The organism is Pseudomonas sp. B34(2017) (assembly GCF_002112915.1).
Classification (GTDB): Bacteria; Pseudomonadota; Gammaproteobacteria; order Pseudomonadales; family Pseudomonadaceae; genus Aquipseudomonas; species Aquipseudomonas pharyngis.
Genome location: NZ_NEJA01000010.1, coordinates 1 through 57,311, shown reverse-complemented (window position 1 = coordinate 57,311; position 57,311 = coordinate 1). Strand labels below are relative to the sequence as shown.

Annotated in this window: 53 protein-coding genes and 1 tRNA gene (1 of these 54 running past the window's edge); 35 read left to right on the top strand and 19 right to left on the bottom strand. The window is 60.3% G+C overall.

Annotation, left to right across the window (positions count from 1 at the left end):
- A protein-coding gene (locus CAF80_RS27090; RefSeq protein ID WP_085668161.1) for an aspartate aminotransferase family protein crosses the window boundary here: on the top strand, positions 1-626 show its 3' portion. It extends 547 nt beyond the left edge of the window; only the last 626 of its 1,173 coding nucleotides appear in the window; its start codon lies off the left edge, out of view; its stop codon occupies positions 624-626.
- 8 nt (positions 627-634) lie between these two features.
- Here CAF80_RS27090 and CAF80_RS27085 read toward each other — a convergent pair whose 3' ends face one another.
- The 7 genes from CAF80_RS27085 to CAF80_RS27055 form a co-directional block, all read right to left on the bottom strand.
- The gene (locus CAF80_RS27085) at positions 635-889 is read right to left on the bottom strand and encodes a Txe/YoeB family addiction module toxin (protein WP_011335833.1); all 255 of its coding nucleotides are present in this window, start codon (positions 887-889) and stop codon (positions 635-637) included.
- A complete protein-coding gene (locus tag CAF80_RS27080) occupies positions 886-1,140 on the bottom strand; it encodes a type II toxin-antitoxin system Phd/YefM family antitoxin (protein WP_039765667.1) in 255 nt (84 codons plus the stop codon). Before CAF80_RS27080 ends, CAF80_RS27085 begins: the two co-directional genes overlap by 4 nt.
- Positions 1,141-1,339: 199 nt before the next feature.
- The gene (locus CAF80_RS27075; protein WP_085668160.1) at positions 1,340-3,259 is read right to left on the bottom strand and encodes an alkaline phosphatase D family protein; all 1,920 of its coding nucleotides are present in this window, start codon (positions 3,257-3,259) and stop codon (positions 1,340-1,342) included.
- 71 nt (positions 3,260-3,330) lie between these two features.
- Positions 3,331-4,077 (bottom strand): hypothetical protein, encoded by a 747-nt coding sequence (locus CAF80_RS27070; RefSeq protein WP_074691021.1) that lies wholly within the window; start codon positions 4,075-4,077, stop codon positions 3,331-3,333.
- 119 nt (positions 4,078-4,196) lie between these two features.
- On the bottom strand, positions 4,197-4,568 hold the full coding sequence (locus tag CAF80_RS27065; protein ID WP_074691022.1) for a hypothetical protein: 372 nt from the start codon (positions 4,566-4,568) through the stop codon (positions 4,197-4,199).
- A gap of 155 nt (positions 4,569-4,723) precedes the next feature.
- Positions 4,724-5,053, bottom strand: coding sequence for a hypothetical protein (locus CAF80_RS27060; RefSeq protein ID WP_074691023.1), 330 nt, complete (start codon positions 5,051-5,053; stop codon positions 4,724-4,726).
- 93 nt (positions 5,054-5,146) lie between these two features.
- A tRNA-Leu gene (locus CAF80_RS27055) sits at positions 5,147-5,231 on the bottom strand.
- Positions 5,232-5,339: 108 nt separating this feature from the next.
- Between CAF80_RS27055 and queA the strand changes: the two genes are divergently transcribed.
- The 6 genes from queA (at position 5,340) to CAF80_RS27025 (ending at position 11,424) form a co-directional block, all read left to right on the top strand.
- Positions 5,340-6,389: a tRNA preQ1(34) S-adenosylmethionine ribosyltransferase-isomerase QueA gene (gene queA, locus CAF80_RS27050; protein WP_074691024.1), complete on the top strand. Its 1,050-nt coding sequence runs from the start codon at positions 5,340-5,342 to the stop codon at positions 6,387-6,389.
- 14 nt (positions 6,390-6,403) lie between these two features.
- Positions 6,404-7,519 (top strand): tRNA guanosine(34) transglycosylase Tgt, encoded by a 1,116-nt coding sequence (gene tgt, locus CAF80_RS27045; RefSeq protein WP_161794909.1) that lies wholly within the window; start codon positions 6,404-6,406, stop codon positions 7,517-7,519.
- 43 nt (positions 7,520-7,562) lie between these two features.
- Positions 7,563-7,898, top strand: coding sequence for a preprotein translocase subunit YajC (gene yajC, locus CAF80_RS27040; protein WP_007956696.1), 336 nt, complete (start codon positions 7,563-7,565; stop codon positions 7,896-7,898).
- A 64-nt stretch (positions 7,899-7,962) separates the two neighbouring features.
- Positions 7,963-9,831: a protein translocase subunit SecD gene (gene secD, locus CAF80_RS27035; protein WP_039765691.1), complete on the top strand. Its 1,869-nt coding sequence runs from the start codon at positions 7,963-7,965 to the stop codon at positions 9,829-9,831.
- A 9-nt stretch (positions 9,832-9,840) separates the two neighbouring features.
- Positions 9,841-10,755 carry a protein translocase subunit SecF gene (gene secF / locus CAF80_RS27030; RefSeq protein ID WP_039765696.1) on the top strand — a complete coding sequence of 305 codons (915 nt, stop codon included), beginning with the start codon at positions 9,841-9,843 and terminating at the stop codon, positions 10,753-10,755.
- 120 nt (positions 10,756-10,875) lie between these two features.
- On the top strand, positions 10,876-11,424 hold the full coding sequence (locus CAF80_RS27025; protein WP_007956693.1) for a glycine zipper 2TM domain-containing protein: 549 nt from the start codon (positions 10,876-10,878) through the stop codon (positions 11,422-11,424).
- A gap of 100 nt (positions 11,425-11,524) precedes the next feature.
- Here the strand turns inward: CAF80_RS27025 and suhB are convergent, their stop codons facing one another.
- A complete protein-coding gene (suhB, locus tag CAF80_RS27020) occupies positions 11,525-12,343 on the bottom strand; it encodes an inositol-phosphate phosphatase (protein ID WP_007941397.1) in 819 nt (272 codons plus the stop codon).
- Positions 12,344-12,488: 145 nt separating this feature from the next.
- Here suhB and trmJ point away from each other — a divergent pair, with 145 nt between their 5' ends.
- The 21 genes from trmJ to CAF80_RS26915 all read left to right on the top strand — a co-directional run bounded on the left by trmJ (position 12,489) and on the right by CAF80_RS26915 (position 31,277).
- Complete coding sequence (gene trmJ, locus CAF80_RS27015) at positions 12,489-13,259, top strand: tRNA (cytosine(32)/uridine(32)-2'-O)-methyltransferase TrmJ (protein ID WP_007956692.1); 771 nt, start codon at positions 12,489-12,491, stop codon at positions 13,257-13,259.
- Between the two features lie 2 nt (positions 13,260-13,261).
- A complete protein-coding gene (gene cysE, locus CAF80_RS27010; RefSeq protein WP_007956691.1) occupies positions 13,262-14,038 on the top strand; it encodes a serine O-acetyltransferase in 777 nt (258 codons plus the stop codon).
- Between the two features lie 168 nt (positions 14,039-14,206).
- The gene (gene iscR / locus CAF80_RS27005) at positions 14,207-14,698 is read left to right on the top strand and encodes a Fe-S cluster assembly transcriptional regulator IscR (protein ID WP_007956690.1); all 492 of its coding nucleotides are present in this window, start codon (positions 14,207-14,209) and stop codon (positions 14,696-14,698) included.
- 50 nt (positions 14,699-14,748) lie between these two features.
- Positions 14,749-15,963: an IscS subfamily cysteine desulfurase gene (locus tag CAF80_RS27000; protein WP_007956689.1), complete on the top strand. Its 1,215-nt coding sequence runs from the start codon at positions 14,749-14,751 to the stop codon at positions 15,961-15,963.
- A 101-nt stretch (positions 15,964-16,064) separates the two neighbouring features.
- A complete protein-coding gene (gene iscU, locus CAF80_RS26995) occupies positions 16,065-16,451 on the top strand; it encodes a Fe-S cluster assembly scaffold IscU (protein WP_003227907.1) in 387 nt (128 codons plus the stop codon).
- A gap of 34 nt (positions 16,452-16,485) precedes the next feature.
- Positions 16,486-16,809: an iron-sulfur cluster assembly protein IscA gene (gene iscA, locus CAF80_RS26990; protein ID WP_003227904.1), complete on the top strand. Its 324-nt coding sequence runs from the start codon at positions 16,486-16,488 to the stop codon at positions 16,807-16,809.
- A gap of 8 nt (positions 16,810-16,817) precedes the next feature.
- On the top strand, positions 16,818-17,339 hold the full coding sequence (gene hscB / locus CAF80_RS26985) for a co-chaperone HscB (protein WP_039765708.1): 522 nt from the start codon (positions 16,818-16,820) through the stop codon (positions 17,337-17,339).
- 51 nt (positions 17,340-17,390) lie between these two features.
- Positions 17,391-19,256: a Fe-S protein assembly chaperone HscA gene (gene hscA / locus CAF80_RS26980; RefSeq protein ID WP_074691025.1), complete on the top strand. Its 1,866-nt coding sequence runs from the start codon at positions 17,391-17,393 to the stop codon at positions 19,254-19,256.
- The gene (fdx, locus tag CAF80_RS26975) at positions 19,256-19,597 is read left to right on the top strand and encodes an ISC system 2Fe-2S type ferredoxin (RefSeq protein WP_007956685.1); all 342 of its coding nucleotides are present in this window, start codon (positions 19,256-19,258) and stop codon (positions 19,595-19,597) included. Before hscA ends, fdx begins: the two co-directional genes overlap by 1 nt.
- A 14-nt stretch (positions 19,598-19,611) precedes the next feature.
- Positions 19,612-19,812, top strand: coding sequence for a Fe-S cluster assembly protein IscX (gene iscX / locus CAF80_RS26970; RefSeq protein ID WP_027619659.1), 201 nt, complete (start codon positions 19,612-19,614; stop codon positions 19,810-19,812).
- A gap of 88 nt (positions 19,813-19,900) precedes the next feature.
- Complete coding sequence (ndk, locus tag CAF80_RS26965; protein WP_039765715.1) at positions 19,901-20,326, top strand: nucleoside-diphosphate kinase; 426 nt, start codon at positions 19,901-19,903, stop codon at positions 20,324-20,326.
- Positions 20,327-20,354: 28 nt separating this feature from the next.
- Complete coding sequence (rlmN, locus tag CAF80_RS26960; protein ID WP_007964428.1) at positions 20,355-21,503, top strand: 23S rRNA (adenine(2503)-C(2))-methyltransferase RlmN; 1,149 nt, start codon at positions 20,355-20,357, stop codon at positions 21,501-21,503.
- A gap of 12 nt (positions 21,504-21,515) precedes the next feature.
- Complete coding sequence (gene pilW, locus CAF80_RS26955) at positions 21,516-22,274, top strand: type IV pilus biogenesis/stability protein PilW (protein WP_007956682.1); 759 nt, start codon at positions 21,516-21,518, stop codon at positions 22,272-22,274.
- On the top strand, positions 22,274-23,332 hold the full coding sequence (locus CAF80_RS26950) for a RodZ domain-containing protein (protein WP_074691026.1): 1,059 nt from the start codon (positions 22,274-22,276) through the stop codon (positions 23,330-23,332). The genes pilW and CAF80_RS26950 overlap by 1 nt, the downstream gene beginning before the upstream one ends.
- Before the next feature lie 3 nt (positions 23,333-23,335).
- Complete coding sequence (gene ispG, locus CAF80_RS26945; RefSeq protein ID WP_007956680.1) at positions 23,336-24,445, top strand: flavodoxin-dependent (E)-4-hydroxy-3-methylbut-2-enyl-diphosphate synthase; 1,110 nt, start codon at positions 23,336-23,338, stop codon at positions 24,443-24,445.
- Positions 24,446-24,467: 22 nt separating this feature from the next.
- The gene (hisS, locus tag CAF80_RS26940) at positions 24,468-25,757 is read left to right on the top strand and encodes a histidine--tRNA ligase (protein WP_039765722.1); all 1,290 of its coding nucleotides are present in this window, start codon (positions 24,468-24,470) and stop codon (positions 25,755-25,757) included.
- A gap of 41 nt (positions 25,758-25,798) precedes the next feature.
- Positions 25,799-26,440 (top strand): tetratricopeptide repeat protein, encoded by a 642-nt coding sequence (locus CAF80_RS26935; protein ID WP_011335807.1) that lies wholly within the window; start codon positions 25,799-25,801, stop codon positions 26,438-26,440.
- On the top strand, positions 26,433-27,584 hold the full coding sequence (gene bamB, locus CAF80_RS26930; RefSeq protein WP_074691027.1) for an outer membrane protein assembly factor BamB: 1,152 nt from the start codon (positions 26,433-26,435) through the stop codon (positions 27,582-27,584). Before CAF80_RS26935 ends, bamB begins: the two co-directional genes overlap by 8 nt.
- Before the next feature lie 136 nt (positions 27,585-27,720).
- Positions 27,721-29,193 (top strand): ribosome biogenesis GTPase Der, encoded by a 1,473-nt coding sequence (gene der / locus CAF80_RS26925; RefSeq protein ID WP_007956675.1) that lies wholly within the window; start codon positions 27,721-27,723, stop codon positions 29,191-29,193.
- 156 nt (positions 29,194-29,349) lie between these two features.
- Positions 29,350-30,498: a pyridoxal phosphate-dependent aminotransferase gene (locus tag CAF80_RS26920; RefSeq protein ID WP_085668159.1), complete on the top strand. Its 1,149-nt coding sequence runs from the start codon at positions 29,350-29,352 to the stop codon at positions 30,496-30,498.
- Entirely contained in the window at positions 30,486-31,277 is a 792-nt protein-coding gene (locus tag CAF80_RS26915; protein ID WP_085668158.1) for an amidohydrolase, read from the top strand. Before CAF80_RS26920 ends, CAF80_RS26915 begins: the two co-directional genes overlap by 13 nt.
- A gap of 196 nt (positions 31,278-31,473) precedes the next feature.
- Here the strand turns inward: CAF80_RS26915 and leuA are convergent, their stop codons facing one another.
- The 4 genes from leuA to CAF80_RS26890 all read right to left on the bottom strand — a co-directional run bounded on the left by leuA (position 31,474) and on the right by CAF80_RS26890 (position 36,623).
- Positions 31,474-33,153 (bottom strand): 2-isopropylmalate synthase, encoded by a 1,680-nt coding sequence (leuA, locus tag CAF80_RS26910; protein WP_007956672.1) that lies wholly within the window; start codon positions 33,151-33,153, stop codon positions 31,474-31,476.
- Positions 33,154-33,520: 367 nt separating this feature from the next.
- The gene (locus CAF80_RS26900) at positions 33,521-34,342 is read right to left on the bottom strand and encodes a peptidoglycan DD-metalloendopeptidase family protein (RefSeq protein ID WP_039765736.1); all 822 of its coding nucleotides are present in this window, start codon (positions 34,340-34,342) and stop codon (positions 33,521-33,523) included.
- 3 nt (positions 34,343-34,345) lie between these two features.
- Positions 34,346-35,725 (bottom strand): exodeoxyribonuclease VII large subunit, encoded by a 1,380-nt coding sequence (gene xseA / locus CAF80_RS26895; RefSeq protein ID WP_074691029.1) that lies wholly within the window; start codon positions 35,723-35,725, stop codon positions 34,346-34,348.
- A gap of 10 nt (positions 35,726-35,735) precedes the next feature.
- Positions 35,736-36,623 carry a LysR family transcriptional regulator gene (locus CAF80_RS26890; protein ID WP_074691030.1) on the bottom strand — a complete coding sequence of 296 codons (888 nt, stop codon included), beginning with the start codon at positions 36,621-36,623 and terminating at the stop codon, positions 35,736-35,738.
- A gap of 100 nt (positions 36,624-36,723) precedes the next feature.
- Here CAF80_RS26890 and CAF80_RS26885 point away from each other — a divergent pair, with 100 nt between their 5' ends.
- From CAF80_RS26885 to guaA, 4 genes are all read left to right on the top strand, one after another.
- Complete coding sequence (locus tag CAF80_RS26885) at positions 36,724-37,491, top strand: sulfite exporter TauE/SafE family protein (protein ID WP_074691031.1); 768 nt, start codon at positions 36,724-36,726, stop codon at positions 37,489-37,491.
- 163 nt (positions 37,492-37,654) lie between these two features.
- Positions 37,655-38,203 carry a hypothetical protein gene (locus CAF80_RS26880; RefSeq protein ID WP_011335799.1) on the top strand — a complete coding sequence of 183 codons (549 nt, stop codon included), beginning with the start codon at positions 37,655-37,657 and terminating at the stop codon, positions 38,201-38,203.
- Positions 38,204-38,318: 115 nt separating this feature from the next.
- Positions 38,319-39,788, top strand: coding sequence for an IMP dehydrogenase (guaB, locus tag CAF80_RS26875; RefSeq protein ID WP_011335798.1), 1,470 nt, complete (start codon positions 38,319-38,321; stop codon positions 39,786-39,788).
- 99 nt (positions 39,789-39,887) lie between these two features.
- Complete coding sequence (guaA, locus tag CAF80_RS26870; protein ID WP_064599229.1) at positions 39,888-41,465, top strand: glutamine-hydrolyzing GMP synthase; 1,578 nt, start codon at positions 39,888-39,890, stop codon at positions 41,463-41,465.
- Between the two features lie 83 nt (positions 41,466-41,548).
- Here the strand turns inward: guaA and CAF80_RS26865 are convergent, their stop codons facing one another.
- Both CAF80_RS26865 and CAF80_RS26860 read right to left on the bottom strand, forming a co-directional pair.
- Positions 41,549-45,916 carry a membrane-targeted effector domain-containing toxin gene (locus CAF80_RS26865; RefSeq protein WP_085668157.1) on the bottom strand — a complete coding sequence of 1,456 codons (4,368 nt, stop codon included), beginning with the start codon at positions 45,914-45,916 and terminating at the stop codon, positions 41,549-41,551.
- Between the two features lie 203 nt (positions 45,917-46,119).
- Positions 46,120-49,245 (bottom strand): membrane-targeted effector domain-containing toxin, encoded by a 3,126-nt coding sequence (locus tag CAF80_RS26860; protein ID WP_074691033.1) that lies wholly within the window; start codon positions 49,243-49,245, stop codon positions 46,120-46,122.
- A 31-nt stretch (positions 49,246-49,276) separates the two neighbouring features.
- On the opposite strand from CAF80_RS26860, the gene CAF80_RS28940 reads away from it, so the two are divergent.
- From CAF80_RS28940 to tadA, 3 genes are read left to right on the top strand one after another with little or no spacing between them, the layout of a single operon-like run.
- Positions 49,277-49,429, top strand: a complete 153-nt coding sequence (locus CAF80_RS28940; protein WP_158248865.1) for a hypothetical protein — start codon at positions 49,277-49,279, stop codon at positions 49,427-49,429.
- 13 nt (positions 49,430-49,442) lie between these two features.
- Entirely contained in the window at positions 49,443-50,819 is a 1,377-nt protein-coding gene (locus tag CAF80_RS26855; RefSeq protein ID WP_074691034.1) for a multicopper oxidase family protein, read from the top strand.
- Complete coding sequence (gene tadA / locus CAF80_RS26850) at positions 50,819-51,316, top strand: tRNA adenosine(34) deaminase TadA (protein ID WP_039765748.1); 498 nt, start codon at positions 50,819-50,821, stop codon at positions 51,314-51,316. The genes CAF80_RS26855 and tadA overlap by 1 nt, the downstream gene beginning before the upstream one ends.
- Before the next feature lie 134 nt (positions 51,317-51,450).
- Here the strand turns inward: tadA and cmoB are convergent, their stop codons facing one another.
- The 5 genes from cmoB to lon all read right to left on the bottom strand — a co-directional run bounded on the left by cmoB (position 51,451) and on the right by lon (position 57,002).
- On the bottom strand, positions 51,451-52,407 hold the full coding sequence (gene cmoB / locus CAF80_RS26845) for a tRNA 5-methoxyuridine(34)/uridine 5-oxyacetic acid(34) synthase CmoB (protein WP_085668156.1): 957 nt from the start codon (positions 52,405-52,407) through the stop codon (positions 51,451-51,453).
- Positions 52,404-53,111 (bottom strand): carboxy-S-adenosyl-L-methionine synthase CmoA, encoded by a 708-nt coding sequence (gene cmoA / locus CAF80_RS26840; protein ID WP_219736936.1) that lies wholly within the window; start codon positions 53,109-53,111, stop codon positions 52,404-52,406. Before cmoA ends, cmoB begins: the two co-directional genes overlap by 4 nt.
- Before the next feature lie 215 nt (positions 53,112-53,326).
- Entirely contained in the window at positions 53,327-53,971 is a 645-nt protein-coding gene (locus CAF80_RS26835) for a lysoplasmalogenase (RefSeq protein WP_170928300.1), read from the bottom strand.
- 2 nt (positions 53,972-53,973) lie between these two features.
- On the bottom strand, positions 53,974-54,366 hold the full coding sequence (locus CAF80_RS26830) for a protease inhibitor I42 family protein (protein ID WP_039765755.1): 393 nt from the start codon (positions 54,364-54,366) through the stop codon (positions 53,974-53,976).
- A 212-nt stretch (positions 54,367-54,578) separates the two neighbouring features.
- Entirely contained in the window at positions 54,579-57,002 is a 2,424-nt protein-coding gene (gene lon / locus CAF80_RS26825; protein ID WP_085668154.1) for an endopeptidase La, read from the bottom strand.
- Positions 57,003-57,311: the final 309 nt, after the last annotated feature.

Genomic DNA, 57,311 nt, shown 5'->3' with positions numbered 1-57,311 from the left:
AGCCGATCCAGGGCGAAAGCGGCGTGCAACTGGCGCCGCCCGGCTACCTCAAGACCCTGCGCGAGTTGTGCAACCGCCACGCCTGGCTGCTGATGCTCGACGAAATCCAGACCGGTATCGGCCGCACCGGCCGCTGGTTCGCGTTTCAGCACGAAGGCATCGTTCCCGACGTCATGACCCTCGCCAAGGGCCTGGGCAACGGCGTGCCGATCGGCGCTTGCCTGGCACGGGGCCGGGCGGCGGATCTGTTCACCCCCGGCAGCCATGGCAGCACCTTCGGCGGCAATCCATTGGCGTGCCGGGTGGGTTGCACCGTGCTCGAGATTATCGAGGAACAAGGCCTGCTGGAAAATGCCAGGGTCCAGGGCGAGCGCCTGCTGACCCGCTTGCGCGCAGAGCTGGCGGACAATCCGAATGTGCTGGCGATTCGTGGGCAAGGGCTGATGATCGGCATCGAACTGAAACAGCCGGTCCGCGACCTGACATTGATTGCTGCACGGGATCATGGACTGCTGATCAACGTCACTCGGGGCAAGACGATCCGGCTACTGCCGCCGCTGACGATTGATGAGCGGGAGGTGGGGATGATTGTCAGAGGGGTTGGCCGTTCCCTGAGCCATGTCTGATCCCTCGGTCAGTAGTGAAATCTGCAAGTTATGACGCAGATTTCGCCGTCTACGATCGCGTAGACCAAGCGATGCTCGGCAGTTATCCGCCGTGACCAGAAGCCGCTCATGTTGTGCTTGAGCGGCTCCGGTTTGCCCAAGCCTTCAAAGGGTTGGCGCTGGATCGCTTTGATCAAAAGATTGATTCGTTTGAGACCGGCCTTATCGTTTTGTTGAAACCATAAGTAGTCTTCCCAGCCCGTTGGCGTGAACTGGATTTTCATTCTTCAATCAGTTGCCTGACTTTGGCTTTTCCAGCGCGCATTTCGCCAATTGATTTGATCAAGCGCTCGGCATTGGCCGGAGAACGCAGCAGATAAGCCGTTTCTTCCAGCGCGTTGTATTCGGCCAGAGACATCATCACTACAGGCTCGCCTTTTTGGCGGGTTACCAGAAGTGGGGCGCAATCTTCATTCACGCGATCCATGGTTTCAGCCAAGTGCGCACGAGCTGTGGTGTAGTTGATAGTGTCCATGTTGTAGTCCTCGCTTGATGCAAAGAACGTACAGAAATGAGTACAGGATGACAAGGCGATACCTATCAGTGGTTGTGCCACAGACGGGCTGCCTGCGGTGTGCTGAGTATCACCGAAGTCTCGTCGAGACGTTTCTGGGTCTTCTGTAAGCTGATTCCGACGAGCCTGCGATCCCTCTCACGGTCTACGTGAGATTTTTCTAATCAGGGTAGTCCGACAAATCCGGCGCCAGCATCCGGGTCTTCGGTGCGCCATTCGAGTTGTGCTGGATGATGTCTTTCGGCTGCCCCTGTTGATTGAAAAACACCTGACCAATCCCCGCCGAGTTCCACAACCGTTCACCCGCTTCGGCGTGTTCCGGCACGTACGGGACGATGCGCATGCTGCGGCGTTTGGTCAGCCAGTTGAGTGGCGAGCGCGGTGAATAGAGCCAGCGGTTGAGACGGTCGAACCATTCCAGCAGGGTAGGCGGGAATTCGTTCTTGATGCCGCTGCTGGTTATCTGCCAGATGCGCGGGCCGGCCTTGCGGTGTCGGATCAGGACTTCGTAGACGAAGGAATAATGCACGTCGCCTGACAGCACCACGTAACTGCCCGGTGTACGCGAGTGTCGGAAAATGTTCAGGATCACCTGGGCCGCGCCGCGATGGGCCATCCAGTTTTCCGCGTCCACCAGCAGCGGATAACCGCACCAGCTGAATACTCGCTGCACGGTTTCGATCAGCTTCACGCCGAAGATCGGTGCCGGCGAAACGATGATCGCTGAAGGATGGTCGAGCAGTTCCTGCTGCAGTTCGCTCAAGGCTTCCCAGTCCAGCAGGCCCGACGGCTGCTTGAGCGCCATTTCGCTGCGCCAGCGTCGGGTTCGGGTGTCGAGCACCACCAGCGCCGGGCTGGTCGGCAAGACGAAATGCCATTGTTGAAAGCGCAGCAGTTCCTCAATCAATTCGTCCTGCACGGGAGCGTCGAGATAGCGGTCATCACCGCTGGCGCTCAGGCCTCGGGTTTTCTCCAGTACAGCGCTGAATGCATCCGGATTGTTGCCCCAGCCCTGACACAGCATGTAGGCGATCAGCGCGTTGCCGATGATGCGTTTGGAGAATGGGTGGCCGTAGGCCGTTTCCTCCCATTGCGCGGACAGATTCCAGTCATCGGTGATGTCGTGGTCATCGAAAATCATCAGGCTCGGCAAGTGCGCCAAGGCCCGGGCCACCTGGCCGAGGCCGGCCTTGAAACCGTCGATGCGGGTCTGTTCGAGGGCGTAGCGCTTGAGGCGTTCCGGCGTCAGCGCTGGCGGCTGCGGATTGACCAGTGCCCAGGGCGTTGGCGACCACACCAGCAAATACATGGCCATGACTTCGGCGAACGTCACAAGGTGATTGTCGGCGCTGCTGCTGGTGAAAATCGGTTTGCGCGCACCGCCGAAGAAACGCTCGCGCAATGTCTCGTTGCTTTCCAGTGCCGGCAGCAAATCCGCGCGGTGGTAGTAGCTGGCCGGGTGTTCGTAAAGTTTCGCGCTGTCGCTGACGACCGCACCTTCGAGGTGTTCACCGAACAGACCGAGGCGCTCGATCAAGGCATGAATCGCCCGCAACATCGGACCGGCAACGTCGTCGGCGTAAACCTGATCACCGCTCATCATCAACAGGGCGGGACGTTGCTGCGGATCGGTTTCGGCGGCCAGCAACCGGTCAACACAGAGCAGGCCGTCGGCGGCCGGGTGATGGGGTTTGCGGCAGGAACCGTGGAGCAACTGGTCGATGCGCGAACGCAGGACGAAGTTCGGGCAGGTGGCGTCGTCGTAGAGCAGGTGTGGCGCCCATTCGGCGATGGGCTGCAAGCCATCGATCAACAGGTCGTAGTCGATGCGGGTGTCGCAGGGCAGGGCGGTTTCCAGCGGAACGTCGATCAGGTGAACAAACGCCCGGGTGCCTACCGGAATGACCGTGCATTTCCCGGCATCCAGTGGAATGTCTCCTACGCCTTGCAGACGCAAGGTCAACGACAGCTCGCGGCTGCCCACCAGCCAAAGCACTAAGCGCGTTGGTTCCAGCCGGCGCAGCAGTGGCCCGGCCAGAACAGCGGGCAACGGGCTCAGGTCATCAGGTGTCGGAGGCATCGGGGGAAAAGCTCAAGGCGCACAGGCCGGCGATGATAGCGCAGCCGGCGCCTCGAACCCTTAAATCAGGCTTAAGAGCCTGTTTTTTCCAGCTTCAGCGCCAACAGGCGCCATTCGGCAGGTGTCGCGTCGACGCTTGGCTGTTCCTGTACGGAACAGTCGAAGCGGTACGTCACATCGTCGCCATTCATGTTCCGCGCGGTGACGGTGTTGCTGAAGGAGTAAACCTGATCCTTGAAGCGCTGCGGCGTGAGGCTTTTGCTGTCAGCAAACCGGGCAGAGGCGGGGAAGCGCAAGGTGCTGGTCACGAACGGGCTGCACATGACATACGCGAGCATCGACTTGTCGCCCTGGGCGTCGGCGCGCAGTTTTTTGCTCAGCGCCGTCAGGGCCTTGCGCCCCTCATCATCACTCTGGTCGATCACGGATTGCACCGACATCGACTTCGGCGCGCGACTGGCATAGTTCGGCAACAACGCGGAATCCGCTGGAGAGGGCTTGTTGTCCGGCTCGATAGCGGCAAACACCGGCGCATCTTTCTGCGCAGCAGGGCTTGCAACCGCCTCGGCCTCCGGCAGCAACGAGGTCGGCTCGGCTTCCTGCTGTGCCACGACGTTTTCAGTCTGCGCGGCGTCGTAGCGATGCGCCGACGGGAACAGTGAAAAAGTGATCGCCAGCACCACCATCGAAACAATGAAACCGCCCGCGACACCGACCAGGTTGGCGTAAAACAGATTCCAGCTGCCGCGGTTTTTCACCACCCAGCGCCACATGAAACCCCAGGCCGCGACAAATGCCAGAAAACGCAGAAACTCCATTCGATCCTTTCCTTTTAACCTTTCGCAAAACCCGGAACACGACGGGGGCGTCAAGATACCAAACCTGGTGCATCGCGCCATCAACGCGTCGATCGTTACTCCATGGCATGGATATTCAGTCAAGCGCCTGGATAGATAAGTCGGGTGGTCAGTAGCAGGGCAATAGCTCCCGCCGCGGTCCCATAGACAGCCCCGATCAGATGACGGAGCAGACTGGACTCAGGTCGCTTGAGCTGTGCGGCCCACATCCACATGCCGACCAGTGCTCCCGCGCCGCTCATCACAATCAGCAGGCTGCGCGCCGGAATCGGTGGCATCGCCATATTCGCGCCAGCGAAGATCCACTGGTACAGGATCACAAACACCCAGCCTACGATCCAGCCGCTGATGAAGCCGGCGCAGTTCGCTACCAGCAAATTCCAGCGGCCCCTTTCGCCCACGACCCAGATCCAGGTCACAACGTGGACAAACATGAAAAGCCAAGCGTCCATTGCGATCTTTTTCCTGAAAGACATTTCACTTGAGAGGACGTCAGTGCCTCTATTTTCAATAAGGTCGCAAGATAGCAAAATAGTATCATGGCGCCACTATCTTCATCCTCCCCAACTGAAGTGCCAGATGCCACTGCCGGCATTTCTGTAAGGCCTTACAGTACGTCTTTCAAATAGCCCTTGAGTGCAAGGAGCGGTGCGTCCAACTGCTCCATCGAACGTGCCTGGTTGAAATCGGCGGACAGTTTGTGCAACTCCCGCCCCAACGGCTTTTCCAAACCGCCCAGGGCATCCATCGCCAGCGCCAGGCACTCATTCATCTTGAACTGGATCGTCTCGACATCACCCCGGCGCACCAGCAGTTCGAACACGTCTTTCTGATAGTCGCCCATGACCATGTCATCGCGCAGAATCGGGCTCAGGTCTTCTTCCTCATACGCGAGTTTGAGGGAGAACAGGGCGACGGTTTCCAGTGACGTTTCCATGGGGTGAACCTGTGTGAGATCTCGCCGGAGGGCCAGCGGCACTTTCCGACAGACGAAAAAAAAGGCCTTGCTAAGCAAGACCTTTTCTAATTTTGGTGCCCCGAGGGAGACTCGAACTCCCACTCCTTTCGAAAACGGATTTTGAATCCGCCGCGTCTACCAATTCCGCCATCAGGGCTCAATGGCGGCGAAGTATAGAGAGGTGCCTACCGTTGGTCAATCACGTTTCATGGTCAATTTTCGATATTTCCGCTAGACTTTCCGGCCCTGCTAGACGAACCCCATCATGCGCGTTGCTGACTTTACCTTCGAGCTTCCTGATTCGCTGATTGCCCGCCATCCTTTGGCCGAGCGTCGCGGTAGTCGCCTGTTGACCCTGGATGGGGTCAGCGGCGCCCTGGCACACCGTCAATTCACTGATCTGCTGGAGCATTTGCGCCCCGGCGATCTGATGGTGTTCAACAATACCCGGGTGATTCCGGCGCGCCTGTTCGGGCAGAAGGCCTCCGGCGGCAAGCTGGAAATCCTCATCGAACGCGTGCTCGATTCCCACCGCGTGCTGGCCCATGTGCGTTCCAGCAAGTCGCCGAAGCCGGGTTCGAAGATCCTGATCGACGGCGGTGGTGAAGCCGAGATGCTGGCGCGTCACGATGCGCTGTTCGAGCTGGGGTTTGCCGAAGAAGTGCTGCCGCTGCTTGATCGCGTCGGGCACATGCCGTTGCCTCCTTATATAGACCGCCCGGATGAAGGTTCGGATCGCGAGCGCTATCAGACCGTGTATGCCGAGAAGCTCGGCGCGGTGGCGGCGCCGACTGCCGGGCTGCATTTCGATCAGACGCTGATGGAGGCGATCGCCGCCAAGGGCGTCGAGACTGCGTTCGTCACGCTGCACGTTGGCGCCGGCACCTTCCAGCCGGTGCGTGTCGAGAAGATCGAAGATCACCACATGCACACCGAGTGGCTGGAAGTCGGTCAGGACGTGGTCGATGCAGTCGCCGCTTGCCGTGAGCGCGGCGGTCGAGTCATCGCTGTCGGCACCACCAGCGTGCGTTCGCTGGAAAGCGCCGCCCGCGATGGCGTACTTAAACCGTTCAGCGGCGACACCGACATCTTTATCTTCCCGGGCCGGCCGTTCCATGTGGTCGATGCGCTGGTCACCAATTTCCATTTGCCTGAATCCACGCTGTTGATGCTGGTTTCGGCCTTCGCCGGTTATCCGGAAACCATGGCTGCCTACAAAGCCGCGGTCGATAACGGATACCGCTTTTTCAGCTACGGTGATGCGATGTTCATCACCCGTAATCCCGCGCCGCGCGGCCCAGAGGAAACAGTATGAGTCGCACCTGTCGTATGTCTTTCGAGTTGCTTGCCACCGATGGCAAGGCTCGTCGTGGTCGTCTGACCTTCCCTCGTGGCACCGTCGAGACCCCGGCCTTCATGCCGGTGGGCACTTACGGCACGGTCAAGGGCATGTTGCCGCGTGACATCGTCGCCACCGGCGCGGAGATCATTCTGGGCAACACCTTCCACCTGTGGCTGCGCCCGGGTACCGAAGTGATCAAGGAACACGGCGACCTGCACGATTTCATGCAGTGGAAAGGCCCGATCCTGACCGACTCCGGCGGTTTCCAGGTGTTCAGCCTCGGCGCCATGCGCAAGATCAAGGAGGAGGGCGTGACCTTCGCCTCCCCGGTCGACGGCTCGAAAGTGTTCATGGGCCCGGAAGAGTCGATGCAGGTCCAGCGCGACCTGGGCTCGGACATCGTGATGATCTTCGACGAATGCACCCCGTACCCGGCTGACGAAGACGTGGCCCGTGTGTCCATGGAGCTGTCGCTGCGCTGGGCTCAGCGTTCGAAGAATGCCCATGGCGACAACACGGCGGCGCTGTTCGGCATCGTCCAGGGCGGCATGCACCAGGACCTTCGCATGCGCTCGCTGGAAGGCCTGGACAAGATTGGCTTCGATGGCCTGGCCATCGGCGGTCTGTCGGTGGGCGAACCCAAGCATGAAATGATCAAGGTGCTGGACTACCTGCCGGGCATGATGCCGGCTGACAAACCTCGTTACCTTATGGGCGTTGGCAAACCGGAAGATCTGGTTGAGGGTGTGCGCCGCGGTGTGGACATGTTCGATTGCGTGATGCCAACCCGTAATGCCCGCAATGGGCATCTGTTCATTGATACAGGCGTGCTGAAGATCCGTAACGCGTTCCATCGCCATGATGATTCGCCGCTGGATCCGACCTGCGATTGCTATACCTGCCAGAACTTCTCCCGCGCTTATCTGCATCATCTGGACAAGTGCGGCGAAATGCTCGGCAGTATGCTCAATACCATCCACAATTTGCGCCATTATCAGGTGCTGATGGCTGGTTTGCGCGAGGCTATTCAACAGGGTACATTGGCCGCCTTTGTCGATGCCTTCTACGCCAAACGCGGGCTTCCCGTTCCGCCTTTGGACTGAGTTTTCTGACCCCAAGATTCAACATTTGCAACTGGAGTGCTAAATGAGCTTTTTTATCTCTAATGCCATGGCTGACGCGGCTGCACCGGCTGCAGCGCCTATGGGCGGCGGCTTCGAGTGGATTTTCCTGGTGGGCTTTCTGGTCATCTTCTACCTGATGATCTGGCGTCCACAGGCCAAGCGCGCCAAAGAGCAGAAGAACCTGCTGAGCAGCCTGCAGAAGGGCGACGAAGTGGTCACCACCGGCGGCATCGCCGGCAAGATCACCAAAGTGGCCGATGACTTCGTGGTTCTGGAAGTTTCCGACACCGTGGAAATGAAGTTCCAGAAGGGCGCCATCGCCGCCACGCTGCCAAAAGGCACGCTGAAAGCGATCTAAGGTTCCAACTTCTACTCAATCGACGGGGCGCGCAAGGCGCCCCGCGTTCATAACGGGCGGCGTGATGCTGAACAAATATCCTCTGTGGAAATACATTCTGATCCTGGCGGTGCTGGCGATCGGTCTGATTTATTCCGCTCCGAATCTATACCCCGATGACCCGGCCATTCAGATCAGCGGCGCCAGCACGGCCCTGCAGGTCAACCAGGCCGATCTGGATCGCGTAAGCACCGCGCTCAAGGAATCCGGGATCAACGTCAAGGCTTCGAGCCTGGCTGCGAACGGCAAGGGCGGTCTGATCCGTCTGACCAAGGCTGAAGACCAACTGCCGGCCAAAGACGTTGTCCGCAAGGCATTGGGTGATGACTACGTCGTCGCGCTGAACCTGGCACAAACCACCCCGCAATGGCTGCGCAGCGTGGCCGCGCACCCGATGAAACTGGGTCTGGACTTGTCCGGTGGTGTGCACTTCCTGCTGGAAGTGGACATGGACAAAGCGCTCGACGCCCGCCTGAAAGTCTACGAAGGCGACGTCAAGAGCCTGTTGCGCAAAGAGAAACTGCGTTATCGCAGCCTGCCGCAACTCAATGGCGCCATTCAGCTGGGCTTCAGCGATGCTGACTCCCGCGAACAGGCCCGTGCGCTGATCCGCAAGAATTTCAACGATTTCGACATTGTTCCGGCCGACCTCAACGGTCAACCGGTGCTGCGTCTGGCGATGACCCCGGCCAAGCTGGCGGAAATCCGTGAATACTCCATCAAGCAGAACTTGACCACGGTACGTAACCGCGTCAATGAGCTGGGTGTTGCCGAGCCAATCGTCCAGCGTCAGGGTGCCAACCGTATCGTGGTTGAGCTGCCGGGCGTGCAGGACACTGCCGAAGCCAAGCGTATCCTCGGCAAGACGGCCAACCTCGAGTTCCGTCTGGCAGCAGAGCCGGGCGCTTCGAAAGCCACTTCCGAGACCTTTGAGTTCCGTGAGGGCAACCGTCCTCCGGCGCAGATCGAGCGTGGTCTGATCATCACCGGTGACCAGGTGACTGACGCCAAGGCCGGTTTCGGCGAGCACGGCACCCCTGAAGTGAACATCCGTCTGGATGGTCACGGTGGCGAGCTGATGAGCCGCGCGACCCGCAGCAACGTCGGTCGCAGCATGGCGGTGATCTTCATCGAGCAGCGTCCGGTCACCACTTACACCAAACAAGTGGTCGACGGCGTCGAGAAAGACGTCGCGGTGCAGACCTTCAAGGAAGAGAAGAAGATCATCAGCCTGGCGACCATTCAGTCGCCGCTGGGTGCGCAGTTCCGTATCACCGGCCTGAACGGCCAGGGCGAGTCGTCCGAGCTGGCGCTGCTGCTGCGTGCCGGTGGTCTGGCTGCTCCGATGTACTTCGCTGAAGAGCGCACCATCGGCCCGAGCCTCGGTGCGGACAACATCACCAAGGGTATCGATGCATCGCTGTGGGGCATGCTGTTCGTCTCGCTGTTCATCATCGCCATCTACCGTTTCTTCGGCCTGATCGCCACCGTCGCACTGGCGGTGAACATGGTGCTGCTGCTGGCGCTGATGTCGCTGCTGGGCGCCACGCTGACCCTGCCGGGTATCGCCGGTATCGTGTTGACCATGGGTATGGCGGTCGACGCCAACGTACTGATCTTCTCGCGGATTCGTGAAGAGATCGCCGCCGGCATGACCGTGCAGCGTGCAATCAACGAAGGCTTCGGTCGGGCATTCACTGCGATTCTCGACGCCAACCTGACCACCTTGCTGGTCGGCGGTATTCTCTTCGCCATGGGCACCGGCCCGGTGAAGGGCTTCGCAGTCACCATGTCCCTCGGGGTTCTGACTTCGATGTTCACGGCCATCATGGTCACCCGCGCGATGGTCAATCTGATCTTCGGCGGTCGTGACTTCAAGAAGTTGTGGATTTAAGGGGCTGCCATGTTACGTACAATCAACTTCATGGGCGTCCGCAACTTTGCGTTCGGCGTCACCGTATTCCTGACCTTGCTGGCAATCTTCAGTGTGTTCCACAAGGGCATGAACTGGGGTCTGGACTTCACCGGCGGTACGCTCATCGAGCTGACCTACGAGCGTCCGGCCGATGTCACCAAGGTGCGCGAGCAACTGGTTTCTTCCGGTTATCACGAAGCCGTGGTGCAGAACTTCGGCGCGACCACCGATCTGCTGGTGCGCATGCCGGGTGAAGACCCGCAGCTGGGCCATCAGGTGGCGGATGCGCTGCAGAAAGTCGGTGGCGACAACCCGGCGACCGTCAAGCGCGTCGAGTTCGTCGGCCCGCAGGTCGGTGAAGAGTTGCGCGACCAGGGTGGCCTCGGCATGCTGCTGGCGCTCGGTGGCATCCTGATCTACCTGGCTTTCCGCTTTCAGTGGAAGTTTGCGGTCGGCGCCATCGTGTCGCTGATCCACGACGTGATCGTGACCGTGGGTATCCTGTCGTTCTTCCAGATCACCTTCGACCTGACGGTGCTGGCGGCGGTACTGGCGATCATCGGTTACTCGCTCAACGACACCATCGTCGTGTTCGACCGGGTGCGTGAGAACTTCCGCGTACTGCGCAAGGCTACGTTGATCGAGAACATCAACATCTCGACCACCCAGACCCTGCTGCGGACCATCGCGACCTCGGTTTCGACCTTGCTGGCGATCGCGGCACTGCTGTTCTTCGGCGGTGACAATCTGTACGGCTTCTCCCTGGCGCTGCTGGTGGGTGTTCTGGCGGGTACTTACTCGTCGATCTACATCGCCAACGTGGTGCTGATCTGGCTGAACCTGTCGACCGAGGACTTGATTCCGCCGGTCAATACCGAGAAGGAAGTCGACGACCGTCCATAACTGCCATCGTTTTCCCGGCGGTCAGTCAAAAAAGACGCGAGTTGAACTCGCGTCTTTTTTTTTGCTCCAAGGCTGGGAGAAGCGCGGGCGCGTCCCGCATGTGATGGTCAGGAGGTTCATGTGAACAAGTCGTTGCTGGTTGGTGCGGTATTGGGTGCTGTCGGTGTGACTGCCGGGGGCGCTGTTGCCACCTACAGCCTGGTTAAAAGCGGCCCTGAGTATGCGCAAGTGCTGGCCGTAGAACCGGTCAAAACACAGATCAAGACTCCACGTGAAGTGTGCAAGGATGTGACAGTGACCCGGCAGGCGCCGGTGAAAGATCAACACCAGATTGCCGGCACCGTGGTCGGTGCGCTGGCAGGTGGTCTGCTGGGTAATCAGATCGGCGGCGGCACGGGCAAGAAGATTGCCACGGTGGCCGGTGCGGTCGGTGGTGGTTACGCCGGCAACAAGGTTCAGGAGGGTATGCAGGAGCGTGATACCTACACCACGACTCAGACTCGCTGTAACACGGTGAATGACATCAGCGACAAGGTTGTGGGCTACGACGTCCGGTATTCGCTGGATGGGAAGGAAGGCAAGGTGCGGATGGATCGTGATCCGGGCAACCAGATCCCGGTCGACAAGGAAGGCAAGCTGATCCTGTCGCAGAACGAGCCAGGCCAGTGATTGGTTGACGGCTTATAAGAAAAGCACCCTTCGGGGTGCTTTTTCATGCCCATAAAAAAAACACCCCGAAGGGTGTTTTTTTTTTGGTTTCGCGAAACGCTTAGCGCTTCAGCGAGGCCGGCAGGTGCGGCTGGATCGCCGTCAGAACTGCCTTGAAGCATTTGGTGTTGCCGGCAACGACGTGGCCTTTTTCAAGGAAGTCGTGACCGCCGGTGAAGTCGCTCACCAGGCCGCCTGCTTCCTGAATCAGCAGGGCGCCAGCGGCCATGTCCCACTCGGACAGACCCGACTCCCAGAACGCGTCGAAACGGCCGGCGGCTACGTAAGCCAGGTCCAGGCTTGCCGAACCGGCGCGGCGGATGCCGGCAGTCTGGCCAACCAGGGCGCGGAACATGCCCAGGTAGTTGTCGAGGTTGTCCATCTGGTCGTCACGGAACGGGAAACCGGTGCCGAGCAGGGCGCCGTCCAGGCTGGTGCGACCGCTGACACGCAGGCGACGACCGTTCAGTTGAGCGCCGCGACCACGGCTGGCGGTGAATTCTTCCTGGCGAACCGGATCCAGAACGACGGCGTGTTCTAGGCGACCACGGTATTTGCAGGCAATGCTGACAGCGAAGTGAGGAATGCCGCGCAGGAAGTTGGTGGTGCCGTCCAGCGGATCGATGATCCACAGGTATTCTTCGCCTTCGATGCCGGTGCCGGCGTGCAGGCCGGTCTCTTCACCCATGATCGAGTGATTCGGGTAAGCCTTGCGCAGGGCGTCGATGATTTTCTGTTCGGCGGCGCGATCGACCTCGGATACGTAATCCTTGGCGTCTTTTTCGTCGACCTTGATGGTATCCAGGCGCTCGATGGAGCGGAAGATCAGTTCACTGGCGCTGCGGGCGGCGCGCAGCGCGATATTCAGCATGGGCTGCATGGATGTGTCACCTAAGGTTGTTAAAGAAAGCCGCGCATTCTATCAGAACTTTTCTTCAGGTGAAGGTCGCTGTTCGCTTTCATAGCTTAACGGTAGGCTGTTCTGTAAGATTTGCACCCCTTTGCCGAGTCCGAGAGCGCCCGCCGTGCTGCAAAATATTCGTGTCGTCCTGGTCAACACCAGCCATCCGGGAAACATCGGCGGGACCGCGCGCGCCATGAAAAACATGGGCCTGTCGCGTCTGGTGCTGGTTGATCCGCGCGTCTTTCCGCATCACGAAGCCGATGCCCGTGCTTCCGGTGCCGGTGACATCCTTGAAAACGCGCAAGTCGTCGCCACCTTGGAAGACGCCCTGGTCGGTTGCAACCTGGTGCTCGGCACCAGCGCCCGTGACCGGCGCATTCCCTGGCCATTGCTGGATCCGCGCGAGTGCGGGACCAAAGTGGTCGAGGAGGCCGGGCAGGGCGCGGAAATCGCGCTGGTGTTCGGTCGTGAAGATTCCGGCCTGACCAATGACGAGCTACAGCGATGTCACTATCACGTGCACATTCCCTCCGATCCTGAGTTCAGCTCGCTGAACCTTGGGGCGGCGGTGCAGGTGTTGAGTTATGAGGTGCGCATGGCGTGGTTGGCCGCGCAAGGTCAGCCGACCAAGATCGAGAAGGAAGAAGTGGCCTCCGTGAAAAGCGCAGAGCTTGCGACCATGGATGAGCTGGAGCGGTTCTATGAACACCTGGAGCAGACTCTGGTGGCCATCGAATTCCTCGATCCGGAAAAACCACGGCACTTGATGGCGCGCCTGCGCCGGTTGTATGGACGCAGCTCGGTCAGCCGGGCGGAAATGAATATTTTGCGTGGCATCCTCACGGAAACCCAGAAAGCGGCCCGTGGCGAGCTCCTTAAGCGGAAGGATTAATGATGTTCGAGCGTTTGCGTGAAGATATCCAGAGCGTATTCCACCGAGACCCGGCGGCGCGTAACGCTTTTGAAGTCCTGACCTGCTACCCCGGCATGCATGCGATCTGGATTCATCGACTGGCCGGCATGCTCTGGCGCAACGATCTGAAATGGCTGGCGCGACTGGTGTCGAACTTCGGTCGCTGGCTTACGGGGATCGAGATCCATCCGGGTGCCAAGGTCGGTCGACGCTTCTTCATCGACCACGGCATGGGCATCGTGATCGGAGAAACCGCTGAAATCGGCGATGACGTGACGATCTATCAGGGCGTGACTCTGGGTGGCACCAGCTGGAATAAGGGCAAGCGCCACCCGACCCTCGGCGATGGCGTGGTGGTGGGGGCGGGCGCGAAGGTGCTCGGTCCGTTCACTGTGGGCGCCGGCGCCAAGGTCGGTTCCAATGCCGTGGTCACCAAGGAAGTGCCTCCGGGCGCCACCGTGGTGGGGATTCCGGGGCGTATCATCGTCAAGTCCGATGATGAGGCCGACGCCAAGCGCAAGGCGATGGCCGAGAAGATCGGCTTCGATGCCTATGGCGTCAGCGAAGACATGCCCGACCCGGTGGCGCGCGCCATCGGCCAGTTGCTCGATCACCTGCAAGCGGTGGACGGACGTCTGGAGGGAATGTGCGGCGCGCTGAAGGATCTGGGCAGCAATTACTGTGCGAAAGATCTGCCCGAGCTGCGTGAGGAAGACTTCGCCTGCGTCAAGGGCAAGGACGAATCCAAGCTCCACTGACGCACTTGCAGGGCTGCTGCCGACCGGTGTGCCATTAGGCCGCAGACCCTGCTATCATTCGCGCGCTCTTTTGCGGGTAAACCCGACTAAAGCACTAGGTCTTATAGTTGACTTAAATGCTCGGGAATTGCATACTCCCGCCCATTCCGAACTCCGTGGTAATTGTCCATGCGACTGACTACAAAAGGCCGATACGCCGTGACCGCCATGCTTGACCTGGCGTTGCACGCGCAACACGGGCCGGTGTCCCTGGCCGATATCTCCGAGCGCCAAGGCATCTCCCTGTCCTATCTCGAACAGCTTTTCGCCAAGCTGCGCCGCAGTAACCTGGTTTCCAGCGTTCGCGGTCCGGGCGGTGGCTACCAGTTGTCCCGCGACATGCAGGGCATCCAGGTGGCTCAGGTGATCGATGCGGTGAACGAATCGGTCGATGCAACAAAATGCCAGGGCCAGGGCGACTGCCACTCCGGTGACACCTGCCTGACCCATCACCTGTGGTGCGACCTGAGCCTGCAGATTCACGAATTTCTCAGCGGTATCAGCTTGGCCGACCTCGTAACTCGCCGTGAGGTGCAGGAAGTGGCCCAGCGTCAGGATCAGCGTCGTTGCAATGGCAAGGCGCCGCGCCTGGACAAGATTGAAGCGTCCGCCGTCGAATGACAGCCAGAGAGCTAGCGGCACGCCAGCCAGCCTGATTTAGGAGATAGTCCATGAAATTGCCGATTTACCTCGATTACTCTGCGACCACCCCGGTCGATCCGCGCGTTGCGCAAAAAATGAGTGAATGCCTGCTGGTCGACGGAAACTTCGGTAACCCGGCGTCCCGTTCCCACGTGTTCGGCTGGAAAGCCGAAGAGTCCGTCGAAAACGCCCGTCGTCAGGTGGCCGATCTGGTCAACGCCGACCCGCGTGAAATCGTCTGGACCTCCGGTGCCACCGAGTCCGACAACCTGGCAATCAAGGGTGCGGCACATTTCTACGCCTCCAAGGGCAAGCATCTGATCACCTCCAAGATCGAGCACAAGGCTGTCCTCGACACCATGCGCCAACTGGAGCGTGAAGGTTTCGAAGTCACCTACCTCGATCCGACCGAAGATGGCCTGATCACCCCGGCCATGATCGAAGCCGCGCTGCGCGAAGACACCATCCTGGTGTCGGTAATGCACGTGAACAACGAAATCGGCACCGTCAACGACATCGCCGCCATCGGCGAGCTGCTTCGTTCCAAAGGCATCCTGTTCCACGTCGACGCCGCTCAGTCCACCGGCAAGGTCGAAATCGACCTGCAGAAACTGAAAGTCGACATGATGTCGTTCTCCGCCCACAAGACCTACGGCCCTAAAGGCATCGGCGCGCTGTACGTCAGCCGCAAGCCGCGTGTGCGCATCGAAGCGACCATGCACGGCGGCGGTCACGAGCGTGGCATGCGTTCCGGCACCCTGGCGACTCACCAGATCGTCGGCATGGGCGAAGCGTTCCGTGTGGCCAAGGAAGACATGGCTGCCGAAAACGTCCGTATCAAGGCGTTAAGCGACCGCTTCTACAAGCAGGTCGAGCACCTGGAAGAGCTGTACGTCAACGGCAGCCTGACCGCCCGCGTTCCGCACAACCTGAACCTGAGCTTCAACTACGTTGAAGGCGAGTCGCTGATCATGGCGCTCAAGGATCTGGCGGTTTCGTCCGGTTCGGCCTGCACCTCGGCGTCGCTTGAGCCTTCGTACGTGCTGCGCGCCCTGGGCCGCAACGACGAACTGGCACACAGCTCGATCCGTTTCACCTTCGGCCGCTTCACCACCGAAGAAGAAATCGACTACGCCGCGCAGAAAGTCTGCGAGGCCGTTACCAAGCTGCGCGCTCTGTCGCCGCTGTGGGACATGTACAAAGACGGCGTCGATATCTCGAAGATCGAGTGGGCGGCACACTAAATATTGAAGCCGCCGGATACAGATCCTGTAGCGACGCGGCGGTTCACGCAGCGCAGTTGCAGGGTCTCAAGAGCGGCCCTGATGAGTGAGGATTGAGAATCATGGCTTACAGCGAAAAGGTCATCGACCACTACGAAAACCCGCGCAACGTCGGCAAGATGAACGCGGAAGATCCTGATGTCGGCACCGGCATGGTCGGCGCTCCGGCGTGCGGCGACGTGATGCGTCTGCAAATCAAGGTCAACGATCAGGGCGTTATTGAAGACGCCAAGTTCAAGACCTACGGCTGCGGTTCGGCTATCGCCTCCAGCTCCCTCGCTACCGAGTGGATGAAGGGCAAGACCCTGGACGAAGCTGAAACCATCAAGAACACTCAGCTGGCCGAAGAACTGGCCCTGCCGCCAGTGAAAATCCACTGCTCGGTTCTCGCTGAAGACGCCATCAAGGCCGCCGTTCGCGATTACAAGCAGAAGAAAGGCTTGATCTGACTTTCAAGATTTGGCGACGAGTAAGGAGTCAACGATGGCTATCAGCATGACAGAAGCGGCTGCTCGACACGTGCGGCGCTCCCTCGATGGGCGCGGCAAGGGTGAAGGGATTCGTCTGGGTGTTCGCACCACGGGCTGTTCCGGCCTTGCCTACGTGCTGGAGTTTGTCGACGAGGTGGTTGCAGAAGATCAGGTGTTCGAGAGTCACGGCGAGAAAGTGATCATCGATCCCAAGAGCCTGGCCTACCTCGACGGCACCGAGCTCGATTTCGTCAAGGAAGGGTTGAACGAGGGCTTCAAGTTCAACAACCCCAACGTACGCGGTGAATGTGGCTGCGGCGAAAGCTTCAACATCTGAGGCTTGTCGTGGGTATTCCTTGTCATTTCGCTTTATTCGAGTTGCAGCCGGGCTTCCGTCTGGATCTTGAGCAGTTGGCCACGCGCTATCGCGAGCTGGCGCGCGCCGTTCATCCTGACCGCTTTGCCGATGCTTCCGAGCGCGAGCAGCGGTCGGCGCTCGAGCAGTCTGCGCGGCTCAACGATGCCTACCAGACGCTCAAGAGTCCGGCCCAGCGTGCACGCTACCTGCTGACCATCAGCGGGCATGAAGTGCCGATGGAAGTCACTGTCCACGATCCCGAGTTTCTTCTGCAGCAGATGCAATGGCGCGAAGAGCTCGAAGATCTGCAGGACAGTGCCGACCTGGACGGTGTCGCGGCTTTCAAGCGTCGCCTGAAAACCGCCCAGGAAGAGCTCAACGAAAGCTTCGCAGCCTGTTGGGATGATGCAGCGCAGCGCGAACAGGCCGAACGCCTGATGCGGCGCATGCAGTTCCTCGACAAGCTCACCTACGAAGTGCGCCAGTTAGAAGAGCGCCTCGACGATTAACCCAGTGCCGCTCCGGTCGCACGCCTGATATACAGATAAGTCCTGATCACGATGGCCCTACTGCAGATCGCCGAACCCGGCCAAAGTCCTCAACCGCACCAGCGTCGTCTGGCTGTGGGAATCGACTTGGGTACTACCAATTCGCTGGTCGCTGCGTTGCGCAGTGGTCTTTCCGAGCCGCTGGCCGACGCCGAAGGGCGGGTCATCCTGCCTTCCGCCGTGCGTTATCACGCCGATCGCGTCGAAGTCGGCGAGTCAGCCAAGCTGGCCGCATCCTCCGATCCCCTGAATACCGTGCTGTCGGTCAAGCGCCTGATGGGTCGTGGTCTGTCCGACGTCAAGCAATTGGGCGATCAACTGCCGTACCGCTTTGTCGGCGGCGAATCGCACATGCCGTTCATCGACACCGTGCAGGGCCCTAAAAGCCCGGTCGAAGTCTCCGCCGATATCTTGAAAGTATTGCGTCAGCGCGCTGAGGCCACCCTTGGCGGTGAGTTGGTGGGCGCGGTGATCACCGTTCCGGCGTATTTCGACGATGCTCAGCGCCAGGCTACGAAGGACGCGGCGAAACTTGCCGGTCTGAACGTGTTGCGTCTGCTCAACGAGCCGACCGCTGCGGCGGTGGCATACGGTCTGGATCAGCATGCCGAAGGCCTGGTCGCCATTTACGATCTGGGTGGCGGTACCTTCGATATTTCGATTCTGCGCCTGACTGGCGGCGTCTTCGAAGTCCTGGCCACTGGCGGCGATAGCGCGCTGGGCGGCGATGACTTCGATCATGCGATTGCCGGCTGGATCATCGAGAGCGCCGGTTTGTCCGCCGACCTCGATCCGGGCGCACAGCGCAGCCTGCTGCAAACCGCCTGCGCAGCCAAAGAAGCCCTGACGGATGCCGACAGTGTTGAAGTTGCCTACGGCGACTGGAAAGCACAGCTGACCCGCGAAGCCTTCGACGCGCTGATCGAGCCAATGGTCGCCCGCAGCCTGAAAGCCTGCCGCCGCGCCGTCCGTGATTCCGGCGTCGAGCTGGAAGACGTGCACGCCGTGGTCATGGTCGGTGGCTCGACCCGCGTTCCACGTGTTCGCGAAGCTGTCGCCGAAGCCTTCGGTCGTCAGCCACTGACCGAAATCGACCCGGATCAAGTGGTGGCCATTGGTGCCGCAATCCAGGCCGATACACTGGCCGGCAACAAGCGCGATGGCGGCGAACTGCTGCTGCTCGACGTGATCCCGCTGTCCCTTGGGCTGGAAACCATGGGCGGCCTGATGGAGAAGGTGATTCCGCGCAACACCACCATCCCCGTCGCTCGCGCCCAGGACTTCACCACTTATAAAGACGGCCAGTCGGCCATGGCGATCCACGTACTGCAGGGCGAGCGTGAGTTGATCTCCGATTGCCGTTCCTTGGCTCGCTTCGAATTGCGCGGCATCCCGGCGATGGTGGCCGGTGCGGCGAAGATTCGCGTGACCTTCCAGGTCGATGCCGACGGCCTGCTCAGCGTCTCTGCCCGTGAACTGGGTTCGGGCGTTGAAGCGAGCATCCAGGTCAAGCCGTCCTATGGCCTGACCGACGGCGAAATCGCCAAGATGCTGAAAGATTCGTTCCAGCACGCCAATGACGACAAAGTCGCCCGCGTTCTTCGCGAGCAGCAGGTCGATGCCCAACGCCTGATCGAAGCGGTGCAGGGCGCTCTTGAGGCGGATGGCGAGCGCTTGCTCGACGCCGAAGAGCGCATGGTCATCGAGTTGCAAGTGCAGGAACTGACCGAACTGATGAAAGGTACCGATGGTTACGCCATCGAGCAGCAGACCAAGCGTCTGTCGCAAGTGACCGATGCTTTTGCAGCCCGTCGTATGGATCAGACGGTGAAAGCCGCTCTGTCCGGGCGCAATCTGAATGAAATCGAGGATATCTGATGCCGCAGGTCATTTTTCTGCCCCACGAGAAGTTCTGCCCTGAAGGCATGGTCGTTGACGCTGCGCCTGGCACGTCGATCCTCGAACTGGCTCACGAGCACCACATCGAGATGGAAAGCGCCTGCGGTGGCGTCTGCGCCTGCACCACTTGTCACTGCATCATCCGCGAGGGTTTCGACTCGCTGGAAGAAGCCGACGAGTTGGAGGAAGATTTCCTTGATCGTGCCTGGGGTCTGGAAGCCCAGTCGCGCCTGGCTTGTCAGGCTATCGTCGGTGAAGAAGACATCACCGTCGAAATTCCGAAATATTCGCTTAACCATGCGGCCGAAGCGCCGCACTGACTGGTAAGACTGTCATGAGCTACGGTTGGAATGATGTTCAACGTATTGCAGAAGAGCTGGCTGAGGCCAAGCCGGATGTCGATCCGCTTTCTGTCAATTTCGTCGACCTGCAGCGATGGATCATGGAACTTCCCGACTTTGATAACACCTCTGGCCGTGTTGGCGAGAAAGTGTTGGAAGCGGTTCAGGCTCTCTGGATCGAAGAAGTAGACTGATCGTCCTCGCAGGTTAGGCAATACCCAAGAACCCGCGTATAATTCGCGGGTTTAATTTTTCGCAAATTACCGTTTCTGGAGTTACACCATGGCTGTTCAACGTACTTTCTCCATCATCAAGCCTGACGCCGTTGCTAAAAACGTGATCGGCAAGATCACCACTCGCTTCGAAGACGCTGGCCTGCGCGTTGTAGCTTCGAAACTGAAGCAACTGTCCAAAGCCGAAGCCGAAGGCTTCTACGCTGAGCACAGCGCTCGTGGTTTCTTCGGCGACCTGGTTGCCTTCATGACTTCGGGTCCAGTTGTCGTTCAGGTTCTGGAAGGCGAAAACGCCATCGCTCGCAACCGTGAGCTGATGGGCGCTACCAACCCTAAAGAAGCTGCTCCAGGCACCATCCGTGCTGACTTCGCTGAATCGATCGACGCCAACGCCGTTCACGGTTCGGACTCCGAAGCCGCTGCTGCTCGCGAAATCGCTTACTTCTTCGCAGCTACTGAAGTAACCACTCGCTAAGCATTGGCTTAAGAGTGAAGGTGAATCCATGACGACATCGACTGTTAAAACCAACCTGCTGGGTCTGACCCAGCCGGAAATGGAAAAATTCTTCGACTCAATCGGGGAGAAGCGTTTCCGTGCCGGTCAGGTAATGAAATGGATTCACCACTTTGGCGTCGATGATTTCGACGCCATGACGAACGTCAGCAAGGCCTTGCGCGAAAAGCTCAAGGCTGTTGCTGAGGTCCGTGGTCCCGAAGTGGTCAGCGAGGACATTTCCAGCGACGGCACCCGTAAGTGGGTGGTGCGCGTGGCGTCCGGCAGCTGTGTCGAGACCGTTTACATTCCCCAGGGCAAGCGCGGCACTCTGTGCGTTTCGTCCCAGGCAGGCTGTGCCCTGGACTGCAGTTTCTGCTCCACCGGCAAGCAAGGCTTCAACAGCAACCTCACCGCCGCCGAAGTCATCGGTCAGGTGTGGATTGCCAACAAATCCTTCGGCAGTGTTCCGGCTACCATCGACCGCGCCATCACCAACGTGGTGATGATGGGCATGGGCGAACCGCTGCTGAACTTCGATAACGTCGTGGCCGCCATGCATCTGATGATGGATGACCTGGGCTACGGGATCTCCAAGCGCCGCGTGACCCTGTCCACGTCGGGTGTGGTGCCGATGATCGATGAGCTGGCCAAGCACATCGACGTATCCCTGGCGTTGTCCCTGCACGCACCGAATGACGCATTGCGTAACCAATTGGTGCCGATCAACAAGAAATATCCGCTTAAGATGCTGCTCGAGTCGTGCCAGCGCTACATGTCCGCCCTTGGCGAGAAACGTGTGCTGACCATCGAGTACACCTTGCTCAAGGACGTCAACGACAAGCTTGAGCACGCCGTGGAAATGATCGAGCTGCTCAAAGATATTCCATGCAAGATCAACCTGATTCCGTTCAACCCGTTCCCGCATTCCGGGTATGAGCGGCCGAGCAACAACGCCATCCGCCGGTTCCAGGATCAGCTTCACCAGGCCGGTTTCAACGTCACCGTGCGCACCACCCGTGGTGAAGACATCGACGCGGCTTGTGGTCAATTGGTAGGGCAGGTGCTGGATCGCACCCGTCGCAGCGAACGTTACATCGCCGTGCGTGAGTTGAGCGCCGACAGCGATCTGGCACAGAACGCCGCGAACACTAACTAAGAGAGGATCTCTATGTCCCTGCGCTTTGCGCTGCTGTTGCTGTTGGCCAGCCTGTGTGCTGGTTGTGTCCTGTCGGGCGATTACAACCCGATGAAGACCAGCAAGGGCCGTGACGAAGCGCGGGCTGCCTACGTGCAGCTGGGGCTGGGATACTTGCAGCAGGGCATGACCGAACGGGCCAAGGTTCCACTGAAGAAAGCCCTGGAGCTGGACGGTTCGGATCCCGACGCCAATGCCGCGCTGGGGCTGGTGTTTCAGGCCGAGATGGAACCTGCGCTTGCTGACGAACACTTTCGCAAAGCCTTGTCCTCCCGTCCCGCCGATGCGCGCATCCTCAACAACTACGGCAGTTTTCTCTACGAAGAACAGCGTTACAAGGAAGCCTACGAGCGTTTTGAACAGGCGGCCGCCGATACCCTGTATCCTGAGCGTTCGCGGGTGTTCGAGAACCTCGGCATGACGGCGGCGAAGCTCGGACAGCGTGATCTGGCGCAGCAGCAGCTGGAAAAAGCACTGCGTTTGAACCGTCAGCAGCCACGGGCATTGCTGGAAATGGCTGAGTTGTCATTCGAAGACAGGCATTATGTGCCCGCGCGTGACTATTACGACCGTTTCAGCCAGCTCTCCGAGCAAAATGCACGTAGTCTGTTGCTCGCCGTTCGGTTGGCAAAAGTATTTGAAGATCGCGACAAGGCCGCCAGTGCGGGCCTGCAATTAAAACGACTCTATCCCGGTACGCCGGAATATCAGCAATACCTGTCGGAGCAATGATGAAAGCGGCGCATCCCGAAGTTGTAGCAGCGAATCGCGTTAACCCCGGTGAGACCCTGCGCCAGGCCCGCGAAAGCAATGGCTGGTCGCTGGCCGAAGTGGCCCTCAAGCTCAACCTCACCGTGACTTCCCTGAGCAATCTTGAAGCCGGCGCATTCGACAAGTTGCCCGGGCATACCTTCGCTCGCGGCTACATTCGCGCGTACGCCAAATTGCTCGGCATGGATCAGACCGTTCTGGTCCAGCAATTCGACCAGTCCACCGGCACTGACTCCCAAGGCAGCAACGTCCACGCTCTGGGTCGTATTGAAGAGCCGGTACGGGTTTCCCATACCATTTTGCGTATCGTCAGCCTGTTGCTGCTGATTGCGGTCATCGGCGGCGGTTTCGTCTGGTGGCAGGATCAGACCTCGTTGCGTACCAAGGACCTGATCGGCCTGGCACCGGAGCACGTCGAAGTCGAAGGCGCCGACGGCACCACCCAGATTCATCCGCTGGACGAGCCGGAAGACCAGGCCGTCGCGGAAGGCGAAGCCGAGGGCTCGACCGCTCTGGCACTGCCTCAATCGGAATCCACGGCTGAATCGACCGGCGCCGAGACCGAGGCCGCAGCTCCTGCGACCGCACCGGTTGCTCCGGCACCTGCTGCGCCAGCCGCGACTCCGGCTGCACCGGCTCATACGCCAGCGCCTGTGGTTGCTGCTCCTGCAAATCCGGCACCTGCCGCTCCGGCCACGCCTGCACCGACCGTTGCTGCCCCGGCAGCTCCGGCCGTCGCGGCACCCGCGCCGACAGCGCCCGTAGCTCCGGTTGCAGGTCAAGGCCAGGTTCAGGTGCAGTTCATCGCCGATTGCTGGACTCAAGTGACCGATGGCAGCGGCAAAGTGCTGTACAGCGGCCTCAAGCGTAAGGGCGACAGCCTGTCTGTCGTCGGCAAGCCTCCGTTTGCCGTGCGTCTGGGCGTTGCCCGTGGCGCGCAGGTCAGCTACAACGGCCAGCCGGTCGATGTCGCTCCGTTCACCAGTGGCGAGACCGCTCGCCTGAAGTTGGGTCAATAAGTCATGCACGGCGAATCTCCAATCAAACGTCGCGAATCGCGCAAGATCTGGGTCGGTAACGTGCCCGTGGGCGGCGATGCCCCTATCGCTGTGCAGAGCATGACCAACAGCGACACCAATGACGTCGCTGCCACCGTCGCACAGATCAATCGTCTGGAAGCCGCCGGCGTCGATATCGTCCGCGTTTCGGTACCGGACATGGACGCCGCCGAGGCGTTCGGCAAGATCAAGCAACTGGTCAAGGTGCCGTTGGTTGCCGACATCCATTTCGACTACAAGATCGCTCTGCGCGTGGCCGAACTGGGTGTGGACTGCCTGCGCATCAACCCGGGCAACATCGGTCGCGAAGACCGTGTGCGTGCGGTGGTCGATGCCGCCCGTGACCGCGGGATCCCGATCCGCATCGGCGTCAACGCCGGTTCCCTGGAAAAAGACCTGCAAAAGAAATACGGCGAGCCGACGCCAGCTGCGCTGGTCGAGTCCGCCCTGCGTCACGTCGAACACCTCGAACGCCTGAATTTCCAGGACTTCAAGGTCAGTGTGAAGGCTTCTGACGTGTTCATGGCCGTTGAAGCCTACCGCCTGCTGGCCAAGGAAATCGTCCAGCCGCTGCACCTGGGCATCACCGAAGCCGGTGGATTGCGCTCCGGTACAGTGAAATCCGCCGTGGGCCTAGGTATGCTGCTCGCCGAGGGGATTGGCGATACTATCCGCATCTCGCTGGCGGCCGACCCGGTCGAGGAAGTGAAGGTCGGTTACGACATTCTCAAGTCTTTGCATCTGCGTTCCCGTGGCATCAACTTCATCGCCTGCCCGAGCTGCTCGCGGCAGAACTTCGATGTGGTCAAGACCATGAACGAGCTGGAAGGGCGCCTTGAAGACCTGCTGGTGCCGCTGGATGTCGCGGTGATCGGTTGCGTGGTCAACGGCCCCGGCGAAGCCAAGGAAGCCCATATCGGCTTGACCGGCGGCACGCCAAACCTGATTTACATCGACGGCAAGCCGTCGCAGAAACTGACGAATGACAATCTGGTGGACGAGCTGGAAAAGCTGATCCGCGAGAAAGCGGCCGAGAAGGTCGAAGCTGACGCAGCGGTTATTGCGCGCGGCTGATCGAACGAACTAAGGAATTTCTGTGAGCAAGTCTCTGCAAGCCATTCGTGGCATGAACGACATCCTGCCGGAACAGACGCCGGTATGGCGCTATTTCGAAGGCACCGTTTCGCGTCTGCTGGATAACTACGGTTACAAGCAGATCCGCATGCCGATCGTCGAGTTCACCGAGCTGTTCAAGCGCTCGATCGGTGAAGTGACCGACATCGTCGAAAAAGAGATGTACACCTTCGAAGACCGCAACGGCGACTCGCTGACCCTGCGTCCGGAAGGCACGGCCGCGTGCGTGCGTGCGGTGCTCGAGCACGGCATCACCGGCGGTGGCCAGGTGCAGAAACTCTGGTACATCGGCCCGATGTTCCGTCACGAGCGTCCGCAGAAAGGCCGTTATCGCCAGTTCCACCAGATCGGTCTGGAGGTGTTCAACCTCGACGGTCCGGACATCGACGCCGAACTGATCATCATGACCTGGCGCCTGTGGGGCGAGCTGGGCATCCGCGATGCGGTCAAGCTCGAGCTCAACAGCCTCGGCACCAGCGAGTCCCGCAGCCGTTATCGTGAAGCGCTGGTCGAGTATCTCTCGGCGCACCACGACAAACTGGACGAAGACAGCCAGCGTCGCCTGAAGACCAACCCGCTGCGGGTGCTCGACACCAAAAATGCCGACACCCAGGCCGTGCTGGTCGATGCGCCGAAAATGGCCGACTACCTGGATGACGAATCCCGTGCCCACTTCGAAGGCCTGAAGGCCCGTCTGGATGCCGTCGGCATTCCTTACGTGCTCAACCCGAAGCTGGTGCGTGGTTTGGATTACTACAGCAAAACCGTATTCGAATGGGTCACCGACAAGCTCGGCGCCCAGGGCACCGTCTGCGCGGGTGGGCGCTATGACGGTCTGGTCGAGCAGATGGGCGGCAAGCCGACCCCGGGCGTCGGTTTCGCCATGGGCATCGAGCGTCTGGTGCTGCTGCTGGAAACCCTGGAGCAGATCCCGGAAGAAATCTCCCGTCAGGTTGACGTCTATCTCTGCGCCTTCGGCGAAGAAGCGGAGCTGGCCGGTCTGGCCCTGGCCGAGCGGGTACGCGACCAACTGCCCAACCTGCGCCTGCAAGTCAATGCCGGCGCCGGCAGCTTCAAGAGCCAGTTCAAGAAAGCCGACAAGAGCGGTGCGCTGTACGCACTGATCCTCGGTGACGACGAAATGGCCCAGCAAGTGGTAGGTTTCAAACCCCTGCGTGGCCAGGGCGAACAACAAAGCATTGCCTGGGATGCGCTCGCTGCACACCTGGCCACCTGCGTCGTGCAGGGTTGAAGCTGTCCAAACAGCCGATTTAGCGATTAAGGAGTATTGGGGTGTCGAGTACCGAAGACGAACAGTTGGCGGATTTGAAGGACTGGTGGACACGCAACGGCAAACCTCTGGTCACCGGCGGCCTGTTGGCGCTGGTCATCGTGTTCGGCTGGCAGGCTTATCACAAGTATCAGAGCAACCAGTCGCAAGGCGCCTCGGTGCTCTATCAGCAATTGCTGGAAACCACGCTGACCCCGGATGGCAAGCCTGACGCCGCGCGTGTTGCGGATCTGGCCGGCAAGCTCAACAGCGAATTCGGCGGTTCTGCCTACGCGCAGTACGGCAGCCTGTTCGTGGCCAAGGTAGCTGTCGACAGCGGCAAGCTGGACGACGCGGCGACCGAACTCAAGGCCATCGTTGCCAAACCGGCCAACCCGGCGCTGGGCGAAATCGCCCGTCAGCGTCTGGCGCAGGTACTGGGCGCACAGAACAAGGCCGACGAAGCCCTGAAACTGCTCGAAGGCGATGCCGACAAGTCGTTCCTGGCCACTCGCGAAGAACTCAAGGGCGACCTGCTGGTACAGCTGGGCCGTACCGACGAAGCGAACGCGGCGTATCAAAAAGCCAAGGCGGCACTGTCGGATGAAGCGGCGGTCGGTGGCCTTCAAATCAAGCTGGACGACCTGGCCAAAGGGGATGCGTGACGTGATCCGTTGGAAGCATGCAGCATTGCTGGCTCTGGCCATTCTGGCCGCGGGTTGCAGCAGCAACAGCAAAAAAGAACTGCCACCGGCCGAGCTGACCGACTTCAAAGAAGAAGTGGTCCTGCACAAGCAGTGGAGCCGCTCGATCGGTGACGGTCAGGGCGAAACGTACAACATGCTGGTGCCGGCGATCGACGGTGACACCATCTACGCGGCCGACGTGACCGGTATCGTGATGGGCCTGGATCGCAGCAACGGCGACGTGAAATGGAAGAAAGACCTTGAACTGCCTGTGTCCGGCGCCGTTGGCGTGGGTTACGGTCTGGTCATGGTCGGCACCCTGCGCGGTGAAGTCGTTGCCCTCGACGCCATCAACGGCGAAGAGAAGTGGCGCTCGCGCGTCAACAGCGAAGTTCTCGCGCCACCGGCCAACAACGGTGACGTGGTAGTGGTACAGACCCAGGACGATCGTCTGATCGGCCTGGACGCGTCCACCGGCAACCAGCGTTGGGTGTATGACAGCACGCCGGCCGTACTGACCCTGCGCGGCACCAGTGCACCGATCGTCACCAACCGCCTCGCGGTGGCTGGCCTGTCGACCGGTAAAGTGGTCGCTCTCGACATTTCCAACGGCGTGCCGGTCTGGGAACAGCGGATCGCGATTCCACAAGGTCGTTCGGAACTGGAGCGCGTGGTCGACATCGACGGCGGTCTGCTGCTGTCCGGCGGTACCCTGTACGTTGCCAGCTATCAGGGTCGCGTCGCGGCACTGGATCTGGAAAGCGGCCGTCAACTCTGGCAGCGCGACGCGTCGAGCTACGCCGGTGTTGCCCAGGGTTTCGGCAACGTCTACGTAAGCCTGTCGTCGGGTACCGTTGAAGGCGTCGACGAGCGTTCCACCACAGCCCTGTGGAGCAACGACTCGCTGGCCCGCCGTCAACTGTCGGCGCCGGAAGTGTTCTCCAGCTACGTTGCAGTCGGTGACCTGGAAGGTTACCTGCACCTGCTGAGTCAGGTGGACGGTCGTTTCGTCGGCCGCGAGCGCATCGACAGCGACGGCCTGCGTGCCCGTCCGCTGGTGGTGGGTGACACGATTTACGTGTATGGCAACAGCGGCAAACTGGAAGCCCTGACCATCAAGTAACAACTATGCTTGGGGTTAAACCCCCAGGCGGCCCCGGATCCACGGGGCTTGCAGCGCTTTCTGGCGTTGCCCCGAGCACCAGCCGCTGCCTCGCAGCGGCTTTTGTATTTTCTGAAATAACGAAGTGGAGAGCCGCATGGTTCCCGTAATCGCCCTGGTGGGCCGACCGAACGTCGGCAAGTCCACCTTGTTCAACCGCCTGACCAGGACTCGCGACGCCATCGTCGGCGACTTGTCCGGTCTGACCCGTGATCGCCAGTACGGTGAGGCCAAGTGGCAAGGGCGTTCCTACATTCTGATCGACACCGGCGGTATCTCCGGTGACGAGCATGGTATGGACGAAAAAATGGCCGAGCAGTCGCTGCTGGCCATCGAAGAAGCGGATGTCGTTCTGTTCCTGGTAGATGCCAAGGCCGGTTTCACCGCCGCTGACCAGATGATCGCCGAACACTTGCGCAAACGTAACAAGCGTTCCCACGTGGTCGCCAACAAGGTCGACAACATCGACCCGGAAATGGCCCGCGCCGAATTCGCCCCGCTGGGCATGGGCCACGCGATCCCGATCGCCGGCGCCCACGGTCGCGGCATCACGCAATTGCTGGAAGCCGCCCTGAGCGACTTCCCGCGCGATGATGACGAGCCGGCCGAAGGTGAAGAGGAAGAAGTGGTCGCCGAAGGCGAGGAAGCCAAGCGCATTCCTGGCCCGAGCGAAAAAGACGGGATCAAGATCGCCATCATCGGCCGGCCGAACGTCGGCAAGTCGACCCTGGTCAACCGCATGCTCGGTGAAGACCGGGTAATCGTCTACGACCAGCCCGGCACCACCCGCGACAGTATCTACATCCCGTTCGAGCGTAACGACGAGAAGTACACGCTGATCGACACCGCCGGTGTACGCAAGCGCGGCAAGATCCACGAAGAAGTCGAAAAATTCTCCGTGGTCAAAACCCTGCAGGCGATCAAAGACGCCAACGTGGTGATCTTCGTGATGGACGCCCGCGAAGGCGTGGTCGATCACGACCTCAACCTGCTGGGCTTCGCTCTTGAAGCAGGTCGTGCGCTGGTGATCGCGATCAACAAGTGGGACGGCATGACGCCAAGCGAGCGCGACTTCGTGAAGGTCGAGCTGCAGCGTCGGTTGTTCTTCGTTGACTTCGCCGATATCCACTTCATCTCGGCACTGCACGGTACTGGCGTGGGCAACCTCTACGCCTCGGTGCAGAACTCGTTCAAGTCCGCGGTCACCCGCTGGCCGACCAGCCGCCTGACGCAGATTCTTGAAGACGCGGTCAGCGAACACCAGCCGCCGATGGTCAACAGCCGCCGGATCAAGCTGCGTTACGCTCACCTGGGTGGTGCGAACCCGCCGATCATCGTGATCCACGGCAACCAGATCGAGAAAGTGCCGAAGTCGTACGTGCGCTATCTGGAAAACACTTACCGCCGTGTACTCAAACTGGTCGGTACGCCGATCCGTATCGAGTTCAAGGGCGGCGAGAACCCGTACGAAGGCAACAAGAACACGCTGACCGACCGCCAGGTCAACAAGAAGCGTCGTTTGATGTCGCACAACAAGAAAGCCAGCAAGAAGCGCCGCGACAAGAAGTAAAAAGAGCAGCTGCGGGTTTCGAGCTGCAAGCTTCAAGTTAAAGCGTGGAAGCAAAGAAGGGCTCTGTTCAGAGCCCTTTTTTGTGGGCGATGGATTGATGCTTGAAACTTGTCGCTTGCAGCTTGAAACTTGCAGCTCACCTGCAAGGGGCTCCCGATGATCACCAGTAAGCTGCCGAATGTCGGCATCACTATTTTCACGCAGATGTCTCAGCTCGCGGCGCAGACCGGAGCGATCAACCTTTCCCAGGGTTTTCCCGATTTCGACGGCCCGCAGGCACTGCGCGACGCGGTCGGTCGACACATCGCCAACGGCCACAACCAGTATTCGCCCATGACCGGCCTGCCGGCGCTGCGCCAGCAGATCGCGGCGAAAATCGCCCGCAGTTATGGCGCGAACGTCGATGCCGATACCGAAGTAACCGTGACCCCCGGCGCGACCCAGGCGATCTTCTGCGCCATCCAGGCGGTTATCCACAGCGGCGACGAAGTCATCGTGTTCGACCCGGCCTACGACAGCTATGAGCCCGCAGTAGAACTGGCCGGCGGACGCTGCGTGCATGTGCAACTTGGGCTGAAGGATTTCTCCATCGACTTCGACAAACTCAGCGCAGCCCTGAGCCCGCGAACGCGGATGATCATCCTTAACACCCCGCACAACCCGAGCGGTGCCTTGATCAGTCGCGCCGAGCTGGATCAGTTGGCGGCGTTGATCCGAGATCGCGACATCTACGTGATCAGCGACGAAGTCTATGAGCACCTGGTGTTTGACGGCGTGCCGCACGTCAGCGTGCTGGCCCATGAAGAGCTGTATCAGCGCGCCTTCGTGGTCAGCTCGTTCGGCAAGACCTATCACGTCACCGGCTGGAAAACCGGTTACGTCGTGGCGCCGCCGGCCCTGACGGCGGAGCTGCGCAAGGTGCACCAGTACGTCAGTTTCTGCGGCGTGACCCCGTTGCAGTTTGCTTTGGCCGATTACATGGCCGAGCATCCGGAACACGTCGAAGAGCTGCCGGGCTTCTATCAGGCCAAGCGTGATCTGTTCTGTGATCTGCTGGCGCCGTCGCGATTCAGTTTCACCCGTGTCACCGGCACCTATTTCCAGTTGGTCGAATACTCGCAAATTCGCCCTGATTTGAACGATGTCGAAATGGCGATGTGGATGACCCGTGAGCATGGCGTGGCGAGTATTCCGGTGTCGGTGTTCTACCAGAATCCACCGGAAGGCCAGCGCCTGGTGCGCCTGTGCTTTGCCAAACGTGAGGAGACGCTGCGGGAAGCGGCGGCCAAGCTATGCGTGATCTGAGTGCGTTGCCCGACCTCAATCTGGCGCTGATCCAGACCAGCCTGGCCTGGCATGACCGTCAGGCCAATCTCGAGCATTTCGATGTGTTGCTGGAGCAGGCGCGCGGTGCGGATCTGATCATCCTGCCGGAAATGTTCACTACCGGATTCTCCATGGCGTCCGAAACCCTGGCCGAAGCCGAAAACGGTCCGACCAGCAAATGGCTGCGGGCCCAGGCAGCGAAGCTGAACGCAGTCGTCACGGGCAGCGTGATCATCCAGGCTGCCGACGGCAGTCATCGCAACCGCTTGCTGTGGGCGCGGCCGGACGGCGAAGTGCTGCATTACGACAAACGCCACCTGTTCCGCATGGCCGGCGAGCACAATCATTACACGCCCGGCGAGCGCCAGGTGCAGTTCGAGCTCAAGGGCTGGCGGGTGCGTCCGCTGATTTGCTACGACTTGCGCTTCCCGGTGTGGAGTCGCGACGCTCAGGACACCGACCTGCTGCTGTACACCGCCAACTGGCCGGGCGCACGGCGTCAACACTGGAACCGGTTGCTGCCGGCCCGGGCCATCGAAAACCTGTGCTATGTGGCGGCGGTCAACCGGGTGGGTACCGATGGCAAGGGGTTCGCGTATACCGGCGACAGTCAGGTGCTGGATTTTCAGGGCGAGACGTTGCTGGCGGCGGGGGAGGCTGACGGGGTGTTCAAGGTGGTTCTGGAAGCGGCTTCGCTGGCGGCTTACCGCGAGCGGTTCCCGGCGAATCTGGACGCGGACACCTTCGAGTTCACCTGATAGCCCAGATCACCTAGATCGTTCCCACGTCGAGGCGTTGAACCGTCCGCGTGGGAATGCCTCAAGGGACGCTCCGCGTCCCAGTGACGCAGAGCGTCACGAGCTGCATTCCCACGCAGAGCGTGGGAACGATCAGATAGAAAATAAAAAGGCCCCGGAGTTCGCACTCAGGGGCCTTTTGCATTGCAGCGGTCAGTTACGCCGCTTTCGCTTCCGGCTGGCTCAGCGAGCGGTTCAGCGCGCTGAACAGGGCCTTGAAGCTGGCGGTGGTGATGTTTTCATCGATGCCCACGCCGTGCACCGCACGTTCGCCGTTCACACGCAGTTCGATGTAGGCCGCCGCCTTGGCGTTGGTGCCCGCGCCAATGGCGTGTTCGTTGTAGTCCATGATCTCCACCGGAATCGGCAGACCGGCCACCAGCGCTTCCAGCGCGCCGTTGCCCTTGCCGCGCCAGTGCAGATTGGTTTCGCCCTGACCCTTGCTCGCCACTTCCACTTCGACGGCACTGTTGCCGTTTTCTTCCTGCAGGCGATGGCTGACCAGCGCGTACGGGGTGTTGGCTTGCAGATATTCGCTGTGCAGCAGCGCGTGGATTTGCTGCGCGGTCATCTCCAGGCCCAGGCGATCGGTTTCACGCTGCACGACCTGGCTGAACTCGATCTGCATGCGACGTGGCAGGCTGATGCCGTATTCCTGTTCCAGCAAGTAGGCGATGCCGCCCTTGCCCGACTGGCTGTTGACGCGGATCACCGCCTCGTAGCTGCGGCCGATGTCGGCCGGGTCGATCGGCAGGTACGGTACTTCCCACAGGGCATCGGATTTCTGCTGGGCGAAGCCCTTGCGGATCGCGTCCTGGTGGGAGCCGGAGAACGCGGTGTGGACCAGGTCGCCGACATACGGGTGACGTGGGTGAACCTGGATCTGGTTGCACTCTTCGACGACCTTGCGCACGCCGTCGATGTCCGAGAAGTCCAGTTGCGGGTCGAGGCCCTGGGTGTACATGTTCAGTGCCACGGTGACGAGGTCGACGTTGCCGGTACGCTCGCCGTTGCCGAACAGGCAGCCTTCGACGCGGTCGGCGCCGGCCATCAGGCCCAACTCGGTGGCGGCCACGCCGGTGCCACGGTCGTTGTGGGTGTGCAGGCTGATGATCACGCTGTCACGACGGTTGATGTTGCGGTGGAACCACTCGATCTGGTCTGCGTAGACGTTCGGGGTCGCGCATTCAACGGTGGCCGGCAGGTTGAGGATGATCTTGTGCTCAGGCGTCGGGTTCCAGACCTCGATCACCGCGTCACAGACTTCCTTGGCAAATTCCAGTTCGGTGGCGCTGAAGGTTTCCGGCGAGTACTCGAAGGTCCACTCGGTGTCCGGCTGCATGGCGGCGTATTTGACGAACAGCTTGGCGGCGTTCACGGCGATGGCCTTGATCCCGTCCTTGTCCTGGTTGAAGACGATGCGACGGAAAGAAGGGGAGGTGGCGTTGTACAGGTGAACGATTGCCTTCTTCGCCCCGCGCAGGGATTCGAAGGTGCGCTCGATCAGGTCTTCACGGCCCTGGGTCAGCACCTGGATGGTGGTGTCGTCCGGGATGTGGCCGTCTTCGATCAAGGTGCGCACGAAGTCGAAGTCGGTTTGCGAAGCGGCCGGGAACGACGCCTCGATTTCCTTCACACCCACCTGCACCAGGGTTTTCCAGAAGCGCAGCTTTTTCACCGCGTCCATTGGTTCGATCAGCGACTGGTTGCCGTCACGCAGGTCGGAGCTGCACCAGATCGGCGCGGCATCGATGGTTTTCGACGGCCAGGTGCGATCCGGCAGGTTGATCACTGGAAACGCGCGGTATTTCGAAGACGGGTCTTTGAGCATGCTCATCGGGAAATTCCTTATTGTCTGGGCCGAAAAGAGGCGGCCTGCCGGTGGAACGAACGTTCTTGGAAAAGCGTGGGACGAGGCGCAGCGATTCAGCCCGGCAGTCGTGCGCTGACGAGGCACAGGCTGCGGTGCTGGCGAAGCTGAATGAGGGTGTGAGAGGTTTTCATGCCCTCAACCCTAACCGCGAGGGATGAGGATGGCAAGCAGTCGGAAAAAATTGAGAGGAATACCCGGAAAGTGGTTTTTTCCGAGATTTTATTCTCTGAATCAAAGTGAATGTTTGCAGAGATTGCGCAGTCCGTTCGTCGTGCGCAATCCCTGTGGGAGCGACCTTGCTCGCGATGGGGCCAGTCGCTTCACCCACAAATCAAGGCTGGAATGCCCCAATGAAAATCGCCGGATCGACCCGCGCATCGTTCAGGCTGACGTTCCAGTGCATGTGCGGCCCGGTCGCCCGACCTGTAGCGCCAACCTTGCCCACCACCGCACCGCGCGCCAGTTGCTGGCCGTTCTGCACATCAATCTTCGACATATGGCAGAACATGCTGATGAAGCCCTGGCCGTGGTCGACGAACACCGTGTTGCCATTGAAGAAGTAGTTGCCGATCAGAATTACCTTGCCCGCTGCCGGGGTCTTGATCGGCGTGCCGGCCGGCACCGCGAAGTCCAGACCTGCGTGCGGATTGCGCTCTTCACCGTTGAAGAAACGGCGCACGCCGAACTTGCTCGACAGCGGTCCGTTGACCGGTTTGTCCAGCAGCAGGTTGCTCGGGGTATTCGGGCTGAAGCTGCGATAGGCCTTGATCTGCTCGGCCAGTTCGCCCTCGATCCGCTTGAGGTTGGCCGGGTTTGGATTGACCTGCTGGGTGTTCTTCAGGGTGATGTGCTGTTCCGGGTATTTCTTGTTGCCGACATTGAAGTTGAGATTACGGCCGCCACTGCTGATCTGCTGAACGCCGGGTTTGACGGTCAACGGAACGCCGACAATCGCCAGCCAGTTGTTCTGTTCCTTGACCACCAGCACCGGTTTGCCCTGATACGTGGCTTTCGGCGCTTGCGCAGCGGTCCCCAGATCGACGACAGCCACGCCGCCCGGCACCGGTTTGTTCAGCAGGCGGGTGATGTAACTGTCGGCGTGGGCGTTGAAGGTCAGGCACAGCAACAGCAGCGGAGCAAGAAAACGCGGCATGGATCAGTCCAGTAAAGAAAGGGTGACAGGCGTCAGGTGATTGTCCTCGACGCGCACTTGCAGTTCGCCTTCGCCCAGTCTGGCCTTGAGGCGCTGGCCGGTGTGGGTCTGCGCGGCGTTACGAATCGCGTTGCCGCGCTCATCCAGCAGAATGCTGTAGCCACGACCGAGGGTCGCCAGCGGGCTGACCACGTGCAGGGTCTGCATCTGGCTTTGCAACTGAAGTCGACGGCGTTTCAGACCTTCGTTCATGGCGCGTGGCAGGCGTTCAGCGAGACTGTCGAGGCGCTGGCGCAACAGGGCCAGCTGGCGTCCCGGATGTTGCCCGGCGAGGCGGGTTTCCAGACGAATCAGGCGTTCGCGGCGGGTATTGAGCTGGCGCTCGAAGGCGCGGCGCATGCGCATGTCCAGATCATCCAGACGTTGTGCCTGTTGGCGCAGACGTTCGCCGGGATGGCGCAAGCGGCGGGTCATGCCTTCAAGGCGCAGGCGATCGCGCATCAGGCGGTCACGCATGCGCATCACCAACCGGCGATGCAGGCTTTCGACCTGCCGGATCAGGTGGCTGGAATCCGGGGCAAGCAGTTCAGCAGCAGCGGACGGCGTCGGTGCGCGCACGTCCGCCACGAAGTCGCTGATCGACACATCGGTTTCATGGCCTACCGCGCTGACGATCGGCGTGACGCAGGCATCTACCGCCCGGGCCACGGCTTCTTCGTTGAAGCACCAGAGGTCTTCCAGCGAGCCGCCGCCACGGGCCAGGATGAGCGCGTCGAAGCCACGGGCGTCCGCCAGTTTCAGGGCGCGGACAATCTGCGCGGTGGCTTCGCGGCCCTGAACGGCGGTCGGAATCAACGTCAGTTGCACCTGCGGCGCGCGGCGGCGGAACACGCTGATGATGTCGCGAATGACCGCACCGGTGGGAGAACTGATGATGCCGATGCGCTGCGGATGCGCCGGCAGCGGCACCTTGCGCTCGGCACTGAACAGGCCTTCGGCGCTGAGCTTTTCCTTCAAGGCATCGAAGGCCAGACGCAGCGCACCGTCACCGGCAGGCTCCACGGTGTCGAGGATCAACTGATAGTCGCCACGCCCTTCGAACAGCGAGACCTTGCCGCGCACCTTGACCGCCAGACCGTCCTTCAGCGCCTGACGCACCCGCGCGGCATTCTGGCGGAACAGCGCGCAACGCACCTGCGCACCGCTGTCCTTGAGCGTGAAATACACGTGGCCTGACGCCGGGCGGGCGAGGTTGGAGATTTCGCCTTCGACCCAGATGTTGCTGAACACGTCTTCGAGCAACACCCGCGCGCGGCCGTTGAGTTGGCTGACGGTCAGGATTTCGCGGTCGAGGCCGAGTCTTGCAAAGGGATCTTTAATCATGGGGCGCAGTTTAAAGGCATTCGCCGGTGAATGTCTGGAGGAAGTGTTGCTCCAGAGGTGTGGGATTTTGCCGAGAAGCGAGGGCGACGGTGCTCTGGCAATCGCCGGTCAGCGGCAGAAATCTCACGCCGGCGGGCGCGATGTCCTGCATTGAATCCGGCAGCAGAGCGATGCCGAATCCGGCCTGGATCAACTGCAATTGCGTGGTCTTGCGCGACATCACCCGTGCAGGCTGAGGAAAAAAGCCGTGACGCATGCACAGGTCGGCGCACAAATAACTCAGCCCGCCGCGCTGTGGGTGCGGGATGGAAATGAATGCTTCGTCCTTCAATTGCGCCAGATCGACTGCCTCCGTCGACGCCAGTCGATGATCCGCCGGCACAGCAAGCAGCAGACGTTCGGTGTAGAGCGGCACAATCTGAACACCCTCGCGCTGGCGCAGCACCGGCAGACGCAGCAGGCCGATATCGAGCCGGCCCTCGGCCAGTTCTTCAAGTTGCGCCTCCGAGGAGAGCGTGCCGATGTCCAGCGAAACGCCGGGTTGTTGCTCCAGGTATGCGCTCATGTCGCGCAACAATTGGCCGCTGATCGGCACGGTGCTGGAGTGACAAAGGCGCAAGGTGCCGCGCTGCCCTTGGCCGATTTCCGTGGCCAGGGTGCTGGCCTTGTTCAGTTCATTGAGCAGATTTTTCGCCCGGGGCAGGAACGCTTCGCCAGCGGCGGTGAGCCGGGGCTGGCGCGCGGTGCGTTCGAACAGCGGCGTTTGCAGGCGGGTTTCCATGTCCTTGATCTGCCGGCTCAGCGCCGACTGAGCAATGAACAGCCGTTCGGCTGCCGCGCTGAAGCTGCCGCTCTCTACGATTTCCACGAAGTAGCGCAATTGACGGGTTGAAAGCACGAGGCATGCCTTTTCGAGATGGCTTGGCGGTTTCGAAGATATTAGTCGCAACCCTCGGCGCTGGCTAAAGTCATCGCAGGCTTATAAAGGAAGCGAACGGATGAGCGTGGCGGGGTTGTTGAGCGAATGGTCGTGGGGCGCCCAGGGCTGGGTGGTGATCGGATTGGCCATCGCGCTGGCCTACATCGTGTTCGGGATTGCCGGTTTTGGCACGGCGCTGGTGGCGGGGCCGATTCTGATTCTGTTCATGCCGCTGTCGAAGATCGTGCCGTTGCTGGTGCTGCTGGATTTCGTCGCGGCGTTCGGCAATCTGCTGCCGTCGCGGCGAGATGTAGCGAAACCGGAATTGCTGCGGCTGCTGCCGTGCATGGCGGTGGGCTGCACGCTGGGGGTGATTTTCCTGCTTAACCTCAAGTCCGATCTGCTGTTGCTGTTGATGGGATTGTTCATCAGTGCTTATGCGATCTACAGCTTGTGGATCAAGGCTCGGCCGGCGCAGTTATCTGCTGGGTGGGCGTTGCCGATGGGCACCGTGGGCGGGCTGTTCGGGGCATTGTTTGGCAGCGGCGGCTTTCTTTATGCGATCTACCTCAACAGTCGATTGCCCAAGGACGCGGCGCGGGCCACGCAAAGTGCGCTGATCAGTTGCAGCACGGTGGTGCGTTTGAGCCTGTTCGCCATCGCCGGGGTGTATGCCGAGCTACCCTTGTTGATGCTTGCGCTGTGCCTGTTGCCGGCCATGGCGTTGGGCTTGTGGGTCGGACGGCGCTTGACCATGCGCCTGTCCCGCGAGGCCTTCGTGCGGCTGGTGACCTGGCTGGTGCTGGCGAGCGGGATTGCGCTGATCGGCCGCTATTTAAGCACTTGACCGGATTGTCTCAGGGATTAAGCTGCCGGCCTTTAGGGCCTCTTCGCGGGCAAGCCCGCTCCCACAGATTTCTCAGATGTACACAGGATGTGTGAGCGACTGAGAACCTTGTGGGAGCGGGCTTGCCCGCGAAGGCGTCAGAAGCCATACCGCAGGACTTTTCATGAATTCGCAGAGCATCATCGTCCCGAAAATTTCCAACCTGCCGGTGCACGAGCCCCGGGCCCGGGCGATCCTGCGCTGGCTGGTGCGCAAGAACATCGTCAAGGAAGAGCTGAGCACCTGTGGACGCACTGGCAATCGCATGGCCTACGCCATCGCCGATGGTGCCCGCGCGGTGGTGCTGCATCCCGAGGCGCTGCCGTTCGGTGAGCCGATCAATGGGCTGGAAGTCATCACCAAACGCTGCATCTACACCCCGGCCAAGGGTTTTCTCGAAGAGGCCGGTTGCGCCGAGTGCCGGCAGGAGATCGGCGAAGCGCTGTTCGAAAGTCTGGAAGACTGGATGCCGGGCCGCACCGACAACTTCACCTGCCCCGAATGCGGGCATGAAGACGATATCAACGGTTTTCTGTATTTACAGGAATGCGGGTTTTCCAACCTCGGTTTCATCTTCAACAACTGGCTGGAGGCGGGGTTCAAGCAGAGTTTCATCGACGAATTCGCCGACTGGCTGGATCAGCCGGTGAGCTGGGTCAAGGTCGAGCTGTAAGGGCAACTTTTCCCGTACATCAGCAACATTGATATAAGACAAGTTTTACATTGAGCCCGGTAGGGTGTCTGAGTATAATGGCGCGCTTCCATTTTCCCGCTCGGGAGCCCCCGCGATGCTGCGTATCAGCCAAGAAGCTCTGACCTTCGACGACATTCTCCTAGTGCCCGGTTATTCCGAGGTGCTTCCTAACGAAGTCAGTCTGAAGACCCGCCTTACCCGTGGCATCGAGCTGAACATTCCTCTGGTTTCTGCCGCCATGGACACCGTCACCGAAGCCCGTCTGGCAATCGCCATGGCTCAGGAAGGTGGCATCGGCATTATCCACAAGAACATGACCATCGAGCAGCAAGCTGCCGAAGTTCGCAAGGTCAAGAAGTTCGAAGCCGGTGTGGTCAAGGACCCAATCACCATCGAGGCTGACGCCACGGTTCGTGATCTGTTCGAACTGACCCGCATGCACAACATTTCCGGCGTTCCGGTGCTGCACGATGGCGACCTGGTCGGCATCGTCACTTCCCGTGACGTACGTTTCGAAACCCGTCTGGATGCCACCGTTCGTGAAGTGATGACGCCGAAAGAGCGTCTGGTCACTGTTCGCGAAGGCGCCGACAAGAACGAAGTCCGCGAGCTGCTGCACAAGCACCGCCTGGAAAAAGTCCTGATCGTCGACGACAAGTTTGCCCTCAAAGGCATGATGACCGTCAAAGACATCGAAAAAGCCAAGGCCTACCCGCTGGCCAGCAAGGACGACCAGGGTCGTCTGCGCGTTGGCGCTGCGGTCGGTACCGGTAAAGACACCGGTGACCGCGTTGCAGCCCTGGTCAATGCCGGTGTGGACGTGGTGGTGGTCGACACCGCGCACGGTCACTCCAAGGGCGTGATCGACCGCGTTCGCTGGGTCAAAGAGAATTTCCCTGAAGTGCAGGTGATCGGCGGCAACATCGCCACCGGCGCAGCCGCCAAGGCCCTGGCCGAAGCTGGCGCCGACGCGGTCAAGGTCGGTATCGGCCCTGGCTCGATCTGCACCACCCGTATCGTCGCCGGTGTCGGCGTTCCGCAAATCAGTGCCATCGCCAACGTTGCCGCTGCCCTCGAAGGCACTGGCGTTCCGTTGATCGCCGACGGCGGCATCCGTTTCTCCGGTGACCTGTCCAAGGCCATCGTTGCCGGTGCGTCCTGCGTGATGATGGGCTCGATGTTCGCCGGTACCGAAGAAGCGCCGGGTGAGATCGAACTGTTCCAGGGCCGTTCCTACAAGGCTTATCGCGGCATGGGTTCGCTGGGCGCCATGTCCCAGGCTCAAGGTTCTTCCGACCGTTACTTCCAGGACTCCTCGGCAGGCGCCGAGAAACTCGTTCCGGAAGGCATCGAAGGCCGTGTTCCTTACAAGGGCACCCTGAGCGCGATCATTCACCAGTTGATGGGCGGTCTGCGTTCCTCGATGGGTTACACCGGCAGCGCCAACATCGAAGAAATGCGCACCAAGCCCGAGTTTGTGCGGATCACCGGTGCCGGCATGGCCGAGTCCCACGTTCACGACGTGCAGATCACCAAGGAAGCGCCAAACTACCGCGTAGGTTGAGGCTTCAAGCAAAACGTTAAATGACCGGGGCTGTTTTATTCAGCCCCGAGTTGTTTCTGAATCAAGACTGTTTCTGAATTACTTAGACGAGACTGAATCATGGCCCTCGACATTCACGCTCACCGCATCCTGATCCTCGACTTCGGTTCGCAATACACCCAACTGATCGCCCGCCGCGTGCGCGAGATCGGTGTGTACTGCGAACTGCACCCGTTCGACATGGACGAAGATGCGATCCGCGAATTTGCGCCAAAAGGCGTGATCCTCGCCGGCGGTCCCGAGTCCGTGCACGAAGCCAACAGCCCGCGCTGCCCGCAAGCGGTGTTCGATCTGGGCGTACCGGTCTTCGGTATCTGCTACGGCATGCAGACCATGGCCGAACAACTGGGCGGCAAGGTTGAAGGCTCCGAGCTGCGTGAGTTCGGTTACGCCCGCGTTGACGTGGTCGGCAAGAGCCGCTTGCTCGACGGCATCGAAGACCATATCGACGCTGACGGCCTGTTCGGCCTCGACGTGTGGATGAGCCACGGTGACAAGGTCACCAGGATGCCGAGCGATTTCCACATCCTGGCCAGCACCCCGAGCTGCCCGATCGCCGGCATGTTCAACGACGAGCGCGCCTACTATGGCGTGCAGTTCCACCCGGAAGTGACCCACACCAAGCAGGGCGGTCGCATCCTGTCGCGTTTCGTTCTCGACATCTGCGGCTGTGAAGCCCTGTGGACCCCGTCGAAGATCGCCGAAGACGCCATCGCCAACATCCGCGCACAGGTCGGTACCGACAACGTGCTGCTGGGTCTGTCCGGCGGTGTGGATTCCTCGGTGGTTGCGGCGCTGCTGCACAAGGCCATCGGTGATCAACTGACCTGCGTCTTCGTCGACAACGGCCTGCTGCGTCTGCACGAAGGCGAGCAAGTGATGGCCATGTTCGCCGAGAACATGGGCGTCAAGGTGATCCGCGCCAACGCTGAAGACCAGTTCCTGAACAACCTGGCCGGCGAAGCCGATCCAGAGAAGAAGCGCAAGATCATCGGCCGTACCTTCATCGACGTGTTCGATGCCGAATCCTGCAAGCTGGACAACATCAAGTACCTGGCTCAGGGCACCATCTACCCGGACGTGATCGAGTCGGCTGGCGCGAAAAGCGGCAAGGCCCACGTGATCAAGTCGCACCACAACGTGGGCGGCTTGCCGGAAGAGATGAACCTGAAACTGGTCGAGCCACTGCGCGAACTGTTCAAGGACGAAGTCCGTCGTCTGGGCCTGGAACTGGGCCTGCCGTACGACATGGTCTACCGTCACCCGTTCCCGGGCCCGGGCCTGGGCGTGCGCATCCTCGGCGAAGTGAAGAAGGAATACGCCGACCTGCTGCGTCGCGCCGACCACATCTTCATCGAAGAACTGCGCAAGGCCGACTGGTACCACAAGGTCAGCCAGGCCTTCGTCGTGTTCCAGCCGGTGAAATCGGTTGGCGTGGTCGGCGATGGCCGTCGTTACGCCTGGGTCGTGGCCCTGCGTGCCGTGGAAACCATCGACTTCATGACTGCGCGTTGGGCTCACCTGCCTTACGAACTGCTGGAAACCGTCAGCGGCCGCATCATCAATGAAATCGAAGGCATTTCGCGCGTGACTTACGACGTGTCGAGCAAGCCGCCGGCGACCATTGAGTGGGAGTGATCCCGCTTAAGCCCTGAAGGCATAAACGCACCCAATACAAAAAACCGTGTGAATCAGTGATTCACACGGTTTTTTGTTTTTGATTACAAGGGTTTTGACCAGCCGACCAGCTTCATGCCGCGTTGATCAAGTGCCTTGAGCAGTGCATGGATGCTGTCGAAACGTTTTTCATGGAGGTTGGGCCATGAGGGACGCTCGATGAAAAAGCGACCGGATTCGAATTCGATCGGAGTCAGCACCATCCGGTTCTCGCGGGATCGGTGGCAAAGGAAGGTTTGCCGAGGTTCTCGCTTCAAGGTGTAGAGCCCAGGTCGGGCCAGCAGTTTTTCCAGTTCCGGTCTCGTTTGCGCATACCAGGGCGTCTCCACCTGCAGCCGCAGGTCGCCCTTGGCCAGGCCGGCGGAGGCGCCACTGTGGTCGAGAAACGTTCTGCCCGGATCGGGCTCGATGCCGTTTGAGTGCCCTTGGGCAACATCCTCGACGCGCAAACCAATGGCACCCTCCAGTTCACTGACTCCCGCAACGCCCTCAAAGGTATTGGAATGAGAGTTCCCCATCAGCGCCACCCACCGGTGCGTGCCTCTTGTTGTCTGGTCGGCGCTTATCACTGTCCGGGCGTGGAAGTTCATCATTTTTTGCCGGATCGCCAGTTCGTAGGTCTGCATGCCGTCCAGTTTGTAACTGGCCATGCAGTCTATGGCCTGAACCCGGATGCCATGCTTGTTTGACTCCAGCACCAGATTGAGAAAGGTATAGCGTCCGGATGGATCGGTCAGATGCCCGAGGTCCTGACTGATCAAATACCACTCAAGATTCCGGGGCATTACCGATGTCCTGGCAAAGTTGTCCAGAGCCGCCTGGTGAAAGTCTGTCAGCAGATGTTCCAGATAGATGGTTTTTACACCGTGTCTGGCCAGGGTTTGCATATTGTCGATGAGAAACTGTTTGGCGCCGATCTCTGAATGGCTCTCGCCGACGACCAGTCCCGAAAACTCTTCGAATAGCCGGGCGATGATTGTGGGACCCGACGAGGCGGGGTCCAGCGGCGTAGCGACCGGGCGCTGAGGCAGGCGCAGATCCGCGTAGAAGCGTATGGCATCCTGTAGCAGTCGTTTTCTCAGGGCTTTGAAGTTCGCATAGGCCTCGGCGGATTCACTGACCGTAAACTCGTCTGACAGCAGGCGAGGTTCATGGCCGATGACCGCTTCTGTCAGGGCCTGACGGTGTTGAGGCAGGATGTCATACGGCGAAGTGACCTGCGGAGTATCCGTTACGGTGGATGACGGGAAAGGCATCCTCTGCGCGCTGCTTGCCGACACAGAAGGAATGGGCGGCTCGCCGATGGCTGGTGATTTGCCAGGTATGGCTTTGGGATCGATACGCACCCGCCTCAGACTCAGGCCTTCATCTTCAAGGGCTTCGGACAGTGCTTGAATGCTCTCGAAATGACGACCCGTGACAGAAGTCCAACGTGGTCGTGTCACGAAAATGCCACCTTCATCTCGCTGGACAGGGGTGTTCACCAGTTGGCCGTTGCCACTGCGGTGGACCAGCATCGACTGGCCGCGCTCGACCTGAACCATGAACATGCCTTTGCGTGGCAGCGCTTCATCGAGCGTGCGCGCGGTGGTTGTCGCGGCAGTGGCTTGCAGTTGCAGGCGCAAGTCACTCTTTATCAGGTCGACAGGCCGTTGCAGCAAGTCGAATACTTTTTTACCAGGGTCGACCGTGATTCCGCGAATCGGGTCCAGAGAAACTGCCTCGACACGCAGCGATGCAGCGCCTACCAGTTCACTGAGCCCGGGAACGTTTTCGAAGGTGCTGGCGCGTTCCTGGTCCACCAGCGCGACCCAGCGATGAGAGCCCCTTGCTGTCTGATCGGCCCGGATCACGGTATCGGAAAAGTAGTTCATCATTTTCCGGCTACTGATATCGGATGTTTGCTCCATGAGCGGAAAGCGCCGGCTGGCCATGCAGTCGAGGGCCTGCACGCGGATATGATTCTTCTGTGCGCTCCTGACCAGTTCAGTGTACGTGTGGGCAGAAGCTGGATCTGTATCGAGCCGTGAATCCAGAAGTTTCAGATAATCCTCCAGCGCGGGAGACATCTTGCCGGTCTTGTGGAAGGCATCGAGATCCACCTGATGAAAATCGGTCAGCAGATGATCCATGTACAAGGTCTTGACCTTCTGTTTGCTCATGACCTTCAGGTTGTCGATCAGCACTTGCCGGGCGCCGGTGGTGTTGTCCTGGCCGATTACCAGTCCGGGCGTTTCCTTGAGCACGCGCTTGCTCATCTCGGAAAAGGACGTGCCGGACTTGAATGCAGGCAGGGGTGGACGTGGGGGCTGATTCGGGGCGGCGTAGAAGTTGATGGCGTCGTCATAAAGATTGCGGCGTGTGGATTTGAACGTCTGATACAGGCGGTCACTCCCGTTGACGCTGTCCAGCGGAAAGTCATCGACACGGGCTTCTGCCAAGGGCTGCATCGTCGTTCTGGAGGCGCCGGGGACATCATAGGGCATCGGTTCTGTCGATACTTCGGGCAGCGGATCGGCAGTGTGCCCCCAGGGCCACTCACCGAAAATTTTCATGCCGCCTCTGAGTCCGGGCCGAGCGACAGGCTCCCACTGGCGTGCTTCGTTCAGGCGCACCGGCACGTTGCGATAGAACGAGTAGGGATTGGCCGGATCGATGATGACCCAACCCCGCAACTGCCCGACATAGCGAACCTGATAAAAGCCGTCGCCCGAGGCGCGGCGCATGTAGATGTACTGTTTACCGGAGGGCGTACGAATAATTTCCTTGAATTTTGGATTGCCGGCCTCAATCCGCGAAGCCTCGGTGGGCACGGTCTTGAATGAAGCGAGGAAATCCTCGGGCTGCGCAGGTAGAACCTGTTTCGGTGCGATCTCTGCCAGTTCAGGCAGTGGCGAACGGATAGCGGCCGCTGCGGAAAGTTTTTCTTCTGTGGTAATGGACAGTCCGGTTTCAGCAATGGACTCTTGCGACGCGATGACGGTATTGGTCTCGGCGATCTCCGGCAGTCGACCACTGCCCTTGATAAAGGTGGCGTTGAACAGCGTATCGATGGCAGAGAATATCGCTCCGGTCACGGCGGCCTTTCGCGCCTGAGGCGTTTTGCCATTCACGGCCTGATCGATTTGCAGACCGACGCTGGCAATGCCGGCGCCAACGACCGCCAGCGCCACTGGCCAGCCAACGGCAGCCAATGGGCCAAACATCCGGTTGAATGCGCTGAGATAACCGATCCACAGCTTTTTGCGCAGGTCGCCATTGGAATGCATCATGAATTCCGCATCGCTGATCATCCGCGCCTGCGTTGCCGTCGACAGGAAGGAAAAAATGTCCTTGTCCAACGCTTCGCCGGTATGGGCAACCAGCGTGTGATCGTTGCTGTCCCAGGTACTGACCAGCAGATCCAGGACATGGCTGAGCCCGACATTTTCGATATGCGGGGCGCGCCAGAGCTCCGAAACGATGCCTGCCAGAGGCCCCAGTACCCAGAGCCAGCGGCGATTGGCGACCGCACGCCAGGAGGTATCTTCCATGATGTCGTGATCGGCAACCTGGAAATGCGCCATGAAGCGTTTTCGATCCGAAGGCTTTCTGATCTGCGACAGCACCCACCAATGCAGGTCGCGAGCGTTCTGCAAGGCGTGCACGCCCCAGATTTCTCCCGGTACGTACAGGATGACGCCGCCCTTTCCATCGCTGATGCACAGGATATCGGTCGCAACGAAGCCGCCGATTTTCAGCAGACCCACGCGCAGGCCATCGGGCGGCAGTACCTCAACCTCAAGCATTTTGCGCGTGACCGGCCAGCTCACATTGCCGGCGATGGCTTTGACTGCCACCCTGAAATTGTCATCCGACAGTCGACCGCTTTCACGATCCTCCATCGCCTTGGCCAGGAAGGTGCATTTGGCCAGTGTCCGGAATGTCGTGCCGTGTTTGCTCCAGAAAGAGTCCACCTTTTGCCGGTAGCGGTCAGCGAAATTGATCGCCCAGAACGCCTTTAGTACATCGCTGCTGTGCAACCGGACTTCGTTGGTTTCGTTGTAGGTGCCGGCATCCGGTCCGGCGCTATAGAAACCGGCATCGGAATCCAGCAGGTCGGCGTTGTCCTGGTCGTGCACGCTGAATCGCTGGATCACCAGTTGCGGCAAGGTCATCGATTCGCGCGGGACTTCGAACAGGTGTTCCCAGCCGGTGAAAGTTCGGGGGCTGCTCTGGGCGGCCCGGAATCGATGCCAGTAAACCTGCTCCGGCTCCAGTCCTCTGATGCCATGACGATCAAGAATGTCCCTGGCAATCGCGCAGGCCATTTCGTACATGTCGGGGCAGGCCTCGACCAGTGCCGGGACCAACGCCCTTAGCGCTTTTCGGTCGTCGGAGTTGGGCAGCGTGATGTCGTTGGTTGTGTCCACAGTCTTTCCTTGAGCGTGGTGGTTGAAAAAAACACCGCGATCATTTCAAGCCAAGGCGTGATTTGTCTGTCAGACGCCGGGACAGTTTGTTGTCGTATCAAGTCAAACGGCAGACAGGAAAATTCCGCAACGAAGTGATCCTGACCCGGGCAGGCCGGATGAGGCCTGTCCGGTGTCGGGAAAACCATCGACACAGCGTTCGATCAGTTTGGAAGGCGGCTTTGGAGCTGCAGTCCCATTTGTTTCAACGCGCTGGATAACTGTTCAAGATTGTCGAAAGGGACACGATGGATTGAGCCCCAGGTTGGCCGATCTATGTAATACCGTCCATCAGCGAACGTCTCGATCGGGGTTTGCACCAGCTCTCCATTAACGCTGCGGTGAAACAACCGATAGGTGCCTTGAAAGCGCTCAAACATATACATGCCGGCGCGATAAAGCAGTTGGTGTATTTGCAACTCGCTTCGGCTCACAGAGGGTGCTTCCATTTTCAGAAGCACATCGGCGTACAGGGGATCGGAATTTCCGCCCATCATGGTTGGCAGCGGGTATGGGCCTCGCTCGATCTCAATACCAGGGTCTGTCGTCAACCGTTCGCCTTGTCCCGGATCCACCTCTTCGATTCGCACCCCGATGCCGCCCTCCAGTTCGCTGATACCGGCAAAGCCTCTGAAGGTGTTGGTGTTTTCTGCTCCGGTCAGCACCACCCATTTACCGACCACATTCAGCGACTGGTCCATGAACATGATGTCGGTTGTGAGATGGTTGGTCGCGATCTGCTCTTCGGGGCGCGGGAGAGATACGGGTCTTTTATATACTGCCGCACAGTCGGTAGCCTGGACTCTGATCCCGTTCTGCCGGGCGCTTTTCACCAGCGCCAGTTCGTCAAACTGCGCTGCCGGGTCGGTGCCGAGCCGGCTTAGATACTTTTCCAGGTCTTTGGACATGACCCCGGACTGGAAGTAACTGTTCAGGTCGGCCTGGGCGAAATCGCTGAGCAAACGGCGCACGTAGAGGGTCTTGACCCCTTGGCGAGCCAGAGCGGGCATGTTCTGAATCATCAGGCGCATGCTGGTGATGCGGCCCGGGGTTTCGCCGATCACCAGGCCTGGCGCTGCTTCAAGTGCCTGGGCACTGAAGTCCGCGAAGGTCGTTGAGGCGGTGACAGCCGGTATCGCCGGGCGGGGCGGCAAGGTCGCCCAGGAAAGATTGTGGAAGAAACGTCTCGCGGAAATCAGCAGTGCTCTGGCCTTCTCGGCGAAATGGGGGGCGTATCGATCCGCTGCGATCAACGTACCGTCCGGACCGACCTGCATCTGAATATGCGTTTCGCGCAGTTGCATGGCCCAGCGTTTCAGTTCTTGCCGGCGTACGGTGTCGACGTCGTAAGGTGTTCTGACGAGGCGGATGTCGTTCGAAGCCGGGGCCGGGGCCGAGGTTGAAGTCGAAGGCAGAGGCTCGGTGGTCAGTGGCGTCTGCGGATCGGATTGCGCGGGGAGCTGTTCCGGTTCTTCGGGTGCGGGCTCGCGTGCGTCGAGTTCCATGGCCACCTCCAGGGTGCATTGCTTGCCGAGACACTGCCCCCCGCCCTTGAGCCCCAGTTGAGTCATCCGCTCCCAGACGCCTTCACTGTTCAATCGCACCGGCAATGCATGAACCAGCTGGTTAGGTTTGACCGGGTCGACGATCGCCCAGAATCCGCCACCTTGTGAATCGTTGAAGTAGCGAACGTAATAAGCGGTGTCATTCATCACGATTGCACAGGAAGGCTCGGTGTTCAGTCGGTAAATCCCCTGATACTTGCCGGGCTCCGAGACTGGCGTCAGTCCGTCCAGCACTTCGTTGGACTGATACTTCTGCGGGATCCTCGACCCCGGCAGGTTTTCGGACGGGGCTGGCGACAATTCCTCCACGGCTGAAACAAGTTCGTTCGGCTGTTCCGACTCCAGTTCCGATGCCGTGCCGGCTTCAGGCATTTCGCTTGCTTCGATCGCTTGCGAAAATTCACCAGACTCCGTCTCCGCCAGTGCCCCGGTTCCCTTCAAGAATGGAATATTGAGCAGCGCATCGATGCCACTGAGCACCGCTGCGAGAACGCCCTCCTTGCGCTCGCCGGCAGTTTTGCCGTTGACTGCCTTGTCAATGTTCAGCCCCATGTTGGCCAGGCTGGCACCAATCACCGGTAATGCAACAGGCCAGCCCACGATGGCCATCGGTCCGAACACTTTCAACCCGGCACTGAGGTAGCCGATCCACAACTTTTTGCGCAGATCGCCATTCGAAGTCAGGGAAAAGTCGGCCTCGGCGAACATCGCATCGCGAGTGGAATCACGAAGCCAGGTGAACGCATCCTCTGTTATCGCCCGATCTGCGGCATTGACCAGGTGATGGTCTCCGTGGCTCCAGGTGCTGACCAGTCGATCTGTCAGATCGTTGATGTTCTCGCTGATCGAGTGTCGGTCAGCCAGCTGGAAATGGCCGAGAAAATGTTCACGGGGCACATTCTCTTTCAACTGTTGCAGGGCCCACCAGTGCAGGTCGGCGGGCGTGTCCAGTACATGGAATGCTTCGCTGTCTCCGGGTACATAAACGATCTGCCGTCCCTGCGAGTTGATGATGCGCAGGAGGTTGGTAGCGACATGACCGTCGATCTCCAGCATGCAGACCCGAAGGCCATGACCGGGTTCGAATTCGCTCTGCAGGGCGTGCAGGTCGACAGGCCAGGTCAGAGAGCCGCACAACGCCGTTATCACTGTCTGAAAATCTTCGTCGTTCAGATGACCGAGTTCCCGCGCTTCAACGGCCTTATGGAGGAAGTTGCATTTGGCCAGGGCACGGAACTCGCTGGCGTGGCTGCTCCAGAAGGTGTGTAGCTCGTTGCGGTAGCGCTCGCTGAAGTTGATGTGCCAGAAGTCGTTCAAAACCTCGTTGCCGTGCAGGCGCACTTCGTTGGTTGCATCGAAATTTTCGGTGTCCGGCCCTGCGGTGTAGAAACCGCCGTAGAGATCCAGCAGGTCAGCGTTGTCCTGATCCGTGGCGCGGAACCGGTGAATCACCAGTTGCGTCAGGGTCAGGCTCTCATAGGGTTTTTCGCCGTAGTGCTGCCAGCCGGTGAAGGAGACGGACAGGCTCTGTGCGGTTCTGAACCGGTGGTAATAGACGTGATCGGGGTCGAGGCCGGTGATGCCGTGTCTGGTCATCAGCTCTGTGGCGACCTGACGGGCCGTGTCGTTCAGGCTCGGGCAAGCGGTGACGACCTGCGTGGCCATGTGCCGGAGGGCGGCCTTGTCGGCGGCGTTGGGCAGTGTGCGGGTTTCTGCTGGGTTCATTGGCTCTGATCCTTGAGAAGAGAGCCCGAGAATGAGCCGTTCGTTCGAGGACAGTGCGGTACATATGTACCACCCGCAGGTGAGCGAATCTGCGGCCATCCGCCGCGTCACCCTTACTGTTTCCCAGGCGCAGGTGTATCGTATTCGCCTTTTGCGGGCGTCCCGGCCTGCGGCTGATCTGTGAGGTAGTTGTGTCCATGTCCTTTTCCCGTCGACAAATCCTCGGTGGCCTGGCCGGTCTGGCAGTGGTTGGCGCGGGAGCCGGTGGTGCGACGCGTTACTGGCTGGGCAAGGTGGCCGACGCCGATGCGGGGCATGATTATGAGTTGATCGCCGCGCCACTGGACGTCGAGTTGGTGCCAGGGCACAAGACTGAAGCCTGGGCCTTCGGCCCGTCGGCACCGGGCACCGTATTGCGCGTGCGTCAGGGTGAGTGGCTGCGTGTGCGCTTCATCAACCATCTGCCGGTGGCGACGACCATTCACTGGCACGGCATCCGTCTGCCGCTGGAAATGGACGGCGTGCCGTACGTTTCGCAATTGCCGGTGCTGCCGGGCGAATACTTCGATTACAAATTCCGGGTGCCGGATGCCGGCAGCTACTGGTATCACCCGCATGTCAGCAGCAGCGAAGAACTCGGTCGCGGGCTGGTCGGGCCGCTGATTGTCGAAGAGCGCGAGCCGACCGGGTTCAAGTACGAAAAGACCCTGAGCCTGAAAAACTGGCACATCGATGATGAGGGCAACTTCGTCGAATTCAGCATCCCGCGCGAAGCGGCCCGTGGTGGTACGGCGGGTCGGCTGTCGACCATCAACGGCGTACCTACGCCGGTGATCGAGTTGCCAGCCGGGCAGATCACCCGCGTACGCCTGCTCAACCTCGACAACACCCTGACCTATCGCATCAACATTCCCGGCGTCGAAGCGCAGATCTATGCGCTGGACGGCAACCCGGTCGAGCCGCGCCCATTGGGCAAGGAATACTGGCTTGGCCCGGGCATGCGCATCTGCCTGGCGATCAAGGCACCGCCGGCCGGCGAGGAACTGTCGTTGCGCAACGGCCCGGTTCGCCTCGGCACTTTACGTTCGGTGGCCAACAATGACGCGCCAACCGACTGGCCGAAAGCGCTGCCGGCCAACCCGGTGGCCGAGCCGGACCTGGCCAATGCCGAGAAACTCAACTTCAATTTCGAATGGGTCGGGTCGGTGTCGGTGAATGTCGACAACGGCAAGCCGCCGAGCCTGTGGCAGATCAACGGCAAGGCCTGGGACATCACCGACAAGACCTGCGCTGACCGGCCGATCGCCAGCCTGAAACTGGGCCAGAGCTATATTTTCGAACTGAAGAACATGACCCAGTACCAGCACCCGATCCACCTGCACGGCATGAGCTTCAAGGTGATTGCGTCGAACCGGCACAAGATCGTGCCGTACTTCACCGACACTTATCTGCTGGGCAAGAACGAGCGTGCGCAAGTGGCGCTGGTGGCGGATAACCCGGGGGTATGGATGTTCCACTGCCACGTGATCGACCACATGGAAACCGGCCTGATGGCCGCCATCGAGGTGAAGTGATGCGCCAGATTCGCCCCGCGGCGATCATCGACCGCAGCCGTGATCGCGACTTCATGCGCGAGGCGCTGGAGTTGGCGGCCCAAGGCGCAGCCCTCGGCGAAGTGCCGGTGGGCGCGGTGCTGGTGCAGGATGGCGAAATCATCGGGCGCGGCTTCAACTGCCCGATCAGCACCAGTGACCCGAGTGCTCATGCGGAAATGGTCGCGATCCGCGCCGCCGCTCAGGCTGTGAGCAACTATCGACTGCCGGGCAGCACGCTCTACGTGACGCTGGAACCGTGCAGCATGTGCGCCGGGCTGATCGTGCATTCGCGGATTGCGCGTGTGGTGTACGGCGCGCTGGAGCCGAAGGCCGGGATTGTGCAGAGTCAGGGGCAGTTCTTCACTCAGGGCTTTCTCAACCATCGAGTGTTGTATGAAGGGGGAGTATTGGCGGAGGAGTGTGGTGCGGTGTTGACTGAGTTTTTCCGGGCGCGGCGCGCGAAACCGGCAGACTGAAGAACAACATCAAACCCTGTGGGAGCTGGCTTGCCAGCGATGGCGTCGGCACATCAAGCATTGATGTGGACTGATCCACCGTTATCTCTGGCAAGCCAGCTCCCACAGTTTTTTGCAGTGTCTGGAAGGGATCGTTACTTCTTCGCGACAATCACCGCCCGCATCGGCGCCGGCAGCCCTTCGATCGTCTTGCTGTGATCATCCGGATCAAGGAAGTCGCTCAACGACTGATACTTCATCCACTCGGTCCCGCGCTGTTCTTCAACGGTGGTGGTGCTCACATCCACGCATTCCACATCGGTGAAACCGGCACGACGCAGCCACAATTCCAGCGCCGGCACCGACGGCAGGAACCACACATTACGCATCTGCGCATAACGGTCTTCCGGCACCAGCACTTGATGTTTGTCGCCTTCGACCACCAGCGTCTCCAGTACCAGCTCGCCACCCTTCACCAGGCAATCCTTCAGTGCCAGCAAATGCTCGATCGGCGAGCGGCGGTGATAGAACACGCCCATGGAAAACACCGTGTCGAAGCCTTCCAGATTCGGCGGCAGGTCTTCGAACGGGAACGGCAGGTGCCAGGCATTCGGCTCTGACAGATAACGCTGCACTGCCTGGAACTGGCAGAAGAACAGCCAGTTCGGATCGACGCCGATCACGCTGTCGGCGCCGGCACCGAGCATGCGCCACATGTAATAGCCGTTGCCGCAACCGACATCGAGGATGCGTTTGCCCTTCAGATCCAGATGCGGGGAGACCCGCGACCACTTCCAGTCCGAGCGCCATTCGGTGTCGACGTGCACGCCGAACAGATCGAACGGCCCCTTGCGCCACGGCGACAGGCCCATCAGCGCGGTGCGCATCTGGGCGCGGGTTTCGTCGTCGCAATCGGTGTCAAGTTTCAGGCCGTCGAGCAGGTCGACTTCGGTCGGCTGGATCTTCGGCAGGGCGTCCAGCGCACTTTGCCAGCGCTCCAGATCGCCGTGACCTTTTTCCATTTTCTTGTCGAGCTGCACTTGCAGGGTGCTGGCCCATTCGGCCAGCGGCGTGCCGGCCAGACGGCGGGCGAGGGGGGACAGATCAATCATGGCAAGGCAATCAACGAGGCAAAGTTAAGACACTGGAACCACGGCACGACTTTCGAGAACCCGGCGGCCAGCAGGCGCTCGCGGTGTTCTTCGAGGCTGTCGGGCTTCATGACGTTTTCGATGGCGCTGCGCTTCTGGGCGATCTCCAGTTCGCTGTAGCCGTTGGCGCGTTTGAACGCGACGTGCAGGTCGGTCAGCAGCGCGTGTTCTTCGGCATCGTTGAAACGCAGCTTCTCCGACAGAATCAGCGCGCCGCCCGGCAGCAACGATTGACGAATGCGCGAGAGCAGCGCCGTGCGCTGATCCGGGGCGATGAATTGCAGGGTGAAGTTCAGCGCCACCACCGAAGCCGGTTTGAAATCGAGGGCGAGGATGTCGCCTTCGATCACTTCGACCGGCAGCAACTCCTGGAACATCGAATCCTGACCGTTGAGGTACTCGCGGCAGCGCTCGACCATGGCGGCCGAGTTATCCACCGCGATCACCCGGCAACCGTCGGTGCGCACATGGCGACGCAGGGCTTGGGTCACCGCACCGAGCGATGAGCCGAGGTCGTAGAGCACGCTGTTCGGTTGGGCGAACTGCGCTGCGAGCACACCGAGGTTTTCGACGATGGTCGGGTAACCCGGCACCGAACGCTTGATCATGTCCGGGAACACCCGCACCACGTCTTCGTTGAAGGCGAAGTCAGGCACCTGGGCCATCGGCTGGGCGAAAATGCGATCGGGTTCTTTGCTCACGGCGGTTCCGGCGGTGTCGATGAAAAGGCCGGCATTTTAGCCAAACTGACGCGCAGATGCGCGGGTTGTCTGATAAACCGCTTTGCAGCGGGTGATCGTTCCCACGCTCCGCGTGGGAATGCATCCCGTGACGCTCTGCGTCACTTACGCAAAGACGCAGCGCGTAGTAACGATCGGTTTCAGAGGTCGGGACGTTTGGTTTGGGAGAACGCCGATGCCGCAATCCCCCACTGCCCCAGCCAGTAACTGAGGATGATGATGTAAGGCGCCGCATTGAACGGTGACACGAACCGGTTGATGCCGATCACGCTATCGGAGAACACGAACGCCACCGCGCCGCCCGCCGCCAGCAACGCCGAACGCTGAGGTACGCCGCTGCCGAGCCGGGCGAGGGCGCGCCAGAGCATGGCGCTGATGGCCGTTCCGTAAACGATCACCGGCACGGTCAGCGGCCCCAATCCGCTGGAGATCAGGATGCCCAACAGCACAGCGCCGACACTGAGCGCCAGGATCAGCGGCAGCAGGGCCAGGCGCCGGCAATCGCTGAGGTAAGCCTTGAGATACGCCAGATGCGCGACCAGAAACGCACCCAGGCCAAACATGAACAAATCCCCCGGCCACGCCAGCAGCACATCGCCGATCAACGAGAAAATCAGACCGAGGCTGATCCAGCGGCGATAGTCGCTGGGCGGCGCATCATGCAACCAGCCAAGCAGGGCCAATACCGGCAACGGTTTGACCAGCAGACACAGCAGCGCCGCATGGGTGCTGAGGCCATAGAGAAAGGTCACTGCGCCCATCAGCGCGAGGATCAGCCAGCCCACGATCAGTTCACCGAAATGGCGCAGTCAAAGGTCTCCACCGGCAACACTTCCGGCGCCCAGGGTTGCTGCGAAGTCAGGCGCAGACGCCCGGTGCCGGGGGCGAAAGCCTGGAAGCGCCAGGTCGAGAGACCGGCCGCGCCGACCACGCCGGCATCTTCCGGATTGCTGTAGACCTCGGGGCTGAGGGCGCGCAATACGCCGCCGGCGGAATCCTGGATGGCCCAACGGTAGCCGGTGGTGGGGTTGCTCGGGAGCATGACGATCAGGTTCTGCCCGTTGGTCAGCCGCACCGGGCATTGGCTCTGTTTTTCCACGGTCACGTTGGTTTTCGGTTGCGTGGCGCAGGCGGCCAGCAGAGCGATGGACAGCGGGACAAACAGGCGAAGGGGGGACATGGATTCAGCGGCTCCGGCGTTGGCGACGAACGGCGAGCATAACTGAAGATGAGACAAAGTGTGACAACGCCAGGCTTGGCGTGATCGTTCCCACGTCGAACCGTCCGCGTGGGGATGCATCCTGTGACGCTCCGCGTCACGCTTGTGAAGGGACGCAGAGCGTCCCGGGCGGCATTCCCACGCAGAGCGTGGGAACGATCAGCAGGGGAGCGTTAGAAAAGCACCTTCGCTACATCCGCAAACTTCTTGGCGAAATGCACGGTAATGCCTTCCTTCAGGTAGTCCGGCAACTCTTCAAAGTTTCCGCGATTCGGCTCCGGCAGAATCAACTCGAAGATCTTCTGCCGCCGCGCCGCAATCACCTTCTCGCGCACCCCGCCAATCGGCAGTACATGCCCGGTCAGCGTCAGCTCGCCGGTCATCGCCACACCTTTTTTCGGCGCCTGATTACGGGCGAGGGAGAGCAGGGCACTGGCCATGGTCACGCCGGCGCTCGGGCCGTCTTTCGGGGTCGCGCCTTCCGGCACGTGCAGGTGGACGAAGGCTTCGTCGAAGAATTTCGGATCGCCACCGTAGGATTTCAGGTGCGAACTGACGTAGCTGTAGGCGATCTCCGCCGACTCCTTCATCACATCGCCCAGTTGCCCGGTGAGTTTGAAACCGCGATTGAGCGTGTGAATCCGCGTGGCTTCGATCGGCAGGGTCGCACCGCCCATGCTGGTCCACGCCAGGCCGGTAATCACACCAGTGCCGGACAGCACTTGCTCGTTGCGAAACACCGGATGGCCGAGGGACGCTTCGAGGTCTTTCGGGCCGATCTTGATCACCGCTTTCGGATCCTCGATCAGCTTCATCACTGCTTTGCGCACCAGTTTGCCCATCTGTTTTTCCAGCTGGCGCACGCCGGCTTCACGGGCGTAGCCGTCGATCAAGGCTTTGAGCGCCGTGTCGCTGATGCTCAGGCTGCCCTTGGACACGCCGGCCTTTTCCAGCAGTTTCGGCCACAGGTGACGCTTGGCGATGGCGACTTTTTCTTCGGTGATGTAGCCCGAGAGGCGAATCACTTCCATCCGGTCCAGCAACGGGCCGGGAATCGAATCCAGGGTGTTGGCGGTGCAGACGAACAGGACTTTCGACAGGTCCATCCGCAGGTCCAGATAGTGGTCGAGGAATTCGACGTTCTGTTCCGGATCAAGCGTTTCCAGTAGCGCCGAGGCCGGGTCGCCCTGGTAGCTCTGGCCCATCTTGTCGATCTCGTCGAGCATGATCACCGGGTTCATGACTTCGACGTCTTTCAGCGCCTGCACGAGTTTGCCCGGCTGCGCGCCGATGTAGGTGCGACGGTGGCCCTTGATTTCGGCTTCGTCGCGCATGCCGCCGAGGCTGAAGCGGTAGAACGGCCGGCCGAGGGATTCAGCGATGGATTTGCCGACGCTGGTTTTACCCACGCCCGGCGGGCCGACCAGCAACACGATGGAGCCGCTGATTTCGCCTTTATAGGCACCGACCGCGAGGAATTCGAGGATCCGGTCCTTGATGTCCTCGAGCCCTGCGTGGTGCTTGTCCAGCACCTTGCGCGCGTGCTTGAGGTCAAGCTTGTCCTCGCCGTACACGCCCCATGGCACCGAGGTCGCCCAGTCGAGGTAATTGCGGGTGACCGCGTACTCCGGCGATCCGGTTTCGAGGATCGACAGTTTGTTCATCTCTTCTTCGAGGCGCTTCTGTACCTGCGTCGGCAGGACCTTGCCTTCCAGGCGCTGCTCGAACTGTTCGAGGTCGGCGCTGCGGTCGTCCTTGGTCAGGCCGAGTTCCTGCTGGATGACCTTGAGCTGTTCCTTGAGGAAGAACTCGCGCTGGTGCTCGCCGATCTTGCGGTTCACTTCGGCGGAGATTTCTTTCTGCAGGCGTGCGACTTCGACTTCCTTGCGCAGCATCGGCAGGACTTTTTCCATGCGCTTGAGCATTGGCACGCAGTCCAGCACTTCCTGCAGCTCATTGCCGGTCGCCGATGTGAGGGCGGCGGCGAAGTCGGTCAGCGGCGACGGATCGTTGGGGCTGAAGCGGTTGAGGTAGTTCTTCAGCTCTTCGCTGTACAGCGGGTTGAGCGGCAGCAGTTCCTTGATCGCGTTGATCAGCGCCATGCCGTAGGCCTTGACCTCGTCGGTCGGCTCGGTGGGCTGGTGCGGGTATTCGACTTCAACGAGATAGGGCGGGCGGTGGTGTTTGAGCCAGGTCTTGATGCGTACGCGGCTCAGGCCCTGGGCGACAAATTGCAGTTTGCCGTTTTCGCGGCTGGCGTGGTGCACCTTGACCAGGGTGCCGTATTGCGGCAACGCCTTGGTGTCGAAGTGGCGCGGGTCTTCCTGGGGTGTGTCCATGAAGAACAGGGCCAGGGAGTGGTGTTCGGATTTGCTGACCAGTTCGAGGGTTTCGGCCCAGGGTTCTTCGTTGACGATGACCGGCAGGACCTGGGCCGGGAAGAACGGGCGGTTGTGGATCGGGATGATGTAGACCTTGTCCGGCAGGTTCTGGCCGGGCAGGGCCAGGCCTTTGCCGGGGACGTGGTGTTCGATGTGTTCGGCGTCGGTTTCGGTGATGTCGTCGGGGTTTTCGGGGAATTCTTGCTGGTCGCTCATGGGGCACCTGCGCAATTGGGTATGGCTGTTAGATGGGGCAGGGGTTGGGTGGTTTCAATGGGGGGGGGTGTTTCTGCTTGTGTGTTCAGGGTTTTGACAGGGTTTTGGGGGTTGGGCTTGGCGGCCTTTGGGCCGGCCATGCTGTATTGGGGTTGTGTGCATATCCGTTTCTGCGGGTGTTGCGGCTGGCGGTTCCGCTCTTACAGCGGGTCACTTTGGCAAACGCCCCAAAGTAACCAAAGGTCTTGGCCCCTGCGTTCGGCGCCTCGCTGTGGCTCGGCGTCCCTTCGTTCCGGGATTCATCCGGGG

Coding starts and splice junctions, on each gene's coding strand:
- CAF80_RS27085 (WP_011335833.1), bottom strand. CDS start 889: ATGAAAATCCAGTTCACGCCAACGGGCTGGGAAGACTACTTATGGTTT.
- CAF80_RS27080 (WP_039765667.1), bottom strand. CDS start 1,140: ATGGACACTATCAACTACACCACAGCTCGTGCGCACTTGGCTGAAACC.
- CAF80_RS27075 (WP_085668160.1), bottom strand. CDS start 3,259: ATGCCTCCGACACCTGATGACCTGAGCCCGTTGCCCGCTGTTCTGGCC.
- CAF80_RS27070 (WP_074691021.1), bottom strand. CDS start 4,077: ATGGAGTTTCTGCGTTTTCTGGCATTTGTCGCGGCCTGGGGTTTCATG.
- CAF80_RS27065 (WP_074691022.1), bottom strand. CDS start 4,568: ATGGACGCTTGGCTTTTCATGTTTGTCCACGTTGTGACCTGGATCTGG.
- CAF80_RS27060 (WP_074691023.1), bottom strand. CDS start 5,053: ATGGAAACGTCACTGGAAACCGTCGCCCTGTTCTCCCTCAAACTCGCG.
- queA (WP_074691024.1), top strand. CDS start 5,340: ATGCGCGTTGCTGACTTTACCTTCGAGCTTCCTGATTCGCTGATTGCC.
- tgt (WP_161794909.1), top strand. CDS start 6,404: ATGTCTTTCGAGTTGCTTGCCACCGATGGCAAGGCTCGTCGTGGTCGT.
- yajC (WP_007956696.1), top strand. CDS start 7,563: ATGAGCTTTTTTATCTCTAATGCCATGGCTGACGCGGCTGCACCGGCT.
- secD (WP_039765691.1), top strand. CDS start 7,963: ATGCTGAACAAATATCCTCTGTGGAAATACATTCTGATCCTGGCGGTG.
- secF (WP_039765696.1), top strand. CDS start 9,841: ATGTTACGTACAATCAACTTCATGGGCGTCCGCAACTTTGCGTTCGGC.
- suhB (WP_007941397.1), bottom strand. CDS start 12,343: ATGCAGCCCATGCTGAATATCGCGCTGCGCGCCGCCCGCAGCGCCAGT.
- cysE (WP_007956691.1), top strand. CDS start 13,262: ATGTTCGAGCGTTTGCGTGAAGATATCCAGAGCGTATTCCACCGAGAC.
- iscR (WP_007956690.1), top strand. CDS start 14,207: ATGCGACTGACTACAAAAGGCCGATACGCCGTGACCGCCATGCTTGAC.
- CAF80_RS27000 (WP_007956689.1), top strand. CDS start 14,749: ATGAAATTGCCGATTTACCTCGATTACTCTGCGACCACCCCGGTCGAT.
- iscU (WP_003227907.1), top strand. CDS start 16,065: ATGGCTTACAGCGAAAAGGTCATCGACCACTACGAAAACCCGCGCAAC.
- iscA (WP_003227904.1), top strand. CDS start 16,486: ATGGCTATCAGCATGACAGAAGCGGCTGCTCGACACGTGCGGCGCTCC.
- hscA (WP_074691025.1), top strand. CDS start 17,391: ATGGCCCTACTGCAGATCGCCGAACCCGGCCAAAGTCCTCAACCGCAC.
- fdx (WP_007956685.1), top strand. CDS start 19,256: ATGCCGCAGGTCATTTTTCTGCCCCACGAGAAGTTCTGCCCTGAAGGC.
- iscX (WP_027619659.1), top strand. CDS start 19,612: ATGAGCTACGGTTGGAATGATGTTCAACGTATTGCAGAAGAGCTGGCT.
- ndk (WP_039765715.1), top strand. CDS start 19,901: ATGGCTGTTCAACGTACTTTCTCCATCATCAAGCCTGACGCCGTTGCT.
- rlmN (WP_007964428.1), top strand. CDS start 20,355: ATGACGACATCGACTGTTAAAACCAACCTGCTGGGTCTGACCCAGCCG.
- pilW (WP_007956682.1), top strand. CDS start 21,516: ATGTCCCTGCGCTTTGCGCTGCTGTTGCTGTTGGCCAGCCTGTGTGCT.
- CAF80_RS26950 (WP_074691026.1), top strand. CDS start 22,274: ATGAAAGCGGCGCATCCCGAAGTTGTAGCAGCGAATCGCGTTAACCCC.
- ispG (WP_007956680.1), top strand. CDS start 23,336: ATGCACGGCGAATCTCCAATCAAACGTCGCGAATCGCGCAAGATCTGG.
- bamB (WP_074691027.1), top strand. CDS start 26,433: ATGCGTGACGTGATCCGTTGGAAGCATGCAGCATTGCTGGCTCTGGCC.
- der (WP_007956675.1), top strand. CDS start 27,721: ATGGTTCCCGTAATCGCCCTGGTGGGCCGACCGAACGTCGGCAAGTCC.
- CAF80_RS26920 (WP_085668159.1), top strand. CDS start 29,350: ATGATCACCAGTAAGCTGCCGAATGTCGGCATCACTATTTTCACGCAG.
- CAF80_RS26915 (WP_085668158.1), top strand. CDS start 30,486: ATGCGTGATCTGAGTGCGTTGCCCGACCTCAATCTGGCGCTGATCCAG.
- leuA (WP_007956672.1), bottom strand. CDS start 33,153: ATGAGCATGCTCAAAGACCCGTCTTCGAAATACCGCGCGTTTCCAGTG.
- CAF80_RS26900 (WP_039765736.1), bottom strand. CDS start 34,342: ATGCCGCGTTTTCTTGCTCCGCTGCTGTTGCTGTGCCTGACCTTCAAC.
- xseA (WP_074691029.1), bottom strand. CDS start 35,725: ATGATTAAAGATCCCTTTGCAAGACTCGGCCTCGACCGCGAAATCCTG.
- CAF80_RS26885 (WP_074691031.1), top strand. CDS start 36,724: ATGAGCGTGGCGGGGTTGTTGAGCGAATGGTCGTGGGGCGCCCAGGGC.
- CAF80_RS26880 (WP_011335799.1), top strand. CDS start 37,655: ATGAATTCGCAGAGCATCATCGTCCCGAAAATTTCCAACCTGCCGGTG.
- guaB (WP_011335798.1), top strand. CDS start 38,319: ATGCTGCGTATCAGCCAAGAAGCTCTGACCTTCGACGACATTCTCCTA.
- guaA (WP_064599229.1), top strand. CDS start 39,888: ATGGCCCTCGACATTCACGCTCACCGCATCCTGATCCTCGACTTCGGT.
- CAF80_RS26860 (WP_074691033.1), bottom strand. CDS start 49,245: ATGAACCCAGCAGAAACCCGCACACTGCCCAACGCCGCCGACAAGGCC.
- CAF80_RS28940 (WP_158248865.1), top strand. CDS start 49,277: ATGAGCCGTTCGTTCGAGGACAGTGCGGTACATATGTACCACCCGCAG.
- CAF80_RS26855 (WP_074691034.1), top strand. CDS start 49,443: ATGTCCTTTTCCCGTCGACAAATCCTCGGTGGCCTGGCCGGTCTGGCA.
- tadA (WP_039765748.1), top strand. CDS start 50,819: ATGCGCCAGATTCGCCCCGCGGCGATCATCGACCGCAGCCGTGATCGC.
- cmoB (WP_085668156.1), bottom strand. CDS start 52,407: ATGATTGATCTGTCCCCCCTCGCCCGCCGTCTGGCCGGCACGCCGCTG.
- cmoA (WP_219736936.1), bottom strand. CDS start 53,111: ATGGCCCAGGTGCCTGACTTCGCCTTCAACGAAGACGTGGTGCGGGTG.
- CAF80_RS26830 (WP_039765755.1), bottom strand. CDS start 54,366: ATGTCCCCCCTTCGCCTGTTTGTCCCGCTGTCCATCGCTCTGCTGGCC.
- lon (WP_085668154.1), bottom strand. CDS start 57,002: ATGAGCGACCAGCAAGAATTCCCCGAAAACCCCGACGACATCACCGAA.